Annotated in this window: 49 protein-coding genes, 1 tRNA gene and 1 riboswitch (2 of these 51 only partly in view); of the genes, 29 read left to right on the top strand and 21 right to left on the bottom strand. The window is 65.8% G+C overall.

Annotation, left to right across the window (positions count from 1 at the left end; all coding sequences use genetic code 11):
• Nucleotides 1-299 carry the final stretch of an autotransporter outer membrane beta-barrel domain-containing protein gene (locus tag NS365_RS10200; protein ID WP_153003720.1) on the top strand. 832 nt of this gene lie to the left of the window's left edge, so only the last 299 of its 1131 coding nucleotides appear in the window; the start codon falls outside the window, past its left edge; it ends in the stop codon at nucleotides 297-299.
• Between the two features lie 497 nt (nucleotides 300-796).
• Nucleotides 797-1240, top strand: coding sequence for a hypothetical protein (locus NS365_RS10195; protein WP_058600175.1), 444 nt, complete (start codon nucleotides 797-799; stop codon nucleotides 1238-1240).
• Between the two features lie 59 nt (nucleotides 1241-1299).
• Here NS365_RS10195 and NS365_RS10190 read toward each other — a convergent pair whose 3' ends face one another.
• The 9 genes from NS365_RS10190 to choX form a co-directional block, all read right to left on the bottom strand.
• A complete protein-coding gene (locus NS365_RS10190) occupies nucleotides 1300-1974 on the bottom strand; it encodes a GNAT family N-acetyltransferase (RefSeq protein WP_058600174.1) in 675 nt (224 codons plus the stop codon).
• Nucleotides 1971-2840 (bottom strand): alpha/beta hydrolase, encoded by an 870-nt coding sequence (locus NS365_RS10185; RefSeq protein ID WP_058600286.1) that lies wholly within the window; start codon nucleotides 2838-2840, stop codon nucleotides 1971-1973. The genes NS365_RS10190 and NS365_RS10185 overlap by 4 nt, the downstream gene beginning before the upstream one ends.
• A gap of 111 nt (nucleotides 2841-2951) precedes the next feature.
• Nucleotides 2952-3593 (bottom strand): 2-dehydro-3-deoxy-phosphogluconate aldolase, encoded by a 642-nt coding sequence (locus NS365_RS10180; protein ID WP_058600173.1) that lies wholly within the window; start codon nucleotides 3591-3593, stop codon nucleotides 2952-2954.
• Between the two features lie 76 nt (nucleotides 3594-3669).
• The gene (locus tag NS365_RS10175) at nucleotides 3670-5121 is read right to left on the bottom strand and encodes an alpha,alpha-trehalose-phosphate synthase (UDP-forming) (protein ID WP_058600172.1); all 1452 of its coding nucleotides are present in this window, start codon (nucleotides 5119-5121) and stop codon (nucleotides 3670-3672) included.
• Entirely contained in the window at nucleotides 5118-5879 is a 762-nt protein-coding gene (gene otsB / locus NS365_RS10170) for a trehalose-phosphatase (RefSeq protein ID WP_058600171.1), read from the bottom strand. The genes NS365_RS10175 and otsB overlap by 4 nt, the downstream gene beginning before the upstream one ends.
• A gap of 93 nt (nucleotides 5880-5972) precedes the next feature.
• The gene (locus NS365_RS10165; protein WP_058600285.1) at nucleotides 5973-6578 is read right to left on the bottom strand and encodes an N-acetylmuramidase domain-containing protein; all 606 of its coding nucleotides are present in this window, start codon (nucleotides 6576-6578) and stop codon (nucleotides 5973-5975) included.
• A gap of 125 nt (nucleotides 6579-6703) precedes the next feature.
• Nucleotides 6704-8023, bottom strand: a complete 1320-nt coding sequence (locus NS365_RS10160; RefSeq protein ID WP_058600170.1) for a D-amino acid dehydrogenase — start codon at nucleotides 8021-8023, stop codon at nucleotides 6704-6706.
• A gap of 140 nt (nucleotides 8024-8163) precedes the next feature.
• Nucleotides 8164-8251: riboswitch (glycine riboswitch) on the bottom strand.
• Nucleotides 8252-8351: 100 nt separating this feature from the next.
• The gene (gene betC, locus NS365_RS10155; RefSeq protein WP_058600169.1) at nucleotides 8352-9875 is read right to left on the bottom strand and encodes a choline-sulfatase; all 1524 of its coding nucleotides are present in this window, start codon (nucleotides 9873-9875) and stop codon (nucleotides 8352-8354) included.
• A 77-nt stretch (nucleotides 9876-9952) separates the two neighbouring features.
• A complete protein-coding gene (gene choX / locus NS365_RS10150) occupies nucleotides 9953-10894 on the bottom strand; it encodes a choline ABC transporter substrate-binding protein (RefSeq protein WP_058600168.1) in 942 nt (313 codons plus the stop codon).
• Nucleotides 10895-11094: 200 nt separating this feature from the next.
• Here choX and NS365_RS10145 point away from each other — a divergent pair, with 200 nt between their 5' ends.
• Nucleotides 11095-11454 (top strand): TfoX/Sxy family protein, encoded by a 360-nt coding sequence (locus NS365_RS10145; protein ID WP_058600167.1) that lies wholly within the window; start codon nucleotides 11095-11097, stop codon nucleotides 11452-11454.
• On the opposite strand, the gene NS365_RS10140 is transcribed toward NS365_RS10145, so the two are convergent.
• Nucleotides 11443-14598 carry an efflux RND transporter permease subunit gene (locus NS365_RS10140; RefSeq protein ID WP_058600166.1) on the bottom strand — a complete coding sequence of 1052 codons (3156 nt, stop codon included), beginning with the start codon at nucleotides 14596-14598 and terminating at the stop codon, nucleotides 11443-11445. The two genes, NS365_RS10145 and NS365_RS10140, sit on opposite strands and share 12 nt — an antisense overlap.
• A gap of 3 nt (nucleotides 14599-14601) precedes the next feature.
• On the bottom strand, nucleotides 14602-15732 hold the full coding sequence (locus NS365_RS10135) for an efflux RND transporter periplasmic adaptor subunit (RefSeq protein WP_058600165.1): 1131 nt from the start codon (nucleotides 15730-15732) through the stop codon (nucleotides 14602-14604).
• A gap of 224 nt (nucleotides 15733-15956) precedes the next feature.
• On the opposite strand from NS365_RS10135, the gene NS365_RS10130 reads away from it, so the two are divergent.
• The 12 genes from NS365_RS10130 (at nucleotide 15957) to NS365_RS10075 (ending at nucleotide 29545) form a co-directional block, all read left to right on the top strand.
• Entirely contained in the window at nucleotides 15957-17174 is a 1218-nt protein-coding gene (locus tag NS365_RS10130; protein WP_058600164.1) for an ABC transporter permease, read from the top strand.
• Nucleotides 17171-18112: an ABC transporter ATP-binding protein gene (locus NS365_RS10125; protein ID WP_058600163.1), complete on the top strand. Its 942-nt coding sequence runs from the start codon at nucleotides 17171-17173 to the stop codon at nucleotides 18110-18112. The genes NS365_RS10130 and NS365_RS10125 overlap by 4 nt, the downstream gene beginning before the upstream one ends.
• Nucleotides 18109-18843 (top strand): ABC transporter permease, encoded by a 735-nt coding sequence (locus NS365_RS10120; protein WP_058600162.1) that lies wholly within the window; start codon nucleotides 18109-18111, stop codon nucleotides 18841-18843. The genes NS365_RS10125 and NS365_RS10120 overlap by 4 nt, the downstream gene beginning before the upstream one ends.
• Nucleotides 18844-18936: 93 nt before the next feature.
• Nucleotides 18937-19013: transfer RNA gene (locus tag NS365_RS10115), tRNA-Arg, on the top strand.
• Nucleotides 19014-19649: 636 nt separating this feature from the next.
• Nucleotides 19650-20327: a response regulator transcription factor gene (locus NS365_RS10110; protein ID WP_058600161.1), complete on the top strand. Its 678-nt coding sequence runs from the start codon at nucleotides 19650-19652 to the stop codon at nucleotides 20325-20327.
• Entirely contained in the window at nucleotides 20314-21705 is a 1392-nt protein-coding gene (locus NS365_RS10105; RefSeq protein WP_058600160.1) for a sensor histidine kinase, read from the top strand. Before NS365_RS10110 ends, NS365_RS10105 begins: the two co-directional genes overlap by 14 nt.
• Before the next feature lie 286 nt (nucleotides 21706-21991).
• Nucleotides 21992-22978, top strand: coding sequence for an AAA family ATPase (locus NS365_RS10100; protein WP_058600159.1), 987 nt, complete (start codon nucleotides 21992-21994; stop codon nucleotides 22976-22978).
• A 17-nt stretch (nucleotides 22979-22995) separates the two neighbouring features.
• Complete coding sequence (locus tag NS365_RS10095) at nucleotides 22996-23931, top strand: DUF58 domain-containing protein (protein WP_082684539.1); 936 nt, start codon at nucleotides 22996-22998, stop codon at nucleotides 23929-23931.
• The gene (locus NS365_RS10090; protein WP_058600157.1) at nucleotides 23928-24392 is read left to right on the top strand and encodes a DUF4381 domain-containing protein; all 465 of its coding nucleotides are present in this window, start codon (nucleotides 23928-23930) and stop codon (nucleotides 24390-24392) included. Before NS365_RS10095 ends, NS365_RS10090 begins: the two co-directional genes overlap by 4 nt.
• Nucleotides 24389-25423, top strand: coding sequence for a vWA domain-containing protein (locus NS365_RS10085; RefSeq protein ID WP_058600156.1), 1035 nt, complete (start codon nucleotides 24389-24391; stop codon nucleotides 25421-25423). The genes NS365_RS10090 and NS365_RS10085 overlap by 4 nt, the downstream gene beginning before the upstream one ends.
• A 1-nt stretch (nucleotide 25424) precedes the next feature.
• Nucleotides 25425-27779, top strand: a complete 2355-nt coding sequence (locus NS365_RS10080) for a VWA domain-containing protein (protein WP_058600155.1) — start codon at nucleotides 25425-25427, stop codon at nucleotides 27777-27779.
• A gap of 14 nt (nucleotides 27780-27793) precedes the next feature.
• Nucleotides 27794-29545 carry a BatD family protein gene (locus tag NS365_RS10075; protein ID WP_058600154.1) on the top strand — a complete coding sequence of 584 codons (1752 nt, stop codon included), beginning with the start codon at nucleotides 27794-27796 and terminating at the stop codon, nucleotides 29543-29545.
• Nucleotides 29546-30108: 563 nt separating this feature from the next.
• On the opposite strand, the gene NS365_RS23525 is transcribed toward NS365_RS10075, so the two are convergent.
• Nucleotides 30109-30252 (bottom strand): DUF1127 domain-containing protein, encoded by a 144-nt coding sequence (locus tag NS365_RS23525; RefSeq protein ID WP_082640350.1) that lies wholly within the window; start codon nucleotides 30250-30252, stop codon nucleotides 30109-30111.
• Between the two features lie 230 nt (nucleotides 30253-30482).
• Here NS365_RS23525 and NS365_RS10070 point away from each other — a divergent pair, with 230 nt between their 5' ends.
• Entirely contained in the window at nucleotides 30483-31421 is a 939-nt protein-coding gene (locus NS365_RS10070; RefSeq protein ID WP_058600153.1) for a class I SAM-dependent methyltransferase, read from the top strand.
• Nucleotides 31418-32158 carry a pseudouridine synthase gene (locus NS365_RS10065; RefSeq protein WP_058600152.1) on the top strand — a complete coding sequence of 247 codons (741 nt, stop codon included), beginning with the start codon at nucleotides 31418-31420 and terminating at the stop codon, nucleotides 32156-32158. Before NS365_RS10070 ends, NS365_RS10065 begins: the two co-directional genes overlap by 4 nt.
• Before the next feature lie 4 nt (nucleotides 32159-32162).
• Here NS365_RS10065 and NS365_RS10060 read toward each other — a convergent pair whose 3' ends face one another.
• Complete coding sequence (locus NS365_RS10060; RefSeq protein ID WP_058600151.1) at nucleotides 32163-33119, bottom strand: LysR family transcriptional regulator; 957 nt, start codon at nucleotides 33117-33119, stop codon at nucleotides 32163-32165.
• A 129-nt stretch (nucleotides 33120-33248) separates the two neighbouring features.
• Here NS365_RS10060 and NS365_RS10055 point away from each other — a divergent pair, with 129 nt between their 5' ends.
• Entirely contained in the window at nucleotides 33249-33587 is a 339-nt protein-coding gene (locus NS365_RS10055; protein WP_058600150.1) for a hypothetical protein, read from the top strand.
• A gap of 208 nt (nucleotides 33588-33795) precedes the next feature.
• Here the strand turns inward: NS365_RS10055 and NS365_RS10050 are convergent, their stop codons facing one another.
• Nucleotides 33796-34455 (bottom strand): TetR/AcrR family transcriptional regulator, encoded by a 660-nt coding sequence (locus NS365_RS10050; RefSeq protein ID WP_193753423.1) that lies wholly within the window; start codon nucleotides 34453-34455, stop codon nucleotides 33796-33798.
• Nucleotides 34456-34672: 217 nt separating this feature from the next.
• On the opposite strand from NS365_RS10050, the gene NS365_RS10045 reads away from it, so the two are divergent.
• From NS365_RS10045 to NS365_RS10035, 3 genes are read left to right on the top strand one after another with little or no spacing between them, the layout of a single operon-like run.
• Nucleotides 34673-35659 (top strand): efflux RND transporter periplasmic adaptor subunit, encoded by a 987-nt coding sequence (locus tag NS365_RS10045; protein WP_058600148.1) that lies wholly within the window; start codon nucleotides 34673-34675, stop codon nucleotides 35657-35659.
• Nucleotides 35656-36741 (top strand): efflux RND transporter periplasmic adaptor subunit, encoded by a 1086-nt coding sequence (locus NS365_RS10040; RefSeq protein ID WP_058600147.1) that lies wholly within the window; start codon nucleotides 35656-35658, stop codon nucleotides 36739-36741. Before NS365_RS10045 ends, NS365_RS10040 begins: the two co-directional genes overlap by 4 nt.
• On the top strand, nucleotides 36738-39788 hold the full coding sequence (locus NS365_RS10035) for an efflux RND transporter permease subunit (RefSeq protein WP_058600146.1): 3051 nt from the start codon (nucleotides 36738-36740) through the stop codon (nucleotides 39786-39788). The genes NS365_RS10040 and NS365_RS10035 overlap by 4 nt, the downstream gene beginning before the upstream one ends.
• Here the strand turns inward: NS365_RS10035 and NS365_RS10030 are convergent.
• Nucleotides 39780-40397, bottom strand: coding sequence for a TetR/AcrR family transcriptional regulator (locus tag NS365_RS10030; protein WP_058600145.1), 618 nt, complete (start codon nucleotides 40395-40397; stop codon nucleotides 39780-39782). The two genes, NS365_RS10035 and NS365_RS10030, sit on opposite strands and share 9 nt — an antisense overlap.
• Before the next feature lie 105 nt (nucleotides 40398-40502).
• On the opposite strand from NS365_RS10030, the gene NS365_RS10025 reads away from it, so the two are divergent.
• The 4 genes from NS365_RS10025 to NS365_RS10010 all read left to right on the top strand — a co-directional run bounded on the left by NS365_RS10025 (nucleotide 40503) and on the right by NS365_RS10010 (nucleotide 46207).
• The gene (locus NS365_RS10025; RefSeq protein ID WP_058600144.1) at nucleotides 40503-41192 is read left to right on the top strand and encodes a PspA/IM30 family protein; all 690 of its coding nucleotides are present in this window, start codon (nucleotides 40503-40505) and stop codon (nucleotides 41190-41192) included.
• A 50-nt stretch (nucleotides 41193-41242) separates the two neighbouring features.
• A complete protein-coding gene (locus NS365_RS10020; RefSeq protein WP_058600143.1) occupies nucleotides 41243-41527 on the top strand; it encodes a YiaA/YiaB family inner membrane protein in 285 nt (94 codons plus the stop codon).
• A 77-nt stretch (nucleotides 41528-41604) separates the two neighbouring features.
• The gene (locus NS365_RS10015) at nucleotides 41605-45009 is read left to right on the top strand and encodes an acyl-[ACP]--phospholipid O-acyltransferase (RefSeq protein WP_058600142.1); all 3405 of its coding nucleotides are present in this window, start codon (nucleotides 41605-41607) and stop codon (nucleotides 45007-45009) included.
• Between the two features lie 178 nt (nucleotides 45010-45187).
• Nucleotides 45188-46207: a helix-turn-helix domain-containing protein gene (locus NS365_RS10010; protein ID WP_082684535.1), complete on the top strand. Its 1020-nt coding sequence runs from the start codon at nucleotides 45188-45190 to the stop codon at nucleotides 46205-46207.
• A 7-nt stretch (nucleotides 46208-46214) separates the two neighbouring features.
• Here the strand turns inward: NS365_RS10010 and NS365_RS10005 are convergent, their stop codons facing one another.
• From NS365_RS10005 to NS365_RS09980, 6 genes are all read right to left on the bottom strand, one after another.
• On the bottom strand, nucleotides 46215-48239 hold the full coding sequence (locus NS365_RS10005; RefSeq protein WP_058600140.1) for an alpha-glucosidase: 2025 nt from the start codon (nucleotides 48237-48239) through the stop codon (nucleotides 46215-46217).
• A gap of 9 nt (nucleotides 48240-48248) precedes the next feature.
• Nucleotides 48249-49103 (bottom strand): carbohydrate ABC transporter permease, encoded by an 855-nt coding sequence (locus NS365_RS10000; protein ID WP_058600139.1) that lies wholly within the window; start codon nucleotides 49101-49103, stop codon nucleotides 48249-48251.
• A gap of 3 nt (nucleotides 49104-49106) precedes the next feature.
• Complete coding sequence (locus NS365_RS09995; RefSeq protein WP_058600284.1) at nucleotides 49107-50015, bottom strand: carbohydrate ABC transporter permease; 909 nt, start codon at nucleotides 50013-50015, stop codon at nucleotides 49107-49109.
• 122 nt (nucleotides 50016-50137) lie between these two features.
• On the bottom strand, nucleotides 50138-51376 hold the full coding sequence (locus tag NS365_RS09990) for an ABC transporter substrate-binding protein (RefSeq protein WP_058600138.1): 1239 nt from the start codon (nucleotides 51374-51376) through the stop codon (nucleotides 50138-50140).
• A 52-nt stretch (nucleotides 51377-51428) separates the two neighbouring features.
• Entirely contained in the window at nucleotides 51429-52493 is a 1065-nt protein-coding gene (locus tag NS365_RS09985) for an ABC transporter ATP-binding protein (RefSeq protein ID WP_058600137.1), read from the bottom strand.
• 115 nt (nucleotides 52494-52608) lie between these two features.
• A complete protein-coding gene (locus NS365_RS09980; RefSeq protein WP_058600136.1) occupies nucleotides 52609-53313 on the bottom strand; it encodes a GntR family transcriptional regulator in 705 nt (234 codons plus the stop codon).
• Between the two features lie 101 nt (nucleotides 53314-53414).
• On the opposite strand from NS365_RS09980, the gene NS365_RS09975 reads away from it, so the two are divergent.
• From NS365_RS09975 to NS365_RS09960, 4 genes are all read left to right on the top strand, one after another.
• Nucleotides 53415-54572: an LLM class flavin-dependent oxidoreductase gene (locus NS365_RS09975; protein ID WP_058600135.1), complete on the top strand. Its 1158-nt coding sequence runs from the start codon at nucleotides 53415-53417 to the stop codon at nucleotides 54570-54572.
• Nucleotides 54572-55465, top strand: coding sequence for an aldo/keto reductase (locus NS365_RS09970; RefSeq protein ID WP_058600134.1), 894 nt, complete (start codon nucleotides 54572-54574; stop codon nucleotides 55463-55465). Before NS365_RS09975 ends, NS365_RS09970 begins: the two co-directional genes overlap by 1 nt.
• Complete coding sequence (locus NS365_RS09965) at nucleotides 55465-55998, top strand: flavin reductase family protein (RefSeq protein ID WP_058600133.1); 534 nt, start codon at nucleotides 55465-55467, stop codon at nucleotides 55996-55998. The genes NS365_RS09970 and NS365_RS09965 overlap by 1 nt, the downstream gene beginning before the upstream one ends.
• Before the next feature lie 101 nt (nucleotides 55999-56099).
• Nucleotides 56100-56461 carry the 5' portion of a YeiH family protein gene (locus tag NS365_RS09960; RefSeq protein WP_244498415.1) on the top strand. The gene runs 610 nt beyond the window's last position, so the window shows 362 of its 972 coding nt (coding positions 1-362); its start codon is at nucleotides 56100-56102; its stop codon lies off the right edge, out of view.

Here is a 56461-nt window from a genome sequence, read left to right as displayed (position 1 = left end):
GCGTCGGCGCGAGCAAGGCCTCGGCCGTGGCGGGCCTGCGCACCGACTACACGCTGAAGGCCTATGGGCTATCGCTGCGCCCCGGCCTGCGCGTCGAGATGCTGCGCGACCTCTCACGCACCCGCGCCATTGGCGCGGACGATGCGTTCGGCCGTTCGGGCTTCGCCAGCCTCACCTTCACGCCTGGCATCCGCGCCGACATCACGCCCGATTGGAGCGCCCGCATCGAACACAAAACGGTCTGGGAGAACGCCGCGCCTCGCTCTTCAATGGAAATGAAGATCAGCGGCAAGTTCTAGCTCGAGTTTGATCCGCACGTCGCTCTTGCTGCACCATCTGCCCGCCGCGCATTTCAGGTAAGCGCTTTCGATCTTGGTCCGCGCTGTGCCGAAGCGGATTCGCTTCGGCGTCGAAGCGTTACGGCCAGGCGGGCGACCCGGTGATCGACAAGCTGATCGCCCGTCGGACAGAGCCCGCGCGCCTGAAGAGACTCTATCGGCCGGGCGCTTATCCCGCGAGCAGATTGATTCCCCGACGTCTGTCGAAACGCATGGAAATGGCCTCCGAAGCTCCTGCCTCGACCCGGATGTGACGCCGATCCTGACGAAGGATCCTTTTCGCACTTGCGAAAAACTCGTTGCAAATTCGCCGTGTTAACCTTCAGGTAAGATTAATGGGGTGATAGTGCCTCCTCAGTGAACATGGTCGCGTCAGTGTGGCCCGTTCGCCTCGATTTTCAGGACACTCGCGCTTTCTCTCCCAATGCGCGCGGGGCCTGTGCCGCAGGAGATCGAATATGAGATTCGCCCCCGTCGCTCTCGTCGTCGGATTCGCGGGTACGATCCTGGCTTCCTATCTTCAGGGGCCTGCCGTCGCCTCGACCGACAGCCTCGTGGCCGCCATGTCGCCGGCGCCCGAGATCACCGCCTCCATCCCCGTCGACGGCCAGCCGGCTGCCGCAGAGGCGGTTCGCCTGATCGATCTGCGCAATGGCGCAAGCTGCAAGGTGAATGGTCCGGTCGAGGACGATGTGGTGCATCGCGTGCCCATGGGGCCGTCCTGCGCCAAGTCGCCTGATCTGGCCCGCGTCGCCTATTGGGAGCGCAAGGATGATGGGTCGCTGGTGATGACCGACCATCACGGCGAAACGGTTCTGGAGTTCATGCCGGGCGACGGCGTGATGTATGAGAGCGTTTATCCCAACAACGCGCTGATCACGATCGTGCCAGCGCGCGGCTGAGCCGAGCTGTCCATCCGATATGACAACGGCGCCCTCGGGCGCCGTTTGTGTTTGGGCCTTCAGCCCTCGCGGCAAGCTTCGAGCGAGCGGAGCTGCCGACCCTCGCCATCGAAATTCTCGTCCGCCAGCCAACGCTCGAAACCTACCTTCACCACCGGCCATTCAGGATCGATGATCGAGAACCAGGCCGTATCCCGGTTCCGCCCCTTCACCACCATATGCTGGCGGAACAGGCTCTCGTACTGAAAGCCGTAGCGCGCCGCCGCGCGGCGGGAGGGCGCGTTGGTGCTTTCGCACTTCCATTCCAGGCGGCGATAGCCCAGCTCGTCGAAGACACGCCCATAGAGAAGTGCGAAGGCCTCCGTGGAAGCGCGCGTCTTCTGGAGCGAGGGCGCAAGGCAGATATGGCCGATCTCGGCCACGCCATGGGCGGGGTCGAGCCGCATTAGCGCCGCCACGCCCTCTGCCCTGTCCGAGCCGGCCGGGATGATCGCGTGGAACTTCGGATCGGAGGAAAGATAGGTCGCCTGCGCATAGCGCAAAAACGCCTCCGCCCCGTCGAACGGCCCATAGGCGAGATAGGTCCAGAGCGCGTCATGGCCGCGAAAGGCCGCTTCGAGATCGGCGAAATGCCGGTCGTCCACGATGGGCTCCACGCGAACATGGCGGCCGACCAACGGCTCGTTGCCCGGAAGGGCGCGCGGCTGCCAGTTCGCGAGGGAGCGCTCGGTCATCTCGAATGGTCTTTCACAAAGCGAATCACGCTATCTCGGACATCACGGTTACCCAGCGGCAGCGCCGTGGCAAGGGAGCTGACAGCACCCACATGGTCGAGGCCAGGATAGGTGCGCACCTCGACCTGTCCGCCCTTCTCGCGAATGGCGCGGGCCATGGATTGCGTTTCCTTGGGCTCGACCGTCGTGTCGGCGAGACCCGTGATGAGCAGCGCCGGGGCCGCGCGGCCGCTGGCAAAGCGCACGGGCTGGCTGTCGGCTCGAACCGCCGGTGGGAAGATGCGCTTGTAGCGTTCCTCCTGGATCGGCAGGAAATCGTAGGGCCCGGCCAGCCCGATGAAACCCGATAGTGCTCGCGCATCGAGCCCGACACGCTGGAGATAGCGTCCGTCGAAGGCCAATAGCGCGCCGATCTGCGCGCCCGCCGAATGACCCATGACGAAGAGCGGATGGCGCCCGGCGGGCAGCCCGTGGCCGCCTTGGCTGGCAAGGCGTTCAACCGCCGCCACGGCGCGCGCTCCATCCTCCACGAAACCGGGAAAGACGGTCTGCGGGTAGAGCCGGTAATTGGGAATCGCCACCACGAAGCCAGCCGTCGCCAGCGACTGGCCGACAAAGGGATAAAGCGACTTGGAGCCGCCGTCCCAACTGCCGCCATGGAAGAACACGACGACCGGCGTTCGGGTGTCGGCATTGTCGGGAACGTAGAGGTCGTAGGTTCCGCGCTCGCCCGGCGCATAGCGCAGATCGCGGATCGTCTCGAAACCGGCGCGTGAGGTCAACGCGTTGAGAACGGCCGGCCCCGAGCAGCCCGCGAGAACGCAAAGCGACAGGAGGCCGAGAAGGCTGGGAAACAGGCGCGGCATGGCACATCCAAAGCAGAGGTCGCGCGAGAAGATGGTGCGGCGGCGAAAAATCGCCACCGCAAGGCGGGTGGTCGGAGTCGGGCGAAAGCCTCCCTCCCCCGACGGAGAGCCTTAACGGACGCGCAGCGCAGCCGCCTCACGGGCGAGCTGGGTGATCGTATCGAAGCGGCCGGCCGACACCATGTCCTTGGGCGCGACCCAGGAGCCGCCGACGCAGATGACGTTCGGCAGCGCCAGATAATCGCCGACATTGCTGGGCGACACGCCGCCCGTCGGGCAGAAGCGAATCTTCGGGAAGACCGGGGCGAGCGACTTCAGATAGGGAATGCCGCCCAGCTGCTCGGCCGGGAAGAATTTCAGGATCTCGTAGCCTTCCTCGATCATGGCCATCAGTTCGCTCGGCGTCGCCGCGCCCGGCAGAAGCGGCACGTCAGAGGACTTCGCGGCGTCCAGCACTTCGTGCGTCGTGCCCGGCGAAACGATGAAGCGCGAGCCGGCCTCGACGGCTTCGTCGAACTGGCGCGGCGTCAGGATCGTGCCCGCGCCGCAGATCGCCTCCGGCACTTCGGCCGAAATGGCGCGGATCGCGTCGAGCGCGGCCGGGGTGCGCAGCGTCACTTCGATGGCCGGCAGGCCGCCTTCGGCGAGCGCGCGTGCGAGCTTCACGCCATCGGCTGCGCTTTCCACCGCCACGACGGGCATGACCGGCTGAACTTGCAGGATTTCGAGCAGCGCATGGGTCTTCTGGGTCATCGTCCGGTCCCTTCGGGCGGCAGGTCACAAGTGTCCGCCGCCTCCTTAAACCATCGGCGGCCGACCTGAAACGATTTTAGGAACGCGGCGCGCCGCCAAAGCCGAGGCGATGCCACCAGGAGCGCGGCTGCAACTCACGCTCGTTGCGATCGTCCAGAACGGCCAGGAACGTCTCGCACCAATTATGGGCCGTGTTGGCGAAGACGCGGGCGCGCATCGCCTCATGACGCTCGCGCCGCTCCTCCAGCGGCATGGCGGTCGCGCGCGACAGGGCGTGGGCGATCTCGTCGGTGGAATAGGGATTGACGATCAGCGCCTCGGGCAACTCTGCCACCGCTCCGGCAAATCGCGACAGGATGAGGACGCCGGGATCGGCCGGGTCCTGCGCGGCGATGAACTCCTTGGCGACGAGGTTCATGCCGTCGCGCAGCGGCGTCACCATGCAGATCTGCGCGGCGCGGTAGATGCCCGCGAGGGCCCGGCGCGTGAAGCCGTTGACCATGATCTGGATCGGGTTCCAGTCGAGCGTCGCGAAGCGGCCATTGATATTGCCGGCCAGCCCCTCGAGCTCGACCCGAAGATCGGCATAGGCTTCGAGTTCGGAGCGCGACAGGGGCGCAACCTGGAGGAACTGGACATTGCCACGCTGCTCCGGTTCGTCCTCCAGAAGCTGCTCGAAACCGCGAAAGCGCTCCGGCAGGCCCTTGGAATAGTCCATGCGATCGACGCCGACGATCTGATGCCGGCCGCGCGAGATGTCGCGCACCATGGCCTCGTGCTCGCGCGCCTCGTCCGACAGGGCGAACTCAGCAAAGCCATGCGCGTCGATGCCGATCGGAAAGGCCGAAGCGCGAACGATGCGCCCGTCCTGCGTGCGTACCCTGTCTCCGTCGATATCCTCCGCGCCCAGTTCCTGCACGCAGAAGGCCACGAAGTTGCGTCGGTCGCCTTCGGTCTGAAAGCCGATCACGTCATAGGCCAGCATGGCGCGCACCATGTCCTGGCTGCCCGGCAGCGCGGACATCAGATCGGGCGGGCAGAAGGGAATATGGAGGAAGAAGCCGAGCCGGCCGTCATAGCCGCAACGGCGCAGCTCCTGCCCCATGAAGAAGAAGTGGTAGTCGTGGACCCAGACGAGATCGTCGGGCGTCAGAAGCGGGCTCAGCCGTTCGGCGAAGCGCCGGTTCACCTGCCGATAGGTCCGGGCCGAAGCACGGTCGAAGGAGGCGATGTCGAGCCGGTAGTGCAGGAGTGGCCAGAGAGAACGGTTCGCATAGCCGAAATAGAAGCCGTCCAGTTCCTCCTGCGTCAGGTCGATCGTGGTGAGCGAGGTATGGCCGTGGGTCTCGGTGCGATAGTCGCTGCTGGCGGCATCCGGGGACACCTCCCCGCTCCAGCCGAACCAAAGGCCGCCGCGCCGGCGCAGCGCGTCCGCGAGACCGACGGCGAGCCCACCTGCCTTGCCTTCGTCGCTCAAGGGGCCGACGCGGTTCGAGACGACGACAAGTCGCTGTTGGGTTTCGCTCATGACTGTGTTTCCCCTTGCTGCTGCGAGGCCTCCCGCCTCGCAACCCCGAGCCAGCGATGGACCGAGTCTACCGAGGCCAGACGGAACTCCGCTTCGGTCGCGCCGTCGCCGACCTTGATCGAGACACCTCCCAGTTTGCGAACGGCATAGAAGCCGAATTCGTCCGTCGTGTCGTCCCCGACATAGATGGGCTGGCGCCCTTGGAACGGCGCATGGGCCATCAACGCTTCGATGGCCTTGCCCTTGTCCATGCCCGCCAGATGCACCTCCACGATGTTGTCACCCTTCATCACGGCGTAGCCCGGCTCCTCGCCGACCGCCGCCGAGACGAGGCGGATGGCGGCCTCCTGCAACTCGGGAAAGCCGCGATAATGCACGACGAGCGCGGTCTTCTTATCCTCGAGCCGCAACCGAGGCTCCGCGACGACACCGGCCCCGAGCGCCACCCGGATCGAATCGAGCCCTTCCGGGCCGGCGAGCGGCACGACCGGCGCGCCCGGCTGGTCGCGGCGCTCCAGCCCGTGAACGCCGGCCGCGGCGAATTGCAAGGGCTGGAGGAAATGATCGAGATCGGCGATGCGCCGGCCGCTGACGACGGCGAAGGCCCCAGCGCAGGCCGCTTGCAACTGCCCAAGGCGCTCCACCGCCTCGGGCGAGATGACGACCCCGGTCGGGTCGTCCACGAGATCCACCAGCGTTCCGTCAAAATCGATGAAGAGCGCGTGGCGGGCGGGGTCGATCGGAGGCGGTAGGTTCATGCCTTCCGAGATAGGCCTTTTTGCCGATTTGGAAACATGCCGATGCCGCAAAAAGGCCGCTTTGCTTCCCCCCGCCTCGCTTCGTTCGGCAGGTTAAGCCGCGTTGGACAGAAGGCGCGAGGCCTGCCGGAAGGCGCTTTCGATCTTCCGGTCATAGGCGTTGGCGGCGAAGCCGGGGCCGTTATAGAGCCGGGCAAAGCCTTCCCAATCGCCTCGCTCCATCCGCTCGACAAACGGGCCGGTTTTCAGAAAACGCGCGACGAGAGTGAACTGCCCCTCGGCGGACCGGCGCGCGTCCTCTGCCAACGCGGACGCGCTGGCATAGCCGAGCGTCTGCCAGTGCAGGCCCATCACTTGCCCCAGCCCCCAAGAGGTCGCCTCATAGGCAGCATTCGCATCGATCGCCGCAGCCTGGCGCAGGAGACGCCAGCGCGCGTCTTGCCCCGCTGGGTTGCGGATTTGGCCGGCGCGCGGTGCGGAAAGGCCAGCCGTGCGCGCGATCCGGCGCTTCTCTTCGTTGAGGCGCCGATCGAACACATGGCCTTCGAAGCGGATCAGCGGCTCGCGCCCCTCGCCCACCGGCGCGAAGGCCCGTGCATTGGTTTCCACGATGGCGATGGCGACGAGCGCGGCCGCCGGTGTGCCGGTGGCGCGTTCGACCTCGCGCGCGGCATCGAGAACTTCCCTGGAGATCGGCATGAAAAACCCCGCCTGTTGAACGAGCGCCAGAATGGGCGCTCGCCAGCGGGCGGGGATAAATTGGGGATAGATTGCAGGCACGAGAGCCTTCCAGCGCCCCTTGAGAGGCGCTGGAAACGCAGGGATCAGGCCGCTTCCGTCAGCCGCTCGGCCTCGGCACGAACCGTGTCGACCGACTTCAACTCGCCACGCACCGGGGTGCCGGAAGCCTTGTAATCACCGGCCACTTCGGCGGCGATCGTGTCGGCCGTGATGGCCGAAAGCGTCCAGCCGAGATGGCCGTGGCCGGTGTTGTAATAGACGCCCTTGGCCTTGCCCCGGCCGACGCGCGGGAGCATGTCGGGCATCATCGGGCGCAGGCCCGCCCAGGGCACGACCGAGGCGGTCGAGACACCGGGGAAGCGGTAGCGGCACCAGTCCACCAGCGGCTTGATGCGGGCCATGCGAATGTCGCGATTTTCTCCCGCGAATTCCGCCGTGCCGGCGATGCGCAGGCGATTGGGGCCGAGGCGGCTGGTGACGATCTTGGCCTTGTCATCCAGAAGCGAGACATAGGGCGCGCCCTCGCGGCTCGCCTCGTCCTCGAGATTGACGGTGATCGAATAGCCCTTCACGGGATAGACGTTCACCCGGTCGCCCAGCATGGCGGCGAAGCGGCGCGAGCCGACGCCGGCGCAGATCACCGCCGCGTCGAAATCCTGCCTTATGCCCTCGTCTTCCGTCCCTGCCTTGCGGGAGAAGACGGCAACGCCCCCGCCCTCGCGGGTGGAAAGCTGCGTGATGTGGGACTCGTAGCGGAAGGAGACGCCCTTGCGCTCGCAGGCCGCCGAAAGGCCGCGCGTGTATTTGTGGATGTCGCCGGTGAAGTCGCTCTGCGTGAAGAAGCCGCCATGGAACTTGCCAGCGAGCGCGGGCTCGATCTGATGGATGCCGGCATCGTCCAGCACGTCGCGGTGCAGACCGCCCTTGGCGTAGAGATCGTTGACACGCAGCGCGTGCTTGAACTCCGATTCCGTCTCATAGACATGCAGGATGCCACGCTTCACGCAGTCGAAGTCGAACCCCTCCCGCTCGGCCATGTCCATCAGGTGCTGGCGGGCGGCGATGGCCATCTTCACGGTCGCGACCGTGTTCTCCTCGTAGGAGCGGGCGGCCATGACGAATTCGAACATCCAGGACAGCTTGTGCCAGGTCGGGCTCGGATGGACGAGCAGCGGGGCGTCCTTCTTGAGCATCCACTTGATGCCCTTCAGGAACGTCGCCGGCGAGTTCCAGACTTCGGCATTGGAGGCCGAAAGCTGGCCGCCATTGGCGAAGGAGGTTTCCATGGCCGAATACGCGTTCCGGTCGAACACCGTCACGTCGAGGCCCTGGGACATGAGCTTATAGGCAGTGGTTACGCCGGTGATACCGGCGCCAATAACGGCAACAGAGGTCACGATCATCCTTCGCCCGAGCGCATCGGGTCTGGTCGTGCCCCTCCGTCATTGGCCTGAGAGTTTCACGGCACGGGAATTATCCCCCAAAACCGCTTTCTCCTTCGGCGGACGGCTGCGTGGAATCGCCGTCACTCTCCGGATGTGTCTAGCGCCGCGCGGTCCTTTTGCCTGAGAGTTTCCGGGGCGGTTGCTCCTTCGGCGCCGGCAAATGCCGGTCTCTCCCGCATACAGCGAATATGGACTTTAAGATACGCGACATCCCATGCCGCAGCAAGCGCGAAGAGCCGGCACGCCGTGCCTCAGTTAAGGCAGGGCGCTCAAAATCGTGGCAATTCTATTCGCCCCGCGGGAAGCGCTGCGCCTCTTCCAGAATGTTCAGATCCATATGGTTGCGCATGTAGCGCTCGGACGCCTTCTGAAGCGGCTGGAAATCCCAGGGGTAGTAGGCACCGTTGCGCAGCGCCTCGTAAGTCACATGCCGGCGCGCTTGGCTTTGGCGCACCTCCCGGTCGAAGCGAGAGAGATCCCACAGCGATTCGGCCTTTTTCGCGAAACCCGCCAGCGTCTGCGCATGGGCAGGATCACCCGCCAGATCGGTCAGTTCGTGCGGATCGGCGTCGAGGTCGAACAGCTGGTCCGGGTCGGCCGGGCAGCGGTTGAACTTCCAACGCCCTTCGCGGATCGAGACCATGGGCGCGACCGAGCCTTCGGCGGCATATTCCATCAGGACGGGCTCGCGCCGCTCGCCCCGCGCCATCGTGTCGATCAGCGACACGCCGTCGATCCAGTCCGCGCCCGAGCCGAGATCGACGCCGGCGAGATCGGCGAGCGTCGGCAGGACATCGAGCGTCGAAACGGGCTCGCGGAACGTGCCAGCAGCCACGCCCGGCGCGGCCAGCATCATGGGCACGCGCGCCGAGCCCTCGAAGAAGTTCATCTTGAACCAGAGACCGCGCTCGCCCAGCATGTCGCCATGGTCGGAGACGAAGAGGACGGCGGTGTTGTCGGCCAAGCGCGTGGCCTCCAGCACGTCGATCAGCTCGCCGACCTTCTCGTCGATATAGGAGATATTGGCGAAATAAGCCCGGCGCGAGCGGGCGATCATCTCGTCCGTGATGTCGTAGTCCTGATCGTTGCAGGCGGCCATGAGACGGCGCGAATGCGGGTCCTGCGCCTCGTCGGGCAGACGGCCGATTTCGGGGAGGAGATGAGGCGCGCCCTCGTAGAGATCGAAGAAGCGCCGGCGCGCGACATAGGGGTCGTGCGGATGGGTGAAGGAGACGGTCAGGCAGAAGGGCCGCTCGTCATGGCCCCGGCTTAGATCATAGAGTTTCGCCTTAGCGTGGTAGGCGACCTCGTCGTCATATTCGAGTTGATTGGTGATCTCGGCCATCCCCGCCCCGGTGACGGAGCCGAGATTGTGATACCACCAGTCGATCCGTTCGCCGGGCTTGCTGTAGTCCGGCGTCCAGCCGAAATCGGCCGGGTAGACATCCGTCGTCAGCCGTTCCTCGAAGCCGTGAAGCTGGTCCGGGCCGACGAAATGCATCTTGCCCGACAGCGCAGTGCGATAGCCCGCGCGGCGCAGATAATGGGCGAAGGTCGGGATATCCGAGGCGAATTCGGCCGCGTTGTCATAGACGCGCGTCTTGGACGGGAGTTGCGCGCTCATGAAGGACGCGCGGGCCGGAGCGCAAAGCGGGCTCGCCGTGTAGGTGTTCACGAAGCGCGCCGAGCGCTCGGCCAGGGCTTTGAGATGCGGCGTATGGAGAAACGACGCCGGCCCGTCTGGAAACAAGGTGCCATTGAGCTGGTCCACCATGATGACGAGGATGTTGGGGCGGCGGGCGTCGGTCATGGCGCTCTCTCAAATCGCAGAACACAGAAACGGCGGCGCCTTTCGAGGAGCGCCGCCGCGAGACAGGAGGGGATCGATCAGGCGCCGATCTTGGCCTTCACCGCCGCAAGACCCGGCTGGCCGTCCAGCGTGGTGACGCCGGCCAGCCACGGCTCCAGAACGGCGGGGTGCTTGGCGAGCCAGCTCTTGGCGGCCTTCTGCGGATCGGTGCCTTCGGCCAGCGCCGCCATCATCTCGTTTTCCATCTCGACGGTGAAATGCATTTGCGAGAAGAGCTTGGCGACGTTCGGGCATTCTCCCGCATAGCCCGCGCGCGCCAGCGTGTAGACCTCGGCCCCGCCATAGTTCGGGCCGAAGAACTCGTCGGCGCCCGAGAGATAGGTGATGCCCATGTTGTTCATCGGATGGGGCGCCCAGCCGAGAAACACGATCCAGTCCTTGGAGCGCTCGGCGCGCTTCACCTGCGCGAGCATCCCCTGTTCGGAACTGTCCACCAGCTTCCAGCCCTTCAAGCCATAGGCCGGCGCGTCGATCATCGACTGGATGTTGGTGTTGGCGGGCGCGCCCGGCTCGATGCCGTAGATCTCGGACTTGAACTTGTCCGCGTTGGCGGCGAGTTCCTTCACGTCCTTGACGCCGGCCTCGGCCACGTAGTTCGGCACGGCCAGCGTAAACTTGGCCCCTTCCAGATTCTTGGTCAGGACGTCCGCCGCCTTTTTGGCCTCCAGTTCGTCACGGAACTTCGTCTGCGCCGGCATCCAGTTTCCGAGGAAGACGTCGGTCTGCTTGTTGGCGAGCGCCTGATAGCCGACCGGCACGCCGAGCGTCTCGATCTTCGCGGTGTAGCCGAGCCCGTCCAGAACGGTGCTCGCCAGCGCGTTGGTGGAGGTGATGTCGCTCCAGCCGGGGTCCGACATGCGCACGATCTTGCAAGCGGCCGGATCGGCGGCGAAGGCAGCGCCGGGAAGCGTGGCGGCGGCAAGAAGCGCGGCGACGGCGAAGCGGGCGGAACGGAGCATCGGAAAACCTCGATTCTGGACGGGCATCGTCGGGACGCCTTACCGATCCCGTATCAGGACCGAGACCACGCCGGCTTTCAAGACCATTTCCATTCGTCTGCACCGTTGGAAAGGAACGCGCTATGCTGATCCAGCCGATCCGGGAGCAGGACCCGGCCCCTCCGGCGCACTCGCACGCAACGCCTGGAGACCCAATCGCGATGAATGACGACGATATCCGGGAGATGTTCGAGGGCCTCGGATCGGTGACCATCCGCCGCATGTTCGGCGGCAAGGGCATCTATCACGCCGGCCTGATCGTCGCGATCGACCTTCGCGACGAGATTCTTCTGAAGGCCGACGCGACGAGTGCCCCGCTGTTTGCAGAGGCGGGAGCCCGCCAATGGACCTATGAGGGACAAGCCGGGCGGCCGGTTCTCATGCCCTACTGGTCGATCCCCGACGAGGCGCTGGACGATCCCGAAACGCTGGCGCACTGGGTCCGCCTCGCCTTCGAAGCGGCCTTGCGCTCGGGGGCCGCAAAGCCGCCGCGCCGGCGCAAGACGCTTTCAGAGCTTTGATGTGGCCTGCTCCGCCAAAGCCGGATCGTCGGCCGAGCGCGGCATGAAGCGGCGCGTGCGGCGCTTGAAGCCCTCGATATAGGTGAGAACCACCGGCACGAAGACGAGCGTCAGCACGGTGGAGGAAATCAGCCCGCCGATCACCGCATGGGCCATGGGCGCGCGCTGCTCGCCGCCCTCCCCCAAGCCCAGCGCAAGCGGCACCATGCCGAAGATCATCGCGAGCGTCGTCATCACGATCGGCCGCAGGCGCACCGCGCCGGCCTCCGCCAAGCTCTCGCGCAAGTCCATGCCCCTTGCCCGCGCCTGGTTGGAATAGTCCACCAGCAGGATCGCGTTCTTGGTGACGAGGCCCATCAGCATGATGAAGCCGATGATGGAGAAGATGTTGAGTGTCGAGCCGGTGGCATAGAGGCCAAGCAGCACGCCGATCAGGGAGAGCGGCAGCGACATCATGATCGCGACCGGCTGGAGGAAGGAGCCGAACTGCGAGGCTAGGATCAAGTAGATGAAGATCACGGCAAGCCCCAGCGCCTGCAGCGCATAGCCCGTGCTCTCCACCATGTTCTCGGCATCGCCGCCGAAGGAAATGCGATAGCCCGGCGGCAGTTGGAGCTTGGCGATCTCGCGCTGAAGATCCGACGTGACCTCCCCCAGCGCCCGGCCGGAGACATTGGCCGAGATACGCACTTCGCGCTGGAGATCGCGCCGGTTGATGGAACTCGCGGCCACGCTGTCCACGACATCGGCCACCTGATCGAGCGCGACCGTGACGGGCCGGTTTTCCGCGTCCCGCCGGCCGGTGGCGATGGTGAGCGCGCGAAGCTGCTCGGCCCTTGCGCGACCTTCTTCTGGCAGGCGCACCATCACGTCATAGGTCTCTCCATCCGGCGCGTTCCAGACCGAGACGGCGTCGCCCGCCACGAGCGGGCGCAGCGTGTCGCCGATCTGGGTCAGCGTGATGCCGAGATCGCTCGCCGCCTCACGCCGCACCCGGATCGCCAGCGTCGGCTGCTCGTCCTCGATGGAGGACTCGACCTCGATCGCGCCGGGGATCGCGCGCAGCGCCGCGGTCAATTGGCCTGAGATGCGCTTCAGCTCGGCCGGGCTTTCACCGAGCACGGAAAACTGCAACGGCTTGGCGGACGCCCCGCCGCCCCCGCCGCCGCCCATGGCGCTTTGATTGATCGAGACGGTGAGCCCCGCGATACGCGACAGCGCCGGGCGCAGCGGTGCGACGACCTCCGCCGTGGAGCGCGTGCGCTCCGCGATGGGCCTTAGCGTTACTGCGACATTGGCCGCGTTGAAGCCGCGCGAGCCGCCGGAATTGATCGTAGAATAGGTCGTCATCACCTCGGGCTGGGCGCGAAGCACGCGCTCGACCTGCGCGACCTTCATCGCCGTGTATTCGAGCGAAGAGCCTTCGGGCGCTTCCAGCGACACGCTGAATTCGCCATTATCCCCCTCGGGCAGAAACTCCGCGCCGATGCGCGGCACGAGCATCAGGCTCGCCACGAAGATCGCGAGCGTCGCGAACACCGTCAGGATGCGGTGCCGGAAGCTCCAGCGGATGACGCGCGCATAGCCCCCCGACAGACGCTCGAAGCCCCGATCGAAGCGCGCGACCAGCCGCCCGACAGGCCCGCGCTTGGCGCCGGGATGCGCGTGCGGATCGTACCAGACGCTGGACAGCATCGGGTCGAGCGTAAAGGAGACGAAGAGCGAGATGAGCACGGCGACCGAAACCGTGACGCCGAACTGAAGGAAGAAGCGCCCGATAATGCCGCCCATGAAGGCAACGGGCAGAAACACCGCGACGATGGAGAGCGTCGTCGCCAGCACCGCGAGGCCGATCTCGTTCGTGCCGTCGAGCGCGGCCTGCCGGTGGCTCTTGCCCATGGCGAGATGGCGCGTGATGTTCTCGCGCACAACGATCGCATCGTCGATCAGGATGCCGATAGCGAGCGAGAGCGCCAGAAGCGTCATCGTGTTCAGCGTGAAGCCGAGCGCATGAACCACCGCGAAGGTGCCGATCACCGAGATCGGCAGCGTCAGGCCGGTGATGACCGTGGAGCGCCAGGAGTTCAGGAACAGAAAGACGATGACGACCGTGAGGCACGCGCCCTCGATCAAGGTGCGCTGCACCTCGGACACCTGCGCCGAGATGGCGCGCGAATTGTCGCGCGACACGGCGAGATCGTAGCCCTGCGGCCCCAGCTCGACCTGGAGCTTGGCAATCTCGGCGCGCAGGGCCTGCGCGACCTGAACCGTGTTCGCCCCTTGCACCTTCACCACATCGACGCCGAGCGACTGGACGCCGTTGCGCGCCGCGCGGCTCGTCAGCTCCGCACCGCCCTCGCGTACGGTGGCAAGGTCCGCCAGATAGATCGGCGCGCCGCCCTCGGTCGCCACGATGATGCGCTCAAAGCCCGGCACATCGTCGATCCGGCCTTCCACCGTTACCGTGCGCTCGTCGATGCCCGACACGAGCGTGCCGGCGGCGATGTCCTGGTTCTCGCGGCGGATGGCGTCGAGCACGGCCGAGGTGCCGACGCCCAGCGCTTCCATGCGCTCGGGATCGAGCAGAACCTGCACCTGCCGCTTCGCCCCGCCGACGATGGAGGTCTGGCCGACGCCCGCCACGACGTTCAGCCGCTTGGTGACGATCTGATCGGCGATCGTGGTGATATCGGTCAGCGAATGGGTGGCCGAGGAGATCGCGAGCGACAGGATCGGCTGGTCGTCGGGGTTGAAGCGCGTGACTTGCGGCGTGTCCACGCCATCGACGAAGCCCGCCTCTAACCGGGAGACGCGATCGCGCACCTCCTGCGCGGCGACGCCGGAATCGGTTTCCAGCGTGAATTGCACAATCACGAGCGAGCGTCCCTCGAAGGTCTGGGACGAGACCGTATCGACGCCGCCGATCGTGTTCACCGCCTGCTCGATCGGCCGCGTCACGGCCGATTCCACCGTTTCGGGCGAAGCGCCGGTATAGCTGGTCGAGACCACGACCACGGGCAGATCCACCTGCGGGAACTGCTCGACGCCAAGCCGCGAATAGCCGAACAGGCCGATCACGACGATCGCCGCCATCATCATCGTCGCGAAGACGGGATGGGCGACGCTGATGCGGGTGAGGAACATCGCTCAGCCCAAATCCGCGATGGTGACGGCTGTATCGGGCTTGAGATCAGGCAAGGGGGCGGTGACGACGACATCGCCCTCCGCCACCCCCCGCGCGACCTCGACAAGGCCGCGCTCGGTGAACTGGGTGCCAAGCTGCACGGGCTGGCGATACAGGCGGCCGCCCCGTGCGGCGAGCACGAAAGCTCCCTCCTCGTCCTTCCGAATGGCGGCCGAGGGCAGCGCGATCACATCGGGAAAGCTTTCGATGGCGATCTCGCCGGTGGCAAACAAGCCGCCGCGCAGCAGCCCCTCCCCGTTCGGAACGCTCAAATAAACCCGAACGGCGCGAGACCCGGCAACGGCGACCGGCGCGATCCGCGCGACGTCCGCTTCCACCACGCGGCCCGAAGACCCTTCGATGCGCATTTGCGCCCGCTGGCCGACGCGCACCTCGGAAATGCGGCTGGTCGGCACCAGCGCCTCGATCTGCATTTCAGTGAGATCCACGACTTGGAACAGCTCGGTGTTCAGGGGTACGCTCTGCCCCGGTTCGACCGAGCGCTGCGACACGGTTCCATCGAAGGGCGCCTTCACCTCGGCATCCGCCAGGGATTTGCGCGCGTCCGCGACGCCCGCTTCCAACCCGCGCACTTCGGCCTCCAACGAGAGGAGATCGGCCTCGGCTTGAAGCAGCGTCGCTTCCGACGAAATCCCCGCCGTGCCGAGCCTGCGACTGCGCTCCAGCGTCGAGGCCGCCAGCCGGCGCTGCGCCTGCTTCGCTTCCAGTGTCGCCTCCTGCGCGGCAAGGCCCGAGCGCAGAACCGTCGTATCGAAAAGCGCGATGACCTCTCCGGCCGAGACCTTGTCGCCGACTTCCGCCCGCACCTCGGCTAGTCGCCCGGACACTTCGGCGTTGACGGTTCCGACCCGGCGCGGCTCGGCCGAACCCGACACGCGCACGGTGCGCGTCAGCGTCCGGGGCTCGACCTTGGAAACCTCCGCCCCGGCGAGTTCCGTGGTCTGCGGCACGACAGCGGCGACCGGCACAGGCGCGGCCTGCGACGCCTCGCGCGTCCGGCTCCAGCCGACCGCACCGGCCACGCCACCGGCGAGGAGAATCACGATAAGACCCTTGCGAAGCCGTCCGGCCATGCCTGTCCATTTCCGATCATTCAAAGGTGCCGCTTAGCATCTAGCTGACGAGAACGGCCATCGCGTGACGTGGATATGACGAAAGGTTGCGTCAACGGGGTGCGACAGCGGCACGAACTGCGACACCCCGCCCCTTCGCGGAACTGGGGATTCTCGGGTGCGGACGCTGACATAGCGCCGCTCCGCCCCATAATCTCAGGTCAGAGATGGAGACGACGCAGCGTATGAGTGCTCTTGAGGCGGAGATCGGTGGCCCGACCCGCGCGCTTGCGCGTGGGCCGGACAGGCTCGGCCTTCTCCTTGCCGGGATCGGCGCTTCTGGGGCCTGTCTCCTTCCGCTCGCAACCTTTCGCGCCAATCGCATCGTTCCGGGCGTCGGGAAGCCTTTGTTCGAGGCGCTACCCTCCACACTCGCCATCGGCCTTGCGCTGGTTCTGACCTTGGCCGCGATGGTGGCGCTTTTCATCCGCTCGCCGCGCCTGCGCTTTCTAGTCGCGCTCGGGAGCCTCCTGGTTCTGTTTCTGAGCCTGGGCGCCGCGCCCGCCCATCTCTCGCCCGCCGCCAACACCTATGCCCGCGTCGCCCCGGCTTCCGGCTTCTGGCTGGTCCTCTTCGCCCTGTCGCTTCTAGCGACGGATGCCCTGGCGCGGCTGCGCCCGCCGCCGCTGGGGCGTGTAGCGCTGCTGGGCGCGACAGGACTCGTTCTCTTCGTTCTGTTTCGCCTCGGCGTCTGGGACGATCTCTCCGTCATGAAGGAATACCGTCCGCGCGCCGACGCCTTCGCGCGCGAGGCGGGCACCCATGTCATGCTGGCGCTCGGATCGCTCTTGGGGGCGATCATCGTCGGCCTGCCGCTCGGCATCCTGTGCCACCGCGTGTCCGCGCTGCGCGGGCCGTTGTTGAGTTCGCTGAACATCCTTCAGACGATCCCCTCGATCGCGCTGTTCGGCCTTTTGATCGCGCCGCTCGGCTGGATCGCGCTGCACGTACCCGGCGCACGCGAAATCGGCATTCGCGGCATCGGCGCGGCCCCGGCGCTGGTCGCGCTGTTTCTCTATTCGCTCCTGCCCATGGTCGCGAACACGGTGGCCGGCCTCGCCGGCGTCCCCTTCGCCGCGCATGACGCCGCGCGCGGCCTCGGCATGACAGCGCGCCAGCGTCTCTTCCGGGTCGATCTGCCGCTGGCGCTTCCCGTGATCCTCACCGGCGTTCGCATCACGCTGGTGCAGAATATCGGCCTTGCCACGATCGCCGCCTTGATCGGCGGGGGCGGGCTCGGCGTCTTCGTGTTCCAGGGCCTCGGCCAGACGGCGATGGATCTCGTGCTTCTGGGCGCGCTGCCGACCGTCGCCCTCGCCTTCTCGGCCGCCGTCCTTATGGATGCGGCGGTCGATCTCACCCAGCCGCCGCAAGGCCCGCTCTCGAAAGGTTCGCCCGCATGATCGAGTTTCGCGACGTTTCGAAAGCCTATGACGGTGCGCGCGTGGTGGATGGCGTCAGCCTCACGGTGGAACCCGGCACGATCTGCACGATCGTCGGCGCGTCGGGCTCCGGCAAGACAACGCTGATGCGTATGGTCAATCGCATGACCGATCCGACATCGGGCGCGGTGCTGATCGACGGCAAGGACAATCGCGAGATCGACGGGCCGGAGCTGCGCCGCCGCATCGGCTATGTCATCCAGAACCACGGCCTGTTTCCTCATCGCACCGTGGCCGAAAATATCGCGACCGTACCCAATCTCCTGAAGTGGGAGCGTCCGCGCGTCGAGGCGCGCGTCGAGGAACTGCTGCATCTCTTCGGGCTGGCCCCTAAGGACTACGCCGCGCGCTATCCGCACCAGCTTTCGGGCGGCCAGCAGCAGCGCGTCGGCGTGGCGCGCGCGCTCGCCGCCCGTCCCGCCATTCTCCTGATGGACGAGCCATTCGGCGCGCTCGACCCGATCATCCGCGCCCGCGCGCAGGCCGATCTCCTGTCCGTGCAGAAGGCAACCGGTACCACCGTCGTTCTCGTGACGCATGACATGGAAGAGGCCGTGCATCTCGGCCATCGCATCGCCGTCATGGAAAACGGCCGGTTGCGCCAATGCGCTTCCCCGGCCGAAATCCTCGCCCGCCCGGCCGACGCCTATGTCGAAGAGATGTTGGGCGCGAACGACCGGGCCTTCAAACTTCTCTCGCTCGGTACATTGGAAGACCTCGTGGAGCCGGGTGCCGCCTCCGGCGCGCCGCTGCGCACCGATACAAACCGGCGCGACGCCTTGGCCGATCTTCTCTGGTCGAACCGGGGCGCGGCCCCCGTGGCGGATGCGACAGGCCGGCTTCTCGGCATAGTGCGCACCTCCGCGCTTCTGCGCTGCGCGGCGAGACCGGCTTCGTGACACGGCATTTGGCGCGGGCCTGGCGCCTCGTGCTTCTGGCCCTCCTTCTCGCCTTTCTCTTCCGCCCGGCGCTTTTCGAGCCCGTTCTGCGACCGCTCACGGAGAACAACGCGCCAGCGATCTACGACAAGGGCGATCTTCTCTCGCTGACCCTGTCGCATCTGAAGATCACGGCCATCGCGACGCTGGGTGCCGCGCTTCTCGCGGTCGCCATGGCCGTCTTCGTCACGCGCCGGGCGGGGGCGGACTTCCTTCCCTTGTCGCGTTCCGTCGTCAATATCGGCCAGACCTTCCCGCCCGTCGCCGTCCTGGCGCTGGCCGTACCGGCCATGGGCTTCGGCGAAGCGCCGACGCTGGTCGCCCTCTTCCTCTATGGCCTCCTACCGATCTTCGAAACGACGATCGCGGGTCTCACCGGCGTCCCGCGCCCGGTCGTGGAAGCGGCGCGTGGCGTCGGTATGACGGGCTGGCAACGCCTTCTCCAGATCGAGCTTCCCCTCGCCCTGCCGCTCGTCGTCGCGGGCCTGCGCCTGTCGGCCGTGATCGGCCTCGGCACGGCGACGATCGGCTCGACGGTCGGTGCGCGCACGCTCGGCGAAGTCGTGATCGCCGGCCTTCTATCGGACAATCTCGCCTTCATCGTCCAGGGCGGCGCGATCGTCGGCGCGCTCGCCATCCTCCTGCACGACACGCTCTCCTGGCTCGAGCAGCGCCTCGCCCGCCGCGCCTGACAGCAGGCCCGCAGCGCATCGCAAGATCGCACCTTGCCTCCCCTCCCGTCCTCCTGTATCAACTCCCCAGAGCCTGAACCTGATTCAGGCCGGGCACCCGTAGCTCAGCTGGATAGAGTGTCGCCCTCCGAAGGCGAAGGTCACAGGTTCGAATCCTGTCGGGTGCGCCATTTCAATACAGAACTGCGAACCGCAAACGCCGCCGTTTCCCCGCTCGAAGCGGCGACGAGGGTTTGAAGCAGGTCCGATTTTCTTCACTTGATCCGAACCTCGTCATCGGCGACCTCGACGCGCTGGGCGAAGGCGCGCAGGTGGTCCCGCCGATAGCCGCCTCCTTCGATCCGCAAGCTGCTCCTTGCGGCACAACGGGTGAAGACGAGAACTGCGACTACGCAGCAGCAGTTCTATAAGCTTGCAAGCATTGTGAGGCGGTGGCCGTCATTGCCGACAGAACCTGTGACAGCAATGTTCTGCGGCCCAAGATCTCGGGCGCGGGCACGGGCTGATGAGGAGGTCCCCAGCAACCCGACGCGCAAGGTCGCTTGCCTGCCAAGCGACGACCCTGAGTTCCAGAGGATCGGGAGAATCGTCTCAAAGCTGAAGGCGCTCTTGCGCAAAGCCGAAAGGAGGACCGCTCCACGGCTCTGGACTACGATCGGCAAACGCGTCGATGGCTTCAAACCCGGCGAGCGTGCCAGATTCTTCGAAGTCGCAGGCTGGGAAGCGTCGATCGAATGCCGCCCCGATCCATGGTCCTTGGTATAAGCCAGCGACAGGGTATCGTGTTTGAATCGAAAGTCCGCGCGATGAAGATTTTGGTTGCGGAAGACGATGAGACGATGGCGGGATACATCCGCAAAGGTCTTATCGAACAGGGGTTTTCGGTCGATTGGGTGAGCGATGGCCGCGAAGCGCTGACCTACTGCCTCTATAACACCTGCGATCTGGCCATCGTCGACAGGATGATGCCGGGCCTCGACGGGCTTTCTCTCGTCAAGGCGCTGAGAGCGTCCAACAGTTCCCTGCCGGTGATCTTCTTGACGGCGGTCTCCGATGTCGAGGACAAGGTCGAGGGGCTGATGGCGGGCGCCGACGACTATATCGTCAAACCGTTTCACTTCTCGGAGCTTCTCGCCCGCATTCACGCCCTGTCGCGGCGTCCTAAAGAGAACAGCCACAAGACGGAACTGACCTGCCACGATCTCAAGCTCGACCTTCTCAAGCGCGTGGCGATCCGTCAGGGGCAGGTCATCGATCTGCAGAACAAGGAATTCGCGCTGCTCGAACTCCTCATGGAAGCCGAGGGCCGGGTCGTGAGCCGGACGATGATCCTGGAGAGGATCTGGGATTTTTCCTTCGATCCGGGAACGACCGTGGTGGAAACCCATATCAGCAAGCTGCGCCAGAAGATCGACAAGCCCTTCGATACGGCTTTGATCCAGACCGTGCGCAACATGGGATACCGCATCCGTGCGCCTCACTGATCTTCTGTCGGGCAGCTCCTTTCGGACCTCGGCCAAGGTCGCGATCGGGGTTCTGGTTCTCATGAGCCTGGGCGGGGCGCTCTTCATCGGGTCGGCCACGCACGCCCTGCGCGATGTTACGGAGCAGCAGACTCTGGAGGAGGCTGTCCTCCTCAGCGACGTCTACGCCGCCGAGGGACGCGAGGGCCTGGTGAAGGCCATCGGCACGCTGAGCAAGCTCGTCAGCCGCCAGGAGCATATCTCGACCGTCTACGACGAACATGGGATCCATCTGGCCGGTGCCGACCTCGCCATGCCGGACTTCATCGGCGTGCGCGACATCAGGCTGCAACTCGTCTCCGCCGAGGGGAGCCAAGGGCATTTCGTGCTGTCGGTCCAGAAGTTCAGCGATGCAACGCTGGTCGTCGGCCGAAGTCTCGAGGCCGTCGACGAGATGCGCGTTCACATGATCGCGGGCCTCACCGCCATGACCGTGCTCCTGACCCTAGGGACACTGGGTCTGGGCCTGCTGGCGAGTCGCGAGAGTTTTTCCAAGCTCAGGTCGATCGAGGGCGTTCTCGCACGCGTCGCAAGCGGGGACTCCGAGGCGCGGGTCCCGATCGGGGTGAGGACGGACCAGATCGACCGCATCTCCCTCCAGATCAACGCGAACCTCGACGTTCTCTCGCGCCTGATGAACAGTATGCGCGCCACGACGACGGCGATCGCACATGATCTGAAAAGCCCGCTCGCCCGCGTCGGGCTCGTCTTGAACGATGCGCTGGACGCCATCGAGGCCGGGCGTGATCCGCAGCCCCAAGTCGAGCGGGCGCTGAGCGAGACCGACGCGCTCAACGAGATCATCGACACGATTCTGCGCATCACGCGAATCCGCGCCGGCTCGCCGCGCAAGGACATGCAGCTGATCGAACTCGGCGGCCTCGTGGAGAACACGCTCGAATTCTTCGCGCCTCTCGCGCAGGAGAACGGGCAGACGCTCGAGTTTCGGCCCGGCGAGACTGGGACATGCCTGCTTCTGTGCGACAAGAGCATGGTGCAGCAGATGCTCGCCAATATCGTCGGGAATGCCATCGTGCATGGCGGCTCGGACATTTCGATCCGGGTTCGCCTAGAGGACCGGCCCGACACGCTCGACCTCATCGTCGAGGACAGTGGCGGCGGCATCCCCGACGGGCAACGCGTTGAGGTCTTCGACCTGTTTAAACGGCTCGACAGCGCTCGCAGCAAGCCGGGCAGCGGTCTCGGCCTGGCGCTGGTCAAGGCCGTTGCCGACCACCACGATGCCGGTATCGCGCTGTCCGCGACCGATCCCGGCTCCGCCGATCATCCGGGCCTCCGCGTCAGGGTGTCCTTCCCAAGGCTCCAAGTTCAACAATAATTAAAGAACGCCGCAAGCTGCCTCAAACTGCCTCGCTTAGTGTCCTCGTCGTTCATCGCCTTCGGGACATGAACCGTGAACGCGAGAACCGATCCGGGCCGCCCATGCTGGAAGGACTGTTCCTTTTCAGCACGTCCCCCGGTTCGCACGGCCGGTCTACGCCTCGCCAGACTGGCGAACAAAGGCGCTGGAACTGCCCCTGACGGGTGTCTCGCATTCATCGAAGTTTCGACATGGAAACCGCGGCGCCTCGGCGGAAGGCCGGGCCCGATTGCGAGGCATTCCGATGAGCCATACCCTTCGAACCGTCCCCCGCACCAACAACGCCCTTGTCGATGCGCTCCGCGATCACATGAACCAGCGGATCGTCGGCCAAGCGACGTTTGTCGACAGTTTGCTGCTCGGCCTGTTCGGCGATGGGCACATTTTGCTGGAAGGCGCACCGGGCCTTGCCAAGACAAAGGCCGTCAACACCCTGGCCGAGTTGATCGAGGGCGAGCCGTGCCGCGTCCAGTTCACCCCGGACCTCCTTCCCAGCGATCTGACCGGAACCGAGATCTATCGCCCGGAAAAAGCGACCTTCGAGTTTCATCCCGGTCCCCTGTTCCACAACCTGATCTTGGCCGACGAGATCAACCGCGCGCCGGCCAAGGTGCAGTCGGCGCTTCTGGAAGCCATGGCCGAGCGCCAGGTCACCGTCGCCGGCCAGACCTACCGTCTGCCGCAGCTTTTCATGGTGATGGCGACCCAGAACCCGATCGAACAGGAAGGGACATATCCGCTCCCCGAAGCCCAGCTCGACCGCTTCATGCTGCACGTCAAGATCGACTTTCCGTCCGCCGAGGCTGAACGCGAAGTGCTGCGGATCGTGCGGGGCGAAGCCATGGCGCAAACCGTCAAGCCGTCCTTTCGGGTGTCGCAGCGGGAGATTTTCGAGGCGAGGCAAGCGGCCCTGAAAACCCATGCCTCGGAGGCGCTGACGAGCTACATCCTCCAGCTGATCCAGGCGACGCGCCGTCCCCAGATGTACGGCGACGACCTCGCCCATCAGGTTTCCTATGGCGCATCGCCCCGGGCGACCATCGCTCTCGACCGCTGCGCGCGCGTGCATGCCTGGATGAACGGGGCGGATTTCGCGACCCCGTCCGACGTGCAGGCCGTCCTGCATGACGTGCTGCGCCACCGCATCATCCTGAGCTTCGAGGCCGAAGCGGAAGGCAAAACCGCCGACGCCTTCATCGATGCCCTGATCGACCGGGTTCCGGTGGCTTGAACGGGTGGGAGAGCGTCATGACAGAGCGAGAATTAAAAGGCCCAGACCTCAGAGGCATTGTCGCGACCCTGCCCGATCTGGTTCGGGTGCGCCCGCAGCGCGGCCTTGCCGGCTTTGCGCCATCGGGCCGTGTCGCGACCCATCAATGGGGCGCCAACCGGTCCATCTATCGCGGACGCGGGATGGAATTCGCCGAGAGCCGTCTGTATCAACCCGGCGACGACGTGAAATCCATCGACTGGCGCGTGACGGCCCGCACGGGCCACCCCCACACCAAGCTCTTCCAGGAGGAGCGGGAGCGGCCCATCGTCATCCTGACCGACCTGCGCGCGATGATGCAGTTCGGCACTAGGAGCCGCTTCAAGTCTCATCTGGCGGCCGAAGTGGCGGCCATGATGGCCTGGACCGGCCATGACGGCGGCGACCGTGTCGGCGGACTCATCCTGACACGAGACGGTCTGCGGGACTTTCGCCCTGCCAGGACCCGGCGCTCGGTGCTGGGACTTCTGGAAGCCCTGTCGGAGGAAACCCGGCTGGAGCGGGTTTCGGGCACGGAAGTGACGCTGGCGCAGGCCCTGCGCCGCCTGCGTCATCGCAACCGGCCGGGAACGCTGGCCTTCGTGATCAGCGACTTCTCCGATCTCAGTGACGAAGCGGAGACCGAGCTGCGACATCTGGCTGTCAATGCCCATGTCACCAACATCCAGATCACCGATCCCTTCGATGCCGCCCTCCCGCCGCGCGGCGGACGCCTCACCGATGGCGAGAAGGCCTTGGCCGTATCGGTGCTGGGCGGACGCAAACTCGAACGCTACGCGCAGGACTTCGAGGCGCGCCGAGAGCGGCTGAAACGCGTCAGCCGGCAGCATGGCATGGTCTGCCATTTCCTACAGACGCCGGATGATCCCGCCTCGATTCTCCGTCCGCATTCCAACCTGAGGCTGGCAGCATGAGCACCGAACTCACGCCACAGATGCAGGACCAGCTGGCCCAGCTGCGCGACATCCACCTGCCGCAGCCCATCGGCTGGTGGCCGCTCGCGCCGGGTTGGTGGGCCCTCATCGCGCTCGTCTTCGTTCTCGCCGTGGCCACGCTCGTCTGGACCTCGCTGCGCCGCAGGAGCGCGCGTTTCCTGGCGCTTCGCGAGTTGGAGGCGATCGATCCCGAACGGCCCGACGAATTCCTCACGCAGCTCTCTTCGCTGCTGCGACGGGTCGCCCGCCGCCGCTCGGCGGGGGCCGATGTTCTGACCGGTGCGGCGTGGAGCGCCTTTCTGATGGACGGCAAACACGGCATGAGCCGCGACGGTGCGACGCTTCTGGCCATCGGTCCCTACGGCCCGCCAGCCAATCAGAATTTCGAACCGGAGGCGCTGCGCACGGAGATCGCCGCCTGGATCAGGAGGAACGGATGATCACCTTTCTCTGGCCTCTTGCCTTTCTCCTGCTACCGCTGCCCTTCGTGCTGCGCCGTTTTCTCAAACCCGCCGACAAGGGATTGGGCGGTGCGCTGAAAGTTCCGTTCTTCGCGAACCTGTCGCGGGATCTGGGAAGCCGGGCCGACCGGGTTTCGACATCCTGGTGGAAGCTCGCCGCCGCCTCGCTGGTCTGGCTGCTGATGGTGTCGGCGCTGGCCCGTCCGGCCTATGTCGGGCCGGACGTGCCGCTGCCCGCCAAGGGGCGCGACATCATGATGGCGATCGACCTCTCCGGCTCCATGGCCTCGCAGGATTTCGCCGTCGGCGGCCGACCGGCCACCCGCCTCGACGTGGTCAAGGATGCAGCCGATGCGTTCATCGACGCCCGCAAGGGAGACCGGATCGGCTTGGTCCTCTTTTCGGACCGCGCCTATCTGCAAGCGCCCCTGACCTTCGACCGGCAGGTCGTGCGCAATCTCCTCGATCAGGCCGAAGTCGGGCTGACCGGTCAGGAAACGGCCATCGGCGATGCCATCGCGGTATCCCTGAAACGCCTGAAGGACCGGCCGGCCGAAGGGCGCGTTCTCGTTCTCCTGACGGATGGCGCGAACAATACGGGGGAGATGGACCCGATCCGGGCGGCCGAACTCGCCAAGAAACTGGGCATTCGGATCTACACGATCGGCGTCGGCGGCGGTCCGATGGCCGTCGATACCCCGATGGGTCGCCAGATGGTCAATCCCTCGTCGGACCTTGACGAAGGCGCCTTGCGCAAGATCGCGGAACTGACCGGCGGCCAATATTTCAGGGCGACGGACGTCAAGGGCCTCGCCGAGGACTACCGGTCCATCGACAAGCTCGAGCCGGTCGGCGCCGACCCGGTGCATGTGCGCCCCGAAGTCGCCCTCTACTTCTGGCCGGCCGGTCTCGCCCTGCTCGTCGCCGCGCTGTCCGTGCTGGTCGGCACGGCTCCCGCCCTCATCAAAAACCGCTCCTTCATCAAGGGCCCGGCCCACAAGGAAGCCTGACATGGAAACGCATCTGTTCCACTTCCTGCGCCCGGACTGGTTCTGGGCGCTGATCCCGGCGGGCCTTCTTCTCTGCCTCGCCTTGAGATCCCGCAAGAGTGCCACCGGCGGCCAATGGGGCCAATATGTCGACGCCCATCTGCTGCGACATCTGGCCATGGGCGGCGACACCGCCCGTGCATCGCGCGTCCTGCCATCCGTGGCGGCGGCCATGCTGGTCGTCCTGGTGACGGCGCTGGCCGGGCCGACCTGGCGGAAGGCCGAGGTTCCCTCCTTCACCGGCGGCGAGCCCGTGGTCACTGTCCTCAGTCTGGCGCAGTCCATGAACGCAAACGACCTGTCGCCGAGCCGCCTGCGCAGCGCGGTTCACAAGCTCAGCGACATCCTGACCCGCACGGAAGGGGATGAGCGCGCCCTGGTGATCTATTCCGACGTCCCCTTCGTCGCCGCGCCTCTGACGAGCGACCAGAAGGTGATCTCGCAGATGATGCCCGAGCTTTCCACCAAGCTGATGCCGGTTCTCGGCGACCGGCCCGATCTCGCCATCTCCGAGGCCGTGTCCGTCTTGAAGGGCGCCGATGCGGCGCGCGGCAAGATCGTACTCATCGCCGACAATGCGGGCGATGCGGCGGCCACTGAAAAGGCGGCAAGCGAAGCCCGCAAGGCGGGCTATACCGTCTCGGTTCTGGGCGTCGGCACGGAGAAGGGCGCGACATTGCAGACGGCGGGCGGCCAGGCCATTACCGACCGCGCGGGCAAGACGGTGACGACCTCACTCGATGCGGAGAGTCTGAGCGCGGTGGCTCGGGATGGTGGTGGCGTCTATTCCAGCGTGACCGCGAACAGCGCCGACCTCGACCGCATCCTGCCGAAGACCGACAGCGTCGAGACCGCCGGCAAGGCCGAGGACGTCAAGGCGGACAGCTGGGTCGATATGGGCTACTGGCTCCTGATCCTGCCGGTTCTTCTTCTGCCCCTGGCCTTCCGGCGGGGTCTCGTCTTCAGCCTCGGACTGATCGCCGGCCTGAACGTCCTGCCCGGCCTTGCCACCCGGCCCGCCCACGCGGGAACCTGGCAGGACCTTTGGGCGACCTCCGACCAGCAAGGCAAACAAGCCTTTGCCTCAGGAGACTATAAGGCGGCGACCGGCAAGTTCGAGACACCATCCTGGCGCGCCAGCGCCGCCTACCGGGCGGGTGACTACGCGGCTGCGGCTCAGGAATTCTCCGCCAACCCCTATAATCGCGGCAATGCGCTGGCCAAATCCGGCCAGCTGAAGGAAGCGCTCGGGGCCTACGACGAGGCGCTGGCGGCCAATCCTCAGGATGGCGACGCGAAGTCCAATCGCGAGCTGGTCCAGAAGCTGCTCGACGACCAGAAGAAGAAGGAGGAACAGGAAAAGAACAAGCAGCAGCAACAGCAGCAGCAATCCGGCCAAGGCGATCAAAAGGACCAAAAGCAGCAGTCTGGTGGTTCCGGCCAAAAGGACCAGCAGCAGCAGCAGGCCGGCGGCAGCGGCCAGAAACAGGACCAGCCGTCCCAGGGTCAGTCCGGTTCGCAGGGCCAGCAGAAGCCGCAAAATGCGGGCGGCCAACAGCAGCAACAGCAGGCCGGCGGCAACGGTCAGAAGCAGGACCAGCAGCCGTCTCAAGGACAATCCGGCCAGCAGGGTCAACCCGATCAGCAAGCCGACTCGAAGCAGAAGCAGAACGGCCGACAATCCGGCGATCAGCAGCAGTCTGCCACTCAGCCGGGTCAGGAAAGCGGTTCGCAAAACGGGCCCAGTCAGCAGAGCGCGTCGCAGGGTGAGCAACCCAAAGACCAGGCATCAAACGAGGCTTCGAAACCCTCCGACAAGGCGAAAGGTGGCCAGTCTCCGGAGGCCGGTGCCGAGAAGGACGCAGCCGAAAAGGCGGGGGATCAGAAGGCCGGTGCCGGCCAAGAGCAGAAGCAGGAGGCCTCCGCAACCAAACCCCAAGGCCAGGAAGGCGACCGTCAGCAGGCCGGCCAGCAACAAGATCAGCCGCAGGACAAGACCGGCTCCGATGGGCTGGCTGAGGCGGATCAGGCCGTAGAGAAGGCCGCCAAGGCCCGTCAGCAGGCAGGCGCTTCCGGGAGTGATGGCCAGCAAGCCGGCAAGGACAGTGAAAACACCCTGTCGAAAATGCTGTCCAGCGTGCTGGGCGGCAATGGCGGGGACAAGGGCGACAAGCCGGCGAAGGCCTCCGTGCCCGGTGCTCCGGTCGTCGATCAGGCGGTCGAGCAGCAGTTGCGCGAAGTGCCCGACGACCCGTCCGGCCTGCTGCGCGCCCGTATTCGTCAACATTACGCCCAGCTTCGGTCTGGCTCCAACTGAGAGGAAGCAGAACCATGAGTTTCCATAGGCTCAAGACCACCGTCAGCGCTGCTGTTCTCGTCATGGCGCTGGCCGTTCCCGCCTTCGCCGCCGGCCTCTCCGCCCATGTGAACAGTGGCACGGTGGCGGAAGGGGACACGTTTCAACTGACCCTGACGGCCAACGGCCAGCCGGGTGCCAGGCCGGATCTCACGCCGCTCCAGAAGGATTTCGAGATCCTCGGCACCTCGCAGTCCTCGTCGCTGCAAATCATCAACGGGCGGCGTTCCCAAAGCGAGAGCTGGATCGTCTCCCTGTCGCCGAAGGCGAAGGGCACACTGGAAATCCCCGCGATCAGTGCGGGGGGCCTCAGCAGTGCTCCCGTCGCGATCGAGGTGGTGGATGCGGGCTCCATGCCCAAGGCCACGGGCGCCTTTGGGATCGGCGTTTCGGCGACCGTGAAAGACAGCAGCCCTTTTCTGTTTCAGGAAACGCCGCTGACCGTCAGGGTCGAGACCAGCGCGCCCATCAAGAGCGCCGAGCTCGTCGCGCCGCAGTCCAGCGCCTTCGAACTCGCGCAACGCGGGGAGGACCGGGTGAGCCAGGCCACCCGGAACGGGCGGACGGTCAACGTGATCGAGCGCACCTATATGCTGAAAGCCCAACAGAAGGGGACCATCGAAATACCTCCCTTCGTCCTGCGCGGCTCCGTCGAGGACTCATCGGCTCAGGGGCGCGACCCCTTCGCGGACATGGGCTTTCCCGGATTTCCCTCGGCCATGTTCGACGACATGTTCGATAGCGGCAAACCGTTCACCGTTCGCTCCGAGCCGATCAAGCTGACGGTTCGCGCCGACCCCAACGCCGGCTCCGGGCAACACCAGTGGTTCCTGCCCGCCAAGAACGTTCAGCTCGTCGCCAAATGGTCTCCCGAGCACCCGGTCTTCAAGGAAGGGCAGTCGGTGACCCGGCGCGTCAGCCTTCTGGCGCTCGGCGCGAGCGCAGCTCAGCTTCCCGATCTGTCCTTCGAGAACACGGATGGCGCGCGGATCTATCTGGATGACACCCAGACGGGCGACGATCAAACGGCGCAAGGCACCGTCGCCCGAAAGGATTTCCTCCTGTCCGTGGTGCCGACCCGTGGTGGCGAGATCACGCTTCCGGAGATCAAGGTGAACTGGACCGACAGTGTCTCGGGAGAAGCCAAGACGGCCACTCTGCCGAGCGAGGTCATCAAGGCCGAGGGAACGCTACCGGCAGCCAAGCAAGCGGCAAGGGCGGCACCCCAAGCTGCACCGGACTCATCCGTCGTTTCGCAGGCACATGAGGAAGCGAGGGAGACATGGCCTCTGTTTGCGGGACTCGGCGCCGCAGCAGGTCTGGCCGCGCTCGGCGGTGCTGCCCTTTATGTCAGACGAAAGCCGCGCCTTGGTGAAAGCCCCCGCAAGCCTGTAGCCGCGCAAACATCCAGCGGGGAATCCTCCGACACGCTGTCTGCACGCCGCAAGCAACTGGCTCTGGCCGTAGCCAAGGAAAAATCCGGCGATCTGCGCGGGTCCTATGGCTGCGTTCTCGCCTGGCGTCGGCTGGCGGGCGGCGATCCGGTAATGAATGATGCCGCCAGAGAGGCCATTGCCGCTTTGGAAAAAGCAGCCTTCGCGCCCGCAGCCGAAACCGCAGAGGTTCAAACCCGCCACTGGCTCGACGTTCTGGCGAGGGAAGACCGCAAGATCGGCCAGGGGCAAAGTCGCACATCGTCGAAACTACCGTCGCTCTATCCGGCGTGAGGCAGGAGGATCGGGCGGCAAGCCAGTATCGGCGAGCTCCTGAACGAATGCGAGAGTGGAGCATGGCGGACAAGGCGTCCACACCCGCCATGCCCGCCTCCGGGCGGGTTTGATGACCGATCGGCGCGCACTTTCCGCCGTGCCGGCCGCAGCGCATTCTTGCGACCATCATTTGACCAAACGCGATACGACCGTTTCGATCGCTGCTTTCACGCCTCTTCGCTTCGGCACACGTCTACCGGCGAAAATGGCGCTCGTTTCTCCGCAAGATCGATGAGACGTTTCCTTCGCGGTTTGGAAACAGAGAAACCGAACACACGCGAACTCGATGCGGATCTTGCCTTCCGATCGGCTTGCCGAACCCCACTCTTCGTCGCCCTCCCCTCGTCTTGCGCCGGACAGCAGAAGTCTTGCCGCCGATCGCCGTGTCTCCAAACAGCAAAACGCCCTCGCCGGGGGAGGACCGGCAAGGGCGTCAGGAGGTGGCCGAAGGTGGGAGGAACCGTTCGGCCCGCACGCTCGAAGCCGGGGGAGGACCGGCTGGAGCGAAAGGCGAGAAACTGTCAGCGCACCGACTGACGGGCGATAGCCGGAATGTCCGAGCGAACGATGCCGAGATCCGAAAGCTCGCGGGCCGTAAGGCGGTTCAGTTCGCGCGTCGTCTGGCGATACTGGCGGCGGGTTTCGAAGAAGCGGGAGAGGTTCATGGTCTTGTCCTTTGCGTGCCCGGCCTCTCATCGATGGTGGCCGGCGATCTCTTGTCTTTCGATGGTTGAACCCTACGCCGCCCTACGCTCAATGAGGAGCGCAAAGGTCGAAAGGGAGATCTGCGTTTCTTCGCTATCGGAGTGATGCAGGCCAGCCATGCGAATGCTGCAACCCCACGGCCGCCCCGATGCCAAGGCTTCGGGGCTTTGGCCGGAATGGCAAAGCTGCTATGGCTCGCGTCGTGCAGACCATACCATCAGATACCCCCGCCCGATGCGCCGTCTATGGCGCTCCGCCCTCCGATCTTCTGGACGTGCCCGAAGGTGCCGTGCAGCTCTCGCCGCTGCGCCCCGACGCGGCGGCTCTCGAACGCATGACGGATGCCACTTTCGAAGAGCTGGTGGTGGCCGCCCCGCATGGCTCGATCGAGCGGCGCTACGTGCTGGCCCATGCGCTGCGCATTTTGGCGCCCGGCGGCTTGCTCTCGGTCGCCGCCGCCAAGGACAAGGGCGGCCAGCGGCTGCGCGGCGAGCTGGAGGAGATGGGCTGCGAGGTCAGCGAGCGCTTCAAGGCCCGCCAGCGCATCTGCACGGTGACGCGACCCACTGAGGGGCTGCAACTGGACGAGGCGATCCAGGCCGGCGCCCCGGTCAGCGTGCCCGACCTCGGCCTCCTATCGCAGCCCGGTGTCTTCTCGTGGAACCGGATCGACCCTGGCTCCGCGCTTCTGCTTCGTCATCTCCCGCCCCTGTCCGGGCGTGGGGCCGATCTCGGCGCCGGGCTCGGCGTTCTCTCGCGCGCCGTCCTGCAATCGGCCAAGGTGGAAGCGCTGACACTGGTCGAGCTGGATCGCCGCGCGGTCGAGGCGGCGCAGGTGAACGTCGCTGATCCCCGCGCGCAGTTTCTTTGGGGCGACGTGCGCGAGACCCGGCTCGCCGATCTCGATTTCGTGGTGACGAACCCGCCCTTTCACAGCGAAGGGATCGAGGATCGCGGACTGGGCCAGGCCTTTATCGTAGCGGCCAGCCGAATGCTGCGGCGCTCCGGCACGCTGCTTCTCGTCGCCAACCGGCACATGCCCTACGAGGACGTGCTGCGGGCGCATTTCCGCAATGTGGAAACCCGCATCGAGGAAGCCGGCTACAAGATTTTCGAAGCGCGCAAATGACCAAGATACCGACCTCCCGCCTCGACAAGCTTCTGGCCAATATGGGCTATGCCTCGCGCCGCGAGATCCAGCTTCTGGCCAAGAACGGGCGCATTCTTCTGGACGGTGCCCCGGTGCCGCGCGCCGACGAGCGCCTGGCGCTGACGCCCGATCTCGAAACGCGGCTCGTGGTGGATCGCGAGGCGCTGGACCCCCTGCCCGGCTTCGCGCTGATGGTGAACAAGCCGCTCGGCGTCACCTGCTCCCACAAGGAGGCGGGGCCGCTGGTCTACGATCTCCTGCCCCCGCGCTGGCGGCGGCGCGATCCGGCGATCTCGACGGTCGGCCGGCTCGACAAGGAGACGTCAGGCCTTCTCCTGATGACCGATGACGGCGCGCTTCTCCATCGCATCATTTCTCCAAGCCGCCACGTGCCCAAACGCTACCGAGCCCATCTCGCCCGCCCGCTGAACGGCACGGAGGCGGCGCTCTTCGCGTCAGGCACCCTGATGCTGGACGGCGAGGACAAGCCGCTCGCACCCGCCGAGTTGGAAGTGGTCGGCGAGCGCGAGGCGATTCTCCAAGTGCATGAAGGTCGCTACCATCAGGTCCGGCGCATGTTCGCGGCGACGGGAAACCATGTCGAGGCGCTGCACCGCGAGAGTGTCGGCGCGGTGTCCTTGCCCGCCGACCTTGCGCCCGGCGCAATCCGTCGGCTGACCGAGAGCGACATCGCGGCGATCTTCGCCGCGCCATGAGGCGCTACGTCTTGAGCAAGGCGATATCCGTTGTCGCCTCGCGCACGCGGGCCAGAAGCCAATCGACACCCGCATCCTGCCGGGAGCGCGCCGCCACATAGGCGCCGATCTGCGCGGCGGGGGATGTGTGGGACGTGTCGAGGGTTCGCAGCTGGTGGCCCAGCACGGTGCGCGTCGCGATGCGGCGCGGCACCAGCGCCGCGAAGCCGCTTTCCAGAACCAGCATGAGCGCGCTCAAACTGTCGGGTACGATCACGGCCGGGTCGCAGGCCGGCTCGGAGCCGCAGCCCTGACGCTCGCTTTGAACGAGATCGACATAGGCGGAGCCGCTTCGCTCGCCCATTTGCTGTGTCCAGAGATCGGGCGTCGAGATGCGGGCGAAGGGAATGGTTCGCAGTCGCTCGTGCGTCAGACCGTCCTGAATCGCGGGATGATCGGCGCGCACCACCCAGACCAGGGTTTCCTCGAACAGGACATGGCATTCCACCGCATCGTGCTGGCCGCGCGTGCGCACGAGAACAGCATCAATATCGCCGTTTTGAAGATCGCGCATGGAATGATCCGTGATCGGGACGGTGCGCAGCCGGACATGGGGCGCCTGGGCCTGAAGCACGCGCAGGAGTGGCGGAATCACCACCAGCGACACATAGGACACCGTCGCCACCACGAATTCCCGGCGACTCTCGGTGGGCACGAAGGTTTTGTTTTCCAGGACGTCCTGCAACTGCCGCAGAATGTCCAGAATCGAGGGGGCAAGCTCGATCGCACGCTGGGTCGGCACCATGCGGCCGGGGATGCGCACGAAAAGCGGATCGCCCACGGCCTCGCGCAAACGCGCCGTCGCGTGGCTGACCGCCGAGGGGCTGAGGCCGAGCCGACGGCCCGCGAGCGTTGCGTTCTGCTCCTCGAACAAAGCTTCGAAGACGCGCAGGAGATTGAGATCGAACTGCCGAAAGTGCATGAAATTCACACTCACGCTGACAAGGTTTCAGTTCCATTCATAGCACGATGGAGCGATGTTGGCTTCAACGATCGCTACCGACCGGTTGTCGGACTGAGTAGGCGATCTGTTTGGCAAGGACTGAAGACCATGAAGCTCGTTACCCTGATCGCTCTCGCCTCGATGACCGCGACCGCCGCTCCCGCTTTCGCCGATTCCATCGTCCCGGGTTCCGACGCCGCTTTCTATGCGCAGACCAGCGCCGCCCCGCAGGCCTCCTCAAGCGTTCGCTACGGTATGCCTCGCACGGCGGGCATGAACGCGGCCATGACCCGCGTTTCGACCGACGACCTCGTGCCGGGGTCGGACGCGGCCTTTGCCGGCCCGGCCGCAAAGGCTGACAATGCCGTGCATCGCACGCCCGTTCAGCCGGCCGGCGCGATCGCGCCCGACATGGTGCCGGGTTCGGACGCCAGCTTTCTGAACTGATACGGCAGGAGAGGTCGACGCCTCTCTCCTAGCGTTCGGCCCGCATCGCCGGCTCGAAACATGGCGACGATAAAGCCGCCCGCCCCCATCCTTCGCCTGCCTCGATCGAGGTCTGTCGCGAAGGCCGGGAGCGGGCGGTTTTGCTTGTGAACCGCCTCGCCCTCGAGCCGACCGGGACCGTCGGACGCTAGCCCTGCTTTTGAAACGCCTATTCCGAGAAGATAGCGCGGCCGAACATGTCCAAAACGCGCTCGACCCGCTCCGCGATCTGTTCCGGGCTCGGAGCTTCGACGCGGCCGATCAGAAACATAAAGGCCCAGTCTCCGATCGAGGCGTCGAGAAGGAAGACACCAAGCTCTTCGCCCGTCTCGGGACGAAGCAGCCCCTTGGACCGCAACCCGGCGACCACCCCGTCCAGATAATGCTGCGAGCGCTCCAGACCCTGCTCGTGCAGCGTGGCCGCCAATTCGGGCGCTTGAGCCGATTCCGACACGACAAGGCGTGCCAGCGCCAATTGACGTGGGTGAAGCAGCATTTCGAGCATGGAGCGGAGCGCTTCGGCCAAGGCTTTCCGAGCGTCGAGCGACTGCTCGCCCGGTGGGAGCCCCACATCCGGAAGACTGCGCAAGGCTGTCCCGATCAGTTCTTGAAACAGTGATTCTTTCGTAGCGAATGATCGGTAGAGTGTTTTCTTGGACATGGCGCAACGCCGGGCGACATCGTCCATGCTGGTCGCGCCATAGCCCTGCTCGAAGAAGGCCGCCTCGGCCGCCGCAAGAATGATCCGGCGTCGCTCCTCCTCCGAAAGGACGGGAGGCCGGCCGGACTTGCGGCGCTGAAACACGGCATGGGTGACGGGACATCTCATGCTTGACATTTGGAAACGCTTAAGTTCCCTATGTCAATATCGAAACTGATGAGTGTCCAAAGATCGACCCGGCGTCCGTCGGCTTCCGATTCGACCGGCAAAGGGGATGTTCTTGACAACAAGAAGCTTGGCGACTGGACTTTGCGTTGCAGCTCTTCTTCCCTTGGTTGCGGGATGTCAGGGTGAAAGCGCCGCTTCGCCCAAGGTCGAACAATGGGTGAAAGTCGAGGCCGTCGAGCCCCAGCGCCTCGACGAACGGATGACGCTCACCGGCACGATCGCGGCTCGCACCGAAAACAACCTGTCCTTCCGCACCAACGGGCGTATCGTGGAGCGGCGGGTGGATGTGGGCGATGCCGTGCGCAAGGGCGAGGTTCTCGCCCGCCTCGATCCGAGCACGCAGCAGGCCGATGTCGACTCGGCGCGCGCGGGCGTGGCCTCGGCGCAAGCGCAGGTGCAGCAAGCCACCGCCGCCTTCGAGAGAGCGCGCTCGCTCTTCTCGCAAGGCTTCGTCACCCGGCGCGAGTTCGACCAGGCCGATCAAGCCCTCAAGGTGGCCAATGCCGGCGCGCTGTCGGCGCGCGCCGAATTGGCCAGCGCCGAAGACGCACTCTCCTTCACCGAGCTCAAGGCCGATGCGGACGGGATCGTGACAGATCGCAAGCTCGATGTCGGCGAAATCGCGCAGGCTGCGGCGACGGTCTTTACCATCGCCTGGGACGGGCCGCGCGATGCGCTGTTCGATATTTCGGAAGGGCTGCTGCTGCGAGACAAAAAGCCCGCCGCCATTACGGTGGCGCTGATCGCCGATCCGTCGATCCGAACGGAGGGCGCGATCCGTCAGGTCGCGCCGAGCGTGGACCCGCAGACGGCGACGGTGCGCGTCAAGATCGGGCTGGATCAGGTGCCGGCCGGCATGACGCTGGGAGCGGCCGTCAGCGGTTCCGCCTCGATCCCCTCGCCGCCCGTGTTCGTTGTGCCCCCCGCCGCCCTCACCTCGCTGGACGGCAAGCCGGCGCTGTGGATGTTCAACCCCGGCACATCGGAAGTGTCCATGCGCCCGGTCGATGTCTCGACCTACGAGACCGCCTCCGTCGTCGTCAACGGCGGCCTTCAGGCGGGTGAGCAGGTCGTCGTCGAAGGCACCAAGCTTCTGCGCCCCGGCCAGAAGGTCAGCCTTTCGCAGGAGGCCGCAGCCCGATGAGGTCCCGTCTCTGCCCTTCGCGCCTTTCCGTTTCGCTGGTGTCCGTCCTGGCTCTTGCCGGCTGCCAGAAGCAGGAGGCCGCGCCCGAGCCCACGGTGCGTCCGGTCAAATCCGCCGTTGTGCGCCCGTTTCAGGATCAAGCTCCGGTCTATACCGGCACCGTGGAGCCGCAAGTGTCCACCGACTATAGCTTTCAGCTGCTGGGCCGCATCGTCAGCCGTGACGCCGATGTCGGCAGCGAGGTGAAGGCGGGGCAGGTTCTTGCGACGCTGGAATCCACACTCTTGCAACAGGCGGTGGACGCAGCCGAAGCGGCCCTGACGGGCGCCACGGCGACGCTCGTCAACGCACAAGGGGTTGCCGAGCGCCAGCAGGCGCTTCGCCAGTCCAACACCTCGACACAGGCGAGCGTCGACAGCGCGGAGCAGGCTCTGCAGGCCGCCCGCGCCTCGTCCATCCAAGCCGAAGCCTCGCTCGCCAAGGCGCAGGAGCAATTGTCCTATGCGCGCCTCGTGGCAGGCTTCGACGGGATCGTGACGGCGGTTTCGGCGGAACCGGGGCAGGTCGTCGCCGCCGGCCAGCCCGTGCTGACCGTCGCGCGGCCCGATCTGCGCGATGCGGTGGTGGACCTGCCCGATAGCGACGCCGGGTCGTTGCGGATCGGCGCGCCGCTGCGCGTCGCGCTGCAACTCGACGCCGCCGCCGTGGCCGATGGCCGGGTGCGCGAGATCGCCCCGCTGGCCGACCCGGTCACCCGCAGCCGGCGCGTCAAGATCGCGCTGGACAATCCCGGCGAAGGGTTCCGCCTCGGCTCCATCGTCAAGGTCGCCCTGCCGGGAGACGATGCGCAATCCCTCGCCCTGCCCGCGACCGCGGTTCTGGAAACGGGCGGTCAGACGCGCGTCTGGGTCGTTTCAGCCGATGGGGCGAGCGTCGCTTCGCGCGCGGTGAGCCTCAAGCGGGCGGCTGACGGAGGATGGGTGGTGCTGGATGGCCTCCATGAGGGCGAGCGCGTGGTGACGGCCGGGGTGCACAGCCTCGCCGAGGGACAGCGCGTCAAGACGGACGGAGCAGCGCAATGAAGGGCTTCAACCTCTCGGACTGGGCCCTCGACCATCGGTCCATGCTCTGGTTCTTCATGCTGGTTTTCTCGGTGGCCGGCTTCCTCTCCTATCTGAATCTCGGACGGGAAGAAGACCCCGCCTTCACCATCAAGACCATGATCATCAGCGCCGCCTGGCCGGGCGCGACGGTGGACGAGACGATGCGTCAGGTGACGGAGCGCATCGAGAAGAAGCTCGAGGAACTGCCGCAACTCGACTACACGCGCTCGATGACCGTGCCCGGCCAGACGACGATCTTCGTCAACTTGCGCGACACGACCAAGGGCCGGGACGTGCCCAATGTCTGGGTCCGTGTCCGCAATATCGTGAACGACATTCGTAGCGAGCTGCCGAGCGGCGTCCAAGGCCCGTTCTTCAACGACGATTTCGGTGACGTCTATGGCAATATCTATGCCTTCACGGCCGATGGATTTACGCAGCGTGAGCTGCGCGACTATGTCGAGGACGCCCGCTCCAAGATCCTGACCGTGCCCAATGTCGGCAAGGTCGATTTCGTCGGCGCGCAGGACGAGAAGATCTTTCTCGAATTTTCCCCTCGCCGCCTCGCGGCTTACGGCATCAGCCAGCAGAGCGTCCTCCAGACGCTCCAGGCGCAGAACGCCGTCGTGCCGTCCGGCGTCATCCAGGCCGGGCCGGAGCGCGTCAGCGTGCGCGTGAGCGGGCAGTTCGCGTCCGAAGACAGCTTGCGAAACCTCAATCTGCGCGTGGGCGACCGCTTCTTCCGGCTGTCGGATGTCGCGGAGATCAAGCGCGGCTATGCCGACCCGCCGAGCGCGCTCTTCCGCTACAATGGCGAGCCCGCGATCGGTCTGGCCGTGGGCATGAAGGCGGGCGCCAATCTCCTGTCCTTCGGCGAAGCGCTTCAGGACGAGATGACGCGCATCGAAGGCGAGCTGCCGGTCGGCATCGGCGTTCACCTCGTATCGAACCAGCCGCAGGTGGTGGAAGAGGCCGTGTCGGGCTTCACCCGCGCCCTGTTCGAAGCGGTCATCATCGTGCTCGCCGTCAGCTTCGTTAGTCTCGGCCTTCGCGCGGGGCTGGTGGTCGCCGTCGCCATTCCGCTCGTTCTCGCTATGACCTTCGTCGTCATGGAATATGCCGGCATCTCGCTCCAGCGTATCTCGCTGGGTGCGCTCATCATCGCGCTCGGGCTCCTCGTGGACGATGCGATGATCGCGGTGGAAATGATGGTGGCGCGGCTGGAGGCGGGCGACGACCTGCGCAAGGCGGCGACTTATGTCTACACCTCGACCGCCTTTCCCATGCTGACGGGTACGCTCGTCACCGTTGCCGGCTTCATTCCCGTCGGCCTCAACAGCAGCAATGCGGGCGAATTCACCTTCACGCTTTTCGTGGTGATCGCGACGGCGCTGATCCTCTCCTGGATCGTCGCCGTCCTGTTCACGCCCATTCTCGGCGTCCTGATCCTGCCCAAGGCGATGAAGCAGCATCATGGACAGAAGGGCTTCGTGGCACGCGGCTTCGCAGCGATCCTACTCTTCTGCATGCGCTGGCGCTGGCTGACCATCGCGGCGACGCTGATCGCCTTCGGGGCGTCGGTCTATGGGATGCAGTTCGTCCAGCAGCAGTTCTTCCCCTCCTCCGACCGCAACGAGCTGATCGTGGATTGGAATCTGCCGCAGAACGCGACCATCGCCGAAACTTCGGCCGAGATCGCAAGGTTCGAGAAGGAGCAACTCGCCGGCAATGGCGACGTGGAGCACTGGTCGAGCTATGTAGGCCAGGGCGCGGTGCGCTTCGTTCTCTCCTTCGACGTGCAGCCGGCGAGCCCCGCTTTCGGGCAGACCATCATCGTCACCAAGAGCATCGACGCGAGAGACCGTCTGCAGGGCGAATTCGCGGCCTATCTCAAGCGGACCTTCCCCAACACGGACGCCTATGTGAAGCTTCTCGACATCGGCCCGCCGGTCGGCCGCCCCGTGGCCTACCGCATCAGCGGGCCGGATGTGGATACGGTGCGCGCGCTGTCGCTCGGCTTCGGCAATGTCATGGCCGGCAATCCTCATCTTTCGGAAGTCACCTATGACTGGAACGAGCCGGCGCGCGTCGTAAAGATCGACGTGATGCAGGATCGCGCCCGTCAGCTCGGCATCTCGTCGGAGACGATCGCCTCCACGCTGAACGGCATCGTCGGGGGCACCACGGTCACGCAGGTTCGCGACAATATCTATCTCGTGGACATCGTGGGGCGTGCGGTGGCGGCCGAGCGCGGCTCGATCGAGGCGCTGCGCGATCTCCAGCTACCGACCGGCAACGGCCAGTCCGTGCCGCTCTCGGCGGTCGCGACGTTCCGCTACGGCGTGGAACAGCCCGTCGTCTGGACGCGCTCGCGCGTGCCGACCATCACGGTGCGCGCCGGTATCACCGACGCGCTGCAGCCCGCGACCGTGGTCCAGCAACTCGCCCCCGACGTCGAAAACTTCTCCCGCACACTGCCCGCGGGCTATCATATCGCGGTCGCCGGCGCGGTGGAGGAAAGCGCCAAGAGCCAGGGGCCGATCGCAGCCGTGGTGCCCATGATGCTCTTCGTCATGGCGACCATCCTGATGATCCAGCTCCAGAGCTTCAGCCGGCTCATCCTGGTCTTCGCCGTCGCGCCGCTCGCCATTATCGGCGTCGTCGCGGCGCTCCTGCCGAGCGGCGCGCCCATGGGCTTCGTCGCGATCCTCGGCATTCTGGCGCTGATCGGCATTCTGATCCGCAATTCGGTGATCCTGGTGGACCAGATCGAGTCGCTTCGTCGCGACGGGATGGAGGCCTGGAACGCCGTGGTGGAGGCGACCGAACAGCGGATGCGCCCGATCATGCTGACGGCGGCGGCAGCCAGTCTCGCGCTCATCCCGATCGCGCGCGAGATCTTCTGGGGGCCGATGGCCTACGCCATGATGGGCGGCATCATCGTCGGCACGGTGCTGACGCTGCTCTTCCTGCCGGCGCTCTATGTCGCCTGGTTCCGCATCAAGGCTCCTCCCCGCTCAGCCTGAGCGGGGAGGAGCCTCAAGCCGCATGCCGCGCACCATGAGCCCGATGAAGGCTTCGATCTCGCGCTCAAGATCCAGCTCGCTAAGACCGACGAAACGTTCGGCGAGCGAGGTTTCGACGATGCCGTGGATGGCCCCGAACAGGGTGCGGGCGCGCAGCGCCAGCGCCGCTTCCGAAAGCTCCGGCTGAAGCGGCCGCAGCGCCAGGATCAGATAGGAAAGAAGCTCGCCCTGCTCGGCCCGATGCCAGTCCGGGATCGGCTTGCCGGCCGCGAAGGGATGCTGAAACAAGGCGGACCATAGCCGAGGGTGGGTCCGCACGAAGCGCAGATAGGCGAGCCCCAGCCGCGTCAACTCGGCGCGAGGATCGCCGTCCGGCATCGCCCCGGTCTGCAATTCGACCTTCAGCCGCGCCAGCGTGCGCGAGTTGATCTGCAGGACGAGATCGTCGAGGTCGGCGAAGACGTTGTAAAGCCCGCCCAGAGCCGCGCCGACATCGCTCATGATGTCGCGCGCGCGCAAGGCCTCCACCCCGCTTTCCTCGATCCGACGCTCCGTCGCTTCTATGATGCGCGCCTTGAGATTCTGCCGCTTCTCGTCCCGCTTCGTCATACGCGCTCCAAAAATTTTTTGAACGGCGTTCAATTTCTGCCTTGAACGATGTTCATGGCTGTGCCAATTTCTTTCTTGAACGATGTTCATAGAAGGAAATGGCCGATGTGGAAACAGGTTTCCGCCCTGGCGCGCGGGCGCGTCTTCGAAGCTAGCGAGGCGGCGTGCGATCGCAACGCGCTCACCATCCTGCGCCAACAGATCCGGGATTGCGCGCAGGCGCTGGCCGCCGCGCGGCGGGATGTCGCTCTCGCCGCGCTCGCCAACCGACGCGAGGAAGCGCGGATCGCAGCTCTCGACGCGCGGATCGGCGATCTGGAAACGCGCACCATGGCCGCGCTCGACCAGGGCAAGGCGGATCTCGCCCACGAGGGAGCGCTCTCCATCAGCAAGCTCGAAGCGGAGCGCGCTCGAGTCGGAGACAGTCTCGCGCGGCTCGAGAGCCAGGCCGAACGCCTGCAGCGCCGCGTCACCGAGGCCGAGCAGCGCCTCTGCGATCTCAAGGGCGGGTTGCGGCTTGCCGAAGCCGGCGAGAGCCTGCGTCGCGGCGGCGGCGCGCTGCCCGGCCCTATCCTGTCCGTCTTCGACGATGCCGAACAGACGCTGACGCGCCTGCGCAGCCGGCAGGAGGAAGACGAGGCCATCGACGCCTTCTGGCGCGAAAACAGTGCCGTCGGCGACCCGGACGCGACCGCCCGCAGGCTGGCGGAGGCCGGCTGCGGCGCGCCGCTCGATACCGGAGCCGAGGCCGTCCTGCGTCGCATCGACGCAAAGCGGGCCGCGCGCTCAGCCTGATCTGCCCTCACCCTTGACCTTCGTACCTCATTCTCGGAAAGCCCCTCACCATGACCGAAGCGCCTCTTCAGAAACATTCGTCCGCCTGGAAAAACTTCACGATCGCGAGCTTCGCGGTGGCCGTCGGCATGATGGCGGTCGGCATCTGGTCGATGGAAGCCAGCTTCGCCGCCAAGGGCTTCTATGCCATGGCCTCGATCATGCTGGTGCAGACCTCCATCACCGTCACCAAGACCCTGCGTGACAGCGAGGAGGCGGCGCGCCTGGTGAACCGGCTGGAGGACGCCCGCACCGAAAAGCTGCTGATGGACGTCGATCGCTCCGCCCGCGTTTGAGGGATTGAGCGCCGGCTCCCGCAGCCGGCGCTCGTCTTTCTGCTCGCCCCTTCCTTCCGCTCGCCAAGGTTTCGGACATGGCTTCCTCCCTTCTGCGCTCGCGGCGTTTCGCGCCCTTGTTATGGACGCAGTTCCTGACGGCGTTCGGCGACAATCTCCTGCGCAACACGCTCGTTTTTCTCATCCTGTTTCGCGCCGCGAGCCACGACGCCGGAGCCATGATCGCGCTGGCGGGAGCCATCTTCATGCTGCCCTTCCTGCTGCTGGCCGCCTTGGGCGGTCAGATGGCCGATCGGTTCGACAAGGCCCTGGTCGCCCAGCGGCTGAAACTCGCGGAAATCGGCGTGGCCGCGCTTGGAGCCGTGGCATTGCTCCTCGGCTCCCTGCCGACCATGATGCTGGCCCTGGCGGGCTTCGGAACGGTGTCGGCCCTGTTCGGGCCGATCAAATACTCAGTCCTGCCCGAGCAATTGGCGACCGAAGAGCTCCCCCGTGCCAATGCCTGGGTGGAAGGCGGGACATTCACCGCCATTCTCGCCGGCACGATCACCGCCGGCCTCCTGTCCACGGTCCATACCGGCTGGGCGGCCGCGCTCCTTTGCATCGTCGCCGTGACGAGCTGGCTGACGGCGCGCGCCATGCCCAAAGGCGAGGTCGCCGACCCCACCGCCGCCATGGACGCGAACATCCTGCGCTCGACGGCCCGTTTCATCGCGGCCCTGCGCGGGGATCGCCGGATTCTGATCGCGGCTCTGACGATCTCCTGGTTCTGGATGCTCGGGCTCATCCTGATGTCGCTCCTCCCGGCCATCATCAAGAACGGCCTCGGCGGGACGCAGAGCGCAGTCACTCTCGCTCTGGCCATCTATTCGGTCGCCATAGCGGCGGGCTCGGCGCTCGCCGCATGGCTTTGCCAGGGACGCACGACACTTCTGCCGGCCGTGCTGGGCACGGCACTGGTCGCGCTGTTCGGGGCCGACCTCGCCTGGACGGTCGGATCGCAGTCCGGCACGCCCGTGGTCTCCGGTGTGTCGGCCTTTCTCGGGGCGCCGGGATCGCTGCGCGCCCTGGTCGATCTGGCGGGCATGGCGGTGGCCGCCGCGCTGATCTCGGTTCCCGCCTTCGCGGCCATTCAGGCCTGGGCGCCGGTCACGCGGCGCGCACGCACCATTGCGGGGGCCAACGCGCTGAGCGCCGCGTTCATGGTTGGGGGCAGCCTTGTGCTCGCGCTCGTGCAATATGCAGGGGCCAGCCTCGCCGCGATCCTCGCCGGCCTGTCGCTTCTCAATCTCCTGGCCGCCGTCCTCCTGCTGCGCCATCTGCCGACGCCGCCCTTGCGCGATGCGCTCTCCATTCTTTTTCGAGTCGTCTTCCGGCTGGAAGTGCGTGGGCTGGAGAAGCTCGAAGCCGCCGGCCCTGCGCCCATCCTCGCGTTCAACCATGTCAGCTTTCTCGACGCGGCCCTCGCCCTGTCGCTGAGCGATCGCGATCCCGTCTTCGCCATCGACCATACGATCGCGCAGCGCGCCTGGGTGCGCCCCTTCCTGAAGCTCGTGCACGCCCTGCCGCTCGATCCCTCGCGCCCGATCTCGACGCGCACGCTGATCAAGGCCGTGGACGCCGGCTCGCCGCTCGTGATCTTCCCGGAAGGGCGCATCACCACGACCGGCGCCTTGATGAAGATCTATGACGGCGCGGCGCTCGTCGCCGGCAAGACCGGCGCGCCCGTGGTGCCGATCCGCATCGAAGGGCTGGAGCAAAGCTATGCCTCGCGCCTGACGGGCGGCGAGGTTCGCCGCCGGCTCTTTCCTAAGGTCCGCGTCACGATCCTCGATCCCGTGCGCATCGCCATGCCAGAGGGCGGCACGACCCGCCAGCGCCGTGCGGCGGCCGGCGCGCGTCTCACTGACACCATGTCCGACCTCGTGTTCCGCACCGAGCGCACGGATGTAAGCGTGGTCGAGCGCCTCATCCACGCCGCCGAGCGCACCGGCCTGTCGCGACTGGCCGTGGAAGACCCCATGTCAGGCCGCATGAGCTTCGGCCGGCTGCTGACCGGCGTGCGCGTGCTGGCCTCGTGTTTCGACGCACGTTTTGCCCCCGGCGAGACGGTCGGCGTCATGCTGCCGAACGCGGCTGGCGCGGTCGCGACCTGCCTTGGCCTCATGTCGGCGGGGCGCGTACCGGCGATGATCAACTTCACGGCGGGCGCGGCCAACATCCGCTCGGCCGCAACGGCCAGCGGGGCGCGCACCATTCTGTCCTCGCGGGCCTTCATCGAAAAGGCGAAGCTTCAGCCCCTCGTCGCGGCACTGCAAGGCGACCTCACCTTTGTCTGGCTGGAGGATATCCGAGCCGGCGTCACCCCGCGCCAGAAGCTTGTCGGCCTCCTGCGTCGCAAGCACCCGCTCGTCCCCCGCAAGGCGGACGATCCGGCGGCCATTCTTTTCACGTCCGGCTCGGCAGGCGCGCCGAAGGGCGTCGTCCTCAGCCATCGCAACATCCTGTCCAATATCGCGCAGGTCGCGGCGCGGATCGACTTCAACGGGCGGGACAAGGTGTTCAACGTCCTGCCGATGTTCCATTCCTTCGGCCTGACGGCCGGCACGCTGCTGCCGCTCGTGTCCGGCGTGCCGATTTTCCTCTACCCCTCGCCGCTGCACTACCGGATCGTGCCGGAACTCATCTACGGCTCCAATGCGACGATCCTATTCGGCACGGACACGTTCCTCACGGGCTATGCCCGCACGGCCCATCCCTACGACTTTCGCGCGCTGCGCTACGTCTTTGCCGGGGCCGAGCCGATCCGCGCGGCCACGCGGCAGACCTATGCCGAGCGCTTCGGCGTGCGTCTGTTCGAGGGCTATGGCGTCACCGAAACGGCGCCGGTTCTCGCGCTCAATACGGCGATGCACAATCGCCCCGGCACGGTGGGCCGCCTCCTGCCCGGCATCGAACATCGGCTGGAGCCGGTTCCCGGCATCGAGACAGGAGGTCGTCTGATCGTACGCGGGCCGAACGTGATGCTCGGCTATCTCAAGGCAGATCGACCCGGCGCACTTCAGCCGCCGGAAGGCGGATGGCACGATACGGGCGATATCGTGTCGATCGACGCGGACGGGTTCGTGCGCATCGAGGGCCGCGCCAAGCGCTTCGCCAAGATCGGCGGGGAGATGGTGTCGCTCGCCGCCGTCGAAGCGCTGGCGGCCGAGCTTTGGCCGGGTGCCCTGTCCGTCGCCGTGTCGGTGCCCGACGAGCGAAAAGGGGAGCGGATCGTTCTTCTGACGCAGGAACGGGACGCGACGCGGACGGATTTCCAAAGCTTCGCGCGCGCAAAAAAGGCCGGTGATCTCACCGTGCCCGCCGAAGTCAGGGTTCTTGAGAAACTGCCCCTTCTGGGAACGGGCAAGATCGACGTTCAGGCGGCCAATGCGCTTGTGCGGGAGGACCGTGCGAGACGAGAGCCTGAATTGTCGGCATGAGGTCCGGTGGGGAATCGGCCGGCCGCGCACAGCGAAGGCTGGCATGAAGACCGCCAACGAAACAAAGGCGAAGAGGCGCTAACCTTTTTTCAACGACTGTTCTTCCTTAAAGTCGTGGCTGATCAGTCTTAGTGTGCGGCCCTCACAGAGCCGCAACCCGTGCATCGGAGCGTTTCGAATGGCCGCTTCATCAACGACCGCCACATTGCCCCGGATCGATCTTAGAAGCTCGCAACTGGGGAAAGAGGCGGCGTTCAAGACCTGGCGCGCGGCGGTGCCGCAATATGCCATTTCGATCCCGAACGACGATCTGACCGATTTCGCGATGGATCTGTCGGCTTGGCTTCTTCAGAAAATCGTCTTCACCCATGGTCACACATCGCCCTGCCGGCTGGAGCGCAAGGCGGAGAGCCTGTCGGACGGCTACGACAACATCGTCTTCCTTCTGTTCATGAAGGGGCTTTGGGTCGGCGAGGCGGATGGGCGGCCTTTTTCGAGCGAGGACGGCGACATCTGCCTTCTCGACGCGTCGAAGCCCTTTCACGTGGTGACCACGCAGGCGAGCTACGCCATGGTCAACGTGCCGCGTCAGACCTTTATGGAGGCCGCGCCCGATGTCACGATCCCGCATGGACATATCCTGCGCTCGGCCAGCGGCTGGATCCTGGCCGAGCATCTGACGGCCCTATGCCGCTACCTGCCCAACATGCACAAGGCCGAGGCCGAGCGCATGGCGGCGGCGACGCTGACGCTGATGGCCTCCAGCCTCGCGGAACTCACCGGCACCGACCATCTGGCCAAGGGAAGCCTGATTTCGGCCGTGCGCCTGCGCGTGGAACGCCATATCGAGCGCCATATCGGCTCGCCCGACCTGACGCCGGACATGATCTGCCACGAGCTGGATATTCCCCGCTCGACCCTCTACCGCGCCTTTTCGCCCTTCGGCGGGATCCTGTCCTATATCCAGAAGCGTCGGCTGGATGCGGCGCGCGCGCTTCTGTTCCACCCGGAGGAGCATCGCTCGGTCGGCGAGATCGCGCAGGCGCTGGGCTTCGGCAATGTGACGAGCTTCACGCGTTCATTCGAACGCCAGTTCGGCTGCTCCCCCCGCGAGGCGCGCCAGAGCGGATCGACCTATATCAGCAGCAGCCAGATGCTGTTCGAGCACTGGCGGCAGGCCGTCGCACGCGGCGGCTGAAGCGCTATCAGAGCGTGGCGAGCGTCCGGAATAGGTCCATCCAAACCGAGCCTTGGCGGATGAAGACGGGCGGGCGCCCGAGCGGTGCCTCGACCGGGATCGTCGCCCCGCCCTCGTAGCGCTCGCCGCTCCAGACATGCTCCCAATCCGCGCCCTCGGGCAGATAGACCTCGCGCGAGGTCTCGCCCTCCCGCCAGACCGGCGCAACGAGTAGGTCGCGCCCGTAGAGATAGCTGTCCTGGATCGCATAGGTCGCCCGGTCGCCCGGGAAATGCAGGAAGAGCGGGCGCTGCACGGGCAGGCCGCGCTGAACCGCCTCGTCCGAAAGGCTTCGCAGATAGGGCGCGAGATGGACATAGAGCCGCGTCATCCGCGCGAAATGCGAGAGCACCGCCTCGTCGCCGTCGATCTGGAGATTGTCGCGCGGGCGGTTGCCCTCGTGTGTGCGCATGACGGCCGTGAAGGCGGCCATCTCGGCCCAGCGCATGATCAGCTCGGGCGTGCGGATATTGCCGAAGAGGCTGGTGTAACCGCCGATGTCGGAATGATGGTAGGCATTACCGAGCAGGCCGGAGGACAAAGCGCCGGAGATGACCGTCACCAGCCCATCATGGCGCGAGAAGTCTACCGACTGATCTCCGCCCCACAGAAGCGGGCAATGCGCCCCGACGCCGGTGAAGCCCGCGCGCATGAAGAAGAGCGCCTCCCCCGTCATGCCACGGCTGGCGACGGCCCGCGCGTTGACCTCCGCCCAAAGGGTCGGCCAGGGATTGTGCATCAGCTTGGCGTCCACGCCATTGGCGAGTTGCACATTGACTGGCAGATACTCGCCGAAATCCGCCATCCAGCCGGACAGGCCGAAGTCCAGCATGTTGCGCCCGATCACCTCTTCGGCGAACCAGTCGGCAGCCGCCGGATTGGTGAAGTCCACGACGCCGCAATCGAACTCGCCGAAATCGACCAGGGCGGTCTTGCCCTCGGCATCTCTCGCGAAATAGCCGGCCGCTTCGGCCTTCGGGAAGAGCGGGCCATCGGCGCAGAGATAGGGGTTCACGTAGCCGAGAAACCGGATGCCCTCGCCCCTCAGCTCGGCAATGCGCTGGCGCAGGGCGGGATAGCGCGTCTCGTTGGCCTGCCAGTCCCAGAAGAGCCGCGCGCCGAACGACGTATGACGCAGCCCCACCCAATCCTCGCACCAGAGGCCCGACACGGCGGCGCCCGCCGCCCGGATGCACTCCAGCCGTTCGAAGGACTTTTCCCCATCCTTCAACCCGATAATCGCTCCCCCATAGACCCAATCGGGCAACGGCGGCTGGCGGCCGAAGCGGGTGGAGAGCTGTTCCACCAGCCCTTCGAAATCGCTGGCGTCGAAGAACTCGATCCGCTCGGGAACGGCCCAGACCTCGATCTCGTGAAACGCCTCATGGCGAAAATCGAAGACCGAATAGGCCGGCGTCTCGACATGGAGCGCATAGCGGCGCGAAGACAGGTAGGTCGGCTGGGGATAGTTGGTGTGGTAATAGTCGCCGCCCGCCCGGCCCGCGACATCGGCCTTGAAGGTCAGCTCGCGCGTCTTGTCGCGTCCGACGCCGGGCTCTGAGATCCAGAGCGGAAAGCGCCGGCCGCGCATGTCGAAATAGGACATCTGCTCGCCGCCGCCCCAGACATGCTCGCCCGCTTCGGCCTGAACGCGCAGCCAGAGCCGGTTGATCGCGGGGTCCAGCGCCTCGAAGCGCAGCGCGGCTCCCTCCACTCTCAGGCGCAGGCGCGCCGGCTCGGAAGGGCTGGGCGAGAGATCGATCACATCCCCCGAGATCGCGGCATGGCGCAGCGCGACGCGCTCCACGACATAATCCTCAATGTCGAAATTGCCCCGATACATCTCCATCCGCTCTTGGCCCTGGCCGACAAAGAGGCAGGGCGCGGCGGCGCTATGCGTGAGCACAAGCTTGCCGGAGAGGACAAGCGAGAAGCCGTCCGGCTCGGTGGTCAGAACGGGGGCGGCGAGCGGGAAAACCGGGTCTGATGTCATGACGGTCCTTCAGCCCTTGATGCTGCCGGCGGTGAGACCGGAGACGACGCGCTCCTGAAAGATCACGATCAGGACGGCGACCGGCACGATGCCGACCACCAGCGCGGCCGAGATCACCGGCCAAGGGAAGGAGAACTCGCCCTGATAGAGCTGGATGCCGACAGGCAGCGTGCGCAGCGCCGGATTGGAGTTGAAGGACAGCGCCAGCAGGAACTCGTCCCAGGAATTGACGAAGGCGAGAATGCCGGCGGTGAAGACGCCGGGCGCCGAGATCGGCACCACGATCCTGAACAGGGCGCCGAGCCGCGTGCAACCATCGATCATCGCGGCATTCTCCAGATCCTGCGGAATACCCTCGAAGAAGGAGGTGAGGATCAGCGTGCAGACCGGCAGCGACAGGACGGTATAGGGCAGGATCAGCGCGACCCATGTGTTCAGGAGGTTCAGCGCGCGCATGGTCTCGAACAGCGGCACGAGCAGCGTGACCAGCGGAAAGGTCGAGACAGCGATGATCAGCGACAGGATCAACCCGCGATAGGCCAGATGAAGCCGCGCCAGCGCATAGGCCGCCAGAACCGAAACGACGAGCGTCAAGGCCGTCGAGAGCAGCGCCACCATGACCGAATTGAACAGGAAGAGATGCAGCGGCTGGTCGGAAAAGGCCGTGACGTAATTGGCGAGCGTCGGCTGATGCGGGGCCCAGGTGATGGGCTTGAGGGTCAGCTCGCCTTCCGTCTTGAGCGAGGTGAAGAGAATCCAGAGCGCGGGAAAGAGGCCGTTCACCAGCAGCACGCCGGCCGCGAGGAAGCGCAGCGGTTTGCCCGAGAAAAGCGCCAAAGGCGAGGACGTGGCCATCGTGCTCATGACTCAGCCCTTTCGGCGCAGCATGTGGAGATACAGGAATGTCACGGCCATGGAGAAGGCGAACATGACCACCGCCAGCGCCGAGCCATAGCCGAGGTCCAGAAAGGACACGGTGTTCTGATGAATATACATGGCGAGCGTGACGGTGGAGGTCCCGGGGCCGCCCCCGGTCATCATATAGGGAATGTCGAAAGTCTGGAGCGCGGTGATCGTGCGGAAGATCAGCGCGATGACGATGGCGGGCTTCAGGAGCGGCAGCGTGATCTCGAAGAACTGCCGGACGCGCCCGGCTCCGTCCACATCCGCCGCCTCGTAGAGCGAGCGCGGAATGGTCTGGAGTCCGGCGAGGATGATCAGCGCCATGAAGGACGCGGTCTTCCAAACGATGGTGAGGCAGATGGCGGCAAAAGCCCAACCCGGCGAGTTGAACCAGATCACGCCTTGGAGCCCGAGCCGGTTCAGCACATCGTTCACGATGCCGTATTCATAGTGGAAGAACCACGCGAAGATGAGGCCCGCAAAGGAGAGCGGCAGCGCCCAGGGAATGAGGAGCGACAGGCGCACCGGCCATTTGTGCCGGAAGGGCAGATTGGCCAGAAGCGCCATGCCGAGCCCCATGAGAAGCGCGCCGGGCACGGTGATGGCCACGATCAGGAGCGTGTTCCAGGACGCCTCCCAAAAGACCGGATCGTCCCACATCAGGGCGTAGTTCTCGAACCCGGCGAAGGAGGCCGGAAGACCCGAGGTCAGCGACAGATTCTGGAAGCTCATCCAGATCAGCCGGCCGACAGGATAGACGATAATGACGCACAGAAGCAGCGCGGCCGGCGCGAGCAGCCAGGCGGCCAGCACCTTGTCGCTCGGGTCGAGCCAGCGCAGCCAGGCCGCAGGCTGTCGATCGGTCCGTTTCATGCTGTCCGTCGCTGCCAAGGTCACGATCACCCATCCTTACCGTCGTGAACGCCCTCTGCCGAGGCTTCGCCATCAAACCGACGCGAGACCCGCGCCGGTTCGGCTTGTGGCTTCGTCGGCACTCAGCGCAGGATACGACGCAGCCGGCTTTCGATCTGCGCGGCCCCTTCCTCGGGCGTCGAGACGCCGGAGAGAACGGCGTTCACCGTCGTGCGGATCACCTCGCTCACCTCGTTGTAGCGCGGCGTCACCGGCCGGGCGCGCGCGGTTTCCACCACGGGCAGCGCTTCGGCGAACCAGGGGGCGGACTTCAACACGTCCGGGTCGCCATAGAGGCTGGCATAGGTCGGCAGCAGCGCGCCGTTGACCGCCATATATTTCGAGACCTCCTGGCCGCTCAGGTATTCGGCGAGCTTCTTGGCCTCGTCCTGATGCTGCGAATAGGCGGACACGCCGAACTCCCAGCCGCCGAGGCAGCTCGACTGCTCGCCCGACCCCAGCGCCGGCAGGCGCGCGACGCCGACCTTGCCGGCGACCGCCGATTCCGGCCCCTGGAAGTGCTTCCAGGCATAGGACCAGTTGATAGCGAAGAGCACCTTGCCGGCCTGAAACTCCTTGCGCGTGTCGTCGGTCGCGACTTCGGAAATGTTCTTCTTGGCGACGCCATCGTCCACGAAGCTCTTCCATAGGGCGAGCGAGCGGACGGCTGCCTCCTTGTCGAAATCGAGCTTGCCGTCCTTCACCAGCTGCTTGCCCTGGCTCCAATAGGGCAGAAGGAAGGTGCAGACCGCACCCTCGATCGCCTTGCCCTGGAAGCTCAGGCCCTGAAGATCGGCGGCGGCACTCCCCTCGCCGGCCGCGACCTTCTGGGCGGCTGCCTTCAGTTCGTCCCAGGTCTTGGGCGGGGCGATGCCGTATTTGTCCAAGAGATCCTTGCGGTAGTAGAGGAACATCGCGTCGGCGAAGGCCGGCAGGGCCACGGCCTCGCCGCCAATCGTATTGGCCTCCGCATAGGCCGGCAGATAGACGGAGAGATCCTTCTCGGGGAAATGCGTCGTCCAGCCGGCGGCGGCATATTGCGCCGGACGGATGACGTCGAGCATCAGCACGTCGAGATTGGGGTCCTTGGCGGACATCACCGTGTTAAGATACTGCGCCTGCGTCTCGGACGTGTTGCCGCCGGTCTCGATCGTGACCTTCACGCCCGGATTCTTGGCCTCGTAGGCGTCGAGTTCCTTGCGCCAGACATCGGGCTGATGCTGGCTCGACACGAAGATCTTGAGCTGCGTTTCGGCGAACGCGGGCGTTGCCGCGAGCACACAGGCGCCGAGCGCCGCGCGGATGAGAAAGCGTTTGCGCATCCGTCCAATTCCTCCCGTTGATTCTGTGCCGGGGCGGCGAAGTTCCGTCGCCTCAGCTTATGGCCTTCTCGCTCGCCGCATCGAAGAGATGGATTTTCGTGGAATCGACCCCGACGTGGAATTTCTGTCCGGCATCGGCCCGAAACGCAGGCGGCATTCGCGCCGTGAGCCTCGCCCCTCCCAAGGCGAAATGCACAAGGGTATCCGACCCCAGCGGTTCGACCACCTCCGCACCGACCTCGAGCGTCGCCGCCCCGTCCTGCGCCGGCCCGAAATGTTCGGGCCGGATGCCGACGATAATCTCGCGCCCCTCATCGCCGGCCCTGGCCAGGGCAAGCGGCAGCGCATGGCCGCCCGAGAAGAGGAGACGTCCGCCTTCGATCCGCGCGCGGGCGAAGTTCATGGCGGGCGAGCCGATGAAACCGCCGACGAACACGCTGGAAGGATAGTTATAGACCTCGTCGGGCGTGCCGACCTGCTCGATCTCGCCGCCGCGCAGGATGACAATGCGATCGGCCAGCGTCATCGCCTCGACCTGATCATGCGTGACATAGAGGATCGTGGTGCCGATCGTTTGATGCAGGCGCTTGATCTCGGTGCGCACCTCGCCGCGCAGCTTGGCGTCGAGATTGGACAGCGGCTCGTCGAACAGGAAGAGCTGCGGCCGGCGCACGATGGCGCGGCCCATGGCGACACGCTGGCGCTGGCCGCCCGAAAGCTGGCCCGGCCGCCGGTCCAGAAGATGCGCGATCCCCAGCATCTCGGCGGCATCCTGGATGCGCTTGTCGGCCTCCGCGCCCTTGATGCCGCGTACCTTCAGGCTGAATCCCATATTCTCGCGCACGGTCTTGTGCGGATAAAGCGCATAGTCCTGAAACACCATGGCGATGTCGCGCTCGCGCGGCGGCAGCGCGTTGACGACCTGATCGCCGATGCGCACCTCGCCCGAGGTCACGCTTTCGAGACCCGCCACCATGCGCAGCGTCGTGGACTTGCCGCAGCCGGACGGGCCGACAAGCACCACCAGTTCGCCATCGGCAATATCCAGATCGATGCCTTTGACGACCTGGGTACCGCCATAGCTCTTTCCGAGCCTGCGCAGGCTGACCGATGCCATGCTGTCCGCTTCCTCCCATCCGACATCCGAGAGTCGGCTTTCTCCCGCAATCTAGCGCGGAAGAAAATCTTAGATCAATCATGTATCAATTGTGCAGCGCCAGAGACACTGGCCCTTACCGGATTCGCGAGACATAGCGCGCCACTCGGGTGTCGTACCAAGTGTGCGAAACTTCCGCGATCGTGCCGTCCGCCGCCCAGCTTTTGCGGAAGATATGGCAGATCGGCGCGCCGACTTCGGGTTCGAAGGCGCTCGGCTTCCAGTCCGGCACATGGCCGAGATCGATCCGATCCTCCGCCTTTTCGATGAAGAGCCCGAGGCGCGTCCGGTAGAAGAGATAGAGCGATTCCGAGAGATCGTCGGTCGTGATGGTGTCGGCGAAACTCCCGTCCAGCCAAATTTCCTCCAGCGCCGCGATGCGGCCGGAGAGGCGGCGCAGGCGGCGGATTCGGTGGCCTTCGGGCGACGGGCCGAAGCCGGCGATCCCCTCGGGCTTGGGCAAGCGCTCGACATCCAGCACTTCGGCCGTCGGCAGGCCACCGCCCTCGATCAGTTCCAGCCGGAACATGGCGTAGAGGCTCTTAGGGTCGCTCGCCGCCCGGATATAATTGCCCGAGCCCTGCACGCGCTCCAACAGCCCGCGATTCTGCAACTCGGCCAAGGCCTTGCGCAGCGTGCCGATGGAGGTGCCCATCGTCAGCGCCATGTCGCGCTCGGGGCGCAGCTTCTCGCCCTCGATCAGCCGCCCGGCCGCGATGTCGCGCACCAGCGTTTCCGCCAGTTGGAGATAGACGGGGAGACTGCCCCTCACCTGCCGCATCCCGCCTGCCTCCCACTCGCAGCTGCAAATTGATACACCATTGATTTACTCGATATCCGGTGTTAGCTCCAGACGAGGTTTCGCGTTCCGGGAGGAAATGCATGTCCGTCGTCCCGATCACGTCCGCCGATCTCGATGCCGCCGAAGTGTCGTGGTTTTCGGCGCTATGCTCCGACGATTATGCCTTTCTCGGCGTGCCGGACGGCACTTTGCGGTCCAGCTGGGAGCACTGCTCCGAGATCGCGCTGACGGCCGAGCGGCTGGGCTTCCGCAACATTCTCTGCCCCTCCTCCTATCAGGTGGGGCAGGATACGCTGAGCTTCGTCGCCGGCTGCGCGCCGCTGACGAGCCGCATGAACTTTCTGGCCGCGATCCGCTGCGGCGAGATGCAGCCGATCATGCTGGCGCGCACGGTCGCGACGCTGGATCATATGCTCAAAGGCCGGCTGACGCTCAACGTCATCAGCTCCGACTTTCCCGGCGAAGTCGCCGACAGCGCCTTCCGCTACCGCCGCTCGCATGAAGTGGTCGAAATCCTGCGCCAGGCCTGGACGCGCGAGACGATCGATTTCGAGGGCGAGGTCTATCGCTTCAAGGGCGTCTCCACCGAGCCGGCCCGGCCCTATCAGCAGAATGGCGGCCCGCTTCTTTATTTCGGCGGTTACTCCCCGGACGCTTTGGAACTCTGCGGCGCACAGTGCGACGTCTATCTCATGTGGCCCGAAACGCGCGAGCAGCTGGCCGAGCGCATGAATGCCGTTCATGCGCGCGCCGAAGCCCATGGGCGCACGCTCGATTACGGGTTGCGCGTTCATGTCATCGTGCGTGACACGGAGCGGGAGGCGCGCGACTATGCCGAGCATCTCGTCTCCAGGCTCGACGACGAATATGGCAAGCTGATCCGCGACCGCGCCCATGACAGCATCTCGCTGGGGGTCGCCCATCAGGCCCGCGCCCGCGCGCTGGCGGACCAGTTCGGCTATATCGAGCCCAACCTCTGGACCGGCATCGGCCGGGCGCGCTCGGGCTGCGGCGCGGCGCTCGTCGGCTCGACGGACCAAATTCTGTCTGCCCTCGAAGACTATCGCAAGATGGGCATTCGCGCCTTCATCCTCTCGGGCTATCCGCATCTGGACGAGGCCGAGCATTTCGGCACCAAGGTTCTGCCGGCGCTGGCGACCTGCTCGCTGCCGCATGAATATGGCCGCGTCCCCGCGACCACGCCCGCCACCCCGCTCGGACTTGGGAGCCGCCACTGATGGAACGCTTGAAACTCGGGTCCGATCTGGATGTCAGCCGGCTGGTCTACGGGCTCTGGCGGCTCGGCGACGACAGCGACACCTCGCCCGCCCATGTCCAGCGCAAGATCGAAGCCTGCCTCGCGCAGGGCATCACCACGATGGACCATGCCGACATCTATGGCGGCTATCGCGGCGAGGCGATCTTCGGCGGCGCGCTGAAGGCCGCGCCTGATCTGCGGGACCGGATCGAGATCGTCACCAAATGCGGCATCGTCGCGCCGATGGGCCGACATGCCGGCGCGCGCGTCAAGCATTACGACACGAGCCGCGCCCATATCATGGCCTCGGTCGAGACCTCGCTGCGCGAGATGGCGATCGAGCGCATCGACCTCCTCCTGATCCACCGGCCCGATCCGCTGATCGACCCGGCCGAGACCGGCGCGGCGCTGGATGAACTTGTGGCCTCCGGCAAGGTGCGCGCGGTCGGTGTCTCGAACTTCCGGCCCTACGACCTGTCGCTGCTCCAGTCGGCCATGCGCGCGCCGCTCGTGACGAACCAGATCGAGCTGAGCCTTCTGGAAACCGAGCCCTTCCGCAATGGCGATCTCGCCTCGCTGATGGAGCGACGCATCCATCCAATGGCCTGGTCGCCGCTCGGCGGCGGGCGTCTCTTCGCGGACAGCGAGAGCCCGCTTCTGAAGCGCCTGAACGCGATCGCGGCCGAACAGGGCGTGGACACTGGCTCCGTTGCCATCGCCTGGCTTCTTGCCCACCCCGCCTGCATCCTGCCGGTGCTCGGAACCAATTCTCTCCCGCGCATTGCGGCCATCGGCGAGGCTTTGCGCGTTTCCATCGACCGCCAGACCTGGTTCGAGCTTTATAGCGCGGCCATGGGCCGGGACGTGCCGTGATGGGCATCATGCAGCCGATCCGCGATGGAACGGAGCATCGTTTCATCCCGAACGCCGAGAATGCCCGCGCCTATCGCAACGCGCTCGGCACCTTCACGACGGGCGTTACCGTGGTCACCGTGGCAACGTCGGCCGGGCCGATCGGCATGACGGTCAACAGTTTCGCTTCCGTTTCGCTCGATCCCCCGCTGGTGCTCTGGTCGCCGGCCAAGAGTTCGTCCCGCCACGCGCTCTTCACCGCCGCCCCGCATTTCGCGATCCATATTCTGGGTCTGGAGGAGGACGGTTTGAGCACGCGCTTCACGCGCGGCGGGCTCGGCTTCGAAGGGCTGGACTGGCAGGCCAACGACGAGGGTGCCCCTGTTATCGCGGGCACGCTGGCGCGTTTCGAATGCGAAACAGCCTCGCTCCACGATGCCGGCGACCACACGATCATGCTCGGCCGAGTCCTGCGCGCGGCCCATCGCGAGGGCGATCCGCTCTGCTTTTCGCGCGGAGCCTTCGGGCATTTCAGACGTCATATCCAAGACTGAAGACACCGACCGCCCCCACCGCGTCACGGTTGAGTTCGAGCGAGGCAGGCATGATCCGAAGCTTGAGGGAACATGGCCCGGCCGGCCTGACGCGAGGCGCGGTGTATAGCACGCGGTCCCTCTTTCCCGGCTGCCTCGTCAGTGTCGTCGTGGCGCTGGCCGCCACCTTCCTGTCAGAGCACTACGGCGGGCCGGTCATGCTTTTCGCCCTGCTTCTGGGTATCGCCTTCAATTTCCTGTCGGTCGAGGGTGCCTGCAAGCCGGGCATCGACTTCACCTCCCGCACCGTCCTGCGGTTCGGCGTGGCGTTGCTCGGCGTGCGCATCACCGTGTCGGACGCGATGATGCTCGGCCCTGCCCCGATCCTTCTTGCGATTCTCGGCGTTGCGACCACCATCGGCGTCGGCGTGTTTCTGGCAAGGTCTCTGCGCTTCCCCGCCCTGTTCGGGCTGCTGACGGGCGG

It is taken from the genome of Aureimonas ureilytica (assembly GCF_001475935.1).
GTDB classification, from domain to species: Bacteria; Pseudomonadota; Alphaproteobacteria; order Rhizobiales; family Rhizobiaceae; genus Aureimonas; species Aureimonas ureilytica_A.
This window is presented reverse-complemented; position numbering and strand designations above follow the sequence as displayed.

What these genes read in the sequence shown, in the direction of transcription:
- NS365_RS10185 (WP_058600286.1), bottom strand. Translation starts at nt 2,840, where the DNA reads ATGCCGCGCCTGTTTCCCAGCCTTCTCGGCCTCCTGTCGCTTTGCGTT.
- NS365_RS10005 (WP_058600140.1), bottom strand. Translation starts at nt 48,239, where the DNA reads ATGACATCAGACCCGGTTTTCCCGCTCGCCGCCCCCGTTCTGACCACC.
- NS365_RS10080 (WP_058600155.1), top strand. Translation starts at nt 25,425, where the DNA reads ATGGAAACGCATCTGTTCCACTTCCTGCGCCCGGACTGGTTCTGGGCG.
- NS365_RS10000 (WP_058600139.1), bottom strand. Translation starts at nt 49,103, where the DNA reads ATGAGCACGATGGCCACGTCCTCGCCTTTGGCGCTTTTCTCGGGCAAA.
- NS365_RS10100 (WP_058600159.1), top strand. Translation starts at nt 21,992, where the DNA reads ATGAGCCATACCCTTCGAACCGTCCCCCGCACCAACAACGCCCTTGTC.
- NS365_RS10130 (WP_058600164.1), top strand. Translation starts at nt 15,957, where the DNA reads ATGAGTGCTCTTGAGGCGGAGATCGGTGGCCCGACCCGCGCGCTTGCG.
- NS365_RS10010 (WP_082684535.1), top strand. Translation starts at nt 45,188, where the DNA reads ATGGCCGCTTCATCAACGACCGCCACATTGCCCCGGATCGATCTTAGA.
- NS365_RS10025 (WP_058600144.1), top strand. Translation starts at nt 40,503, where the DNA reads ATGTGGAAACAGGTTTCCGCCCTGGCGCGCGGGCGCGTCTTCGAAGCT.
- NS365_RS09970 (WP_058600134.1), top strand. Translation starts at nt 54,572, where the DNA reads ATGGAACGCTTGAAACTCGGGTCCGATCTGGATGTCAGCCGGCTGGTC.
- NS365_RS10110 (WP_058600161.1), top strand. Translation starts at nt 19,650, where the DNA reads ATGAAGATTTTGGTTGCGGAAGACGATGAGACGATGGCGGGATACATC.
- NS365_RS10145 (WP_058600167.1), top strand. Translation starts at nt 11,095, where the DNA reads ATGAATGACGACGATATCCGGGAGATGTTCGAGGGCCTCGGATCGGTG.
- NS365_RS10075 (WP_058600154.1), top strand. Translation starts at nt 27,794, where the DNA reads ATGAGTTTCCATAGGCTCAAGACCACCGTCAGCGCTGCTGTTCTCGTC.
- NS365_RS10030 (WP_058600145.1), bottom strand. Translation starts at nt 40,397, where the DNA reads ATGACGAAGCGGGACGAGAAGCGGCAGAATCTCAAGGCGCGCATCATA.
- NS365_RS10065 (WP_058600152.1), top strand. Translation starts at nt 31,418, where the DNA reads ATGACCAAGATACCGACCTCCCGCCTCGACAAGCTTCTGGCCAATATG.
- choX (WP_058600168.1), bottom strand. Translation starts at nt 10,894, where the DNA reads ATGCTCCGTTCCGCCCGCTTCGCCGTCGCCGCGCTTCTTGCCGCCGCC.
- NS365_RS23525 (WP_082640350.1), bottom strand. Translation starts at nt 30,252, where the DNA reads ATGAACCTCTCCCGCTTCTTCGAAACCCGCCGCCAGTATCGCCAGACG.
- NS365_RS10085 (WP_058600156.1), top strand. Translation starts at nt 24,389, where the DNA reads ATGATCACCTTTCTCTGGCCTCTTGCCTTTCTCCTGCTACCGCTGCCC.
- NS365_RS09965 (WP_058600133.1), top strand. Translation starts at nt 55,465, where the DNA reads ATGGGCATCATGCAGCCGATCCGCGATGGAACGGAGCATCGTTTCATC.
- NS365_RS09985 (WP_058600137.1), bottom strand. Translation starts at nt 52,493, where the DNA reads ATGGCATCGGTCAGCCTGCGCAGGCTCGGAAAGAGCTATGGCGGTACC.
- NS365_RS10050 (WP_193753423.1), bottom strand. Translation starts at nt 34,455, where the DNA reads ATGAGATGTCCCGTCACCCATGCCGTGTTTCAGCGCCGCAAGTCCGGC.
- NS365_RS10015 (WP_058600142.1), top strand. Translation starts at nt 41,605, where the DNA reads ATGGCTTCCTCCCTTCTGCGCTCGCGGCGTTTCGCGCCCTTGTTATGG.
- NS365_RS10035 (WP_058600146.1), top strand. Translation starts at nt 36,738, where the DNA reads ATGAAGGGCTTCAACCTCTCGGACTGGGCCCTCGACCATCGGTCCATG.
- NS365_RS09990 (WP_058600138.1), bottom strand. Translation starts at nt 51,376, where the DNA reads ATGCGCAAACGCTTTCTCATCCGCGCGGCGCTCGGCGCCTGTGTGCTC.
- NS365_RS10140 (WP_058600166.1), bottom strand. Translation starts at nt 14,598, where the DNA reads ATGTTCCTCACCCGCATCAGCGTCGCCCATCCCGTCTTCGCGACGATG.
- otsB (WP_058600171.1), bottom strand. Translation starts at nt 5,879, where the DNA reads ATGAACCTACCGCCTCCGATCGACCCCGCCCGCCACGCGCTCTTCATC.
- NS365_RS10190 (WP_058600174.1), bottom strand. Translation starts at nt 1,974, where the DNA reads ATGACCGAGCGCTCCCTCGCGAACTGGCAGCCGCGCGCCCTTCCGGGC.
- NS365_RS10070 (WP_058600153.1), top strand. Translation starts at nt 30,483, where the DNA reads ATGGCTCGCGTCGTGCAGACCATACCATCAGATACCCCCGCCCGATGC.
- betC (WP_058600169.1), bottom strand. Translation starts at nt 9,875, where the DNA reads ATGACCGACGCCCGCCGCCCCAACATCCTCGTCATCATGGTGGACCAG.
- NS365_RS10175 (WP_058600172.1), bottom strand. Translation starts at nt 5,121, where the DNA reads ATGAGCGAAACCCAACAGCGACTTGTCGTCGTCTCGAACCGCGTCGGC.
- NS365_RS10125 (WP_058600163.1), top strand. Translation starts at nt 17,171, where the DNA reads ATGATCGAGTTTCGCGACGTTTCGAAAGCCTATGACGGTGCGCGCGTG.
- NS365_RS10160 (WP_058600170.1), bottom strand. Translation starts at nt 8,023, where the DNA reads ATGATCGTGACCTCTGTTGCCGTTATTGGCGCCGGTATCACCGGCGTA.
- NS365_RS10095 (WP_082684539.1), top strand. Translation starts at nt 22,996, where the DNA reads ATGACAGAGCGAGAATTAAAAGGCCCAGACCTCAGAGGCATTGTCGCG.
- NS365_RS09980 (WP_058600136.1), bottom strand. Translation starts at nt 53,313, where the DNA reads ATGCGGCAGGTGAGGGGCAGTCTCCCCGTCTATCTCCAACTGGCGGAA.
- NS365_RS10090 (WP_058600157.1), top strand. Translation starts at nt 23,928, where the DNA reads ATGAGCACCGAACTCACGCCACAGATGCAGGACCAGCTGGCCCAGCTG.
- NS365_RS10040 (WP_058600147.1), top strand. Translation starts at nt 35,656, where the DNA reads ATGAGGTCCCGTCTCTGCCCTTCGCGCCTTTCCGTTTCGCTGGTGTCC.
- NS365_RS10135 (WP_058600165.1), bottom strand. Translation starts at nt 15,732, where the DNA reads ATGGCCGGACGGCTTCGCAAGGGTCTTATCGTGATTCTCCTCGCCGGT.
- NS365_RS10020 (WP_058600143.1), top strand. Translation starts at nt 41,243, where the DNA reads ATGACCGAAGCGCCTCTTCAGAAACATTCGTCCGCCTGGAAAAACTTC.
- NS365_RS10055 (WP_058600150.1), top strand. Translation starts at nt 33,249, where the DNA reads ATGAAGCTCGTTACCCTGATCGCTCTCGCCTCGATGACCGCGACCGCC.
- NS365_RS10060 (WP_058600151.1), bottom strand. Translation starts at nt 33,119, where the DNA reads ATGCACTTTCGGCAGTTCGATCTCAATCTCCTGCGCGTCTTCGAAGCT.
- NS365_RS09975 (WP_058600135.1), top strand. Translation starts at nt 53,415, where the DNA reads ATGTCCGTCGTCCCGATCACGTCCGCCGATCTCGATGCCGCCGAAGTG.
- NS365_RS10195 (WP_058600175.1), top strand. Translation starts at nt 797, where the DNA reads ATGAGATTCGCCCCCGTCGCTCTCGTCGTCGGATTCGCGGGTACGATC.
- NS365_RS09995 (WP_058600284.1), bottom strand. Translation starts at nt 50,015, where the DNA reads ATGAAACGGACCGATCGACAGCCTGCGGCCTGGCTGCGCTGGCTCGAC.
- NS365_RS10165 (WP_058600285.1), bottom strand. Translation starts at nt 6,578, where the DNA reads ATGCCGATCTCCAGGGAAGTTCTCGATGCCGCGCGCGAGGTCGAACGC.
- NS365_RS10180 (WP_058600173.1), bottom strand. Translation starts at nt 3,593, where the DNA reads ATGACCCAGAAGACCCATGCGCTGCTCGAAATCCTGCAAGTTCAGCCG.